General features: G+C 72.8%; 51 protein-coding genes, 2 tRNA genes and 3 pseudogenes (3 of these 56 running past the window's edge). 26 read left to right on the plus strand and 30 right to left on the minus strand.

The window, feature by feature from the left end; genetic code table 11:
• The 8 genes from AC2IPW_RS12260 to AC2IPW_RS12295 form a co-directional block, all read left to right on the plus strand.
• On the plus strand, window positions 1-1,749 hold the 3' portion of the coding sequence (locus tag AC2IPW_RS12260; protein WP_486376917.1) for an NlpC/P60 family protein. It extends 84 nt beyond the left edge of the window; 1,749 of the gene's 1,833 nt are visible here — the last part of the coding sequence; the start codon falls outside the window, past its left edge; the stop codon is at window positions 1,747-1,749.
• 205 nt (window positions 1,750-1,954) lie between these two features.
• Window positions 1,955-3,049, plus strand: a complete 1,095-nt coding sequence (locus AC2IPW_RS12265) for an AAA family ATPase (protein WP_486376995.1) — start codon at window positions 1,955-1,957, stop codon at window positions 3,047-3,049.
• The gene (locus AC2IPW_RS12270; protein WP_040784545.1) at window positions 3,046-3,999 is read left to right on the plus strand and encodes a DUF58 domain-containing protein; all 954 of its coding nucleotides are present in this window, start codon (window positions 3,046-3,048) and stop codon (window positions 3,997-3,999) included. The genes AC2IPW_RS12265 and AC2IPW_RS12270 overlap by 4 nt, the downstream gene beginning before the upstream one ends.
• Window positions 3,996-4,976 carry a VWA domain-containing protein gene (locus tag AC2IPW_RS12275; RefSeq protein WP_416063552.1) on the plus strand — a complete coding sequence of 327 codons (981 nt, stop codon included), beginning with the start codon at window positions 3,996-3,998 and terminating at the stop codon, window positions 4,974-4,976. The genes AC2IPW_RS12270 and AC2IPW_RS12275 overlap by 4 nt, the downstream gene beginning before the upstream one ends.
• Window positions 4,977-5,055: 79 nt before the next feature.
• Window positions 5,056-5,805: a 3-oxoacyl-ACP reductase FabG1 gene (gene fabG1, locus AC2IPW_RS12280; protein WP_003939508.1), complete on the plus strand. Its 750-nt coding sequence runs from the start codon at window positions 5,056-5,058 to the stop codon at window positions 5,803-5,805.
• Between the two features lie 52 nt (window positions 5,806-5,857).
• On the plus strand, window positions 5,858-6,670 hold the full coding sequence (gene inhA, locus AC2IPW_RS12285) for an NADH-dependent enoyl-ACP reductase InhA (RefSeq protein ID WP_003939509.1): 813 nt from the start codon (window positions 5,858-5,860) through the stop codon (window positions 6,668-6,670).
• 9 nt (window positions 6,671-6,679) lie between these two features.
• Window positions 6,680-7,744 (plus strand): ferrochelatase, encoded by a 1,065-nt coding sequence (locus AC2IPW_RS12290; protein WP_486376918.1) that lies wholly within the window; start codon window positions 6,680-6,682, stop codon window positions 7,742-7,744.
• A gap of 349 nt (window positions 7,745-8,093) precedes the next feature.
• Entirely contained in the window at window positions 8,094-9,152 is a 1,059-nt protein-coding gene (locus tag AC2IPW_RS12295; RefSeq protein WP_486376919.1) for a hypothetical protein, read from the plus strand.
• Here the strand turns inward: AC2IPW_RS12295 and AC2IPW_RS12300 are convergent.
• Window positions 9,143-9,952 carry a hypothetical protein gene (locus AC2IPW_RS12300; protein WP_486376920.1) on the minus strand — a complete coding sequence of 270 codons (810 nt, stop codon included), beginning with the start codon at window positions 9,950-9,952 and terminating at the stop codon, window positions 9,143-9,145. The genes AC2IPW_RS12295 and AC2IPW_RS12300 overlap by 10 nt on opposite strands.
• A gap of 107 nt (window positions 9,953-10,059) precedes the next feature.
• On the opposite strand from AC2IPW_RS12300, the gene AC2IPW_RS12305 reads away from it, so the two are divergent.
• The 3 genes from AC2IPW_RS12305 to AC2IPW_RS12315 all read left to right on the plus strand — a co-directional run bounded on the left by AC2IPW_RS12305 (window position 10,060) and on the right by AC2IPW_RS12315 (window position 12,604).
• Window positions 10,060-10,881, plus strand: a complete 822-nt coding sequence (locus AC2IPW_RS12305; protein ID WP_054374272.1) for a DUF3097 domain-containing protein — start codon at window positions 10,060-10,062, stop codon at window positions 10,879-10,881.
• A gap of 61 nt (window positions 10,882-10,942) precedes the next feature.
• Window positions 10,943-11,374 (plus strand): NfeD family protein, encoded by a 432-nt coding sequence (locus tag AC2IPW_RS12310; protein WP_003934930.1) that lies wholly within the window; start codon window positions 10,943-10,945, stop codon window positions 11,372-11,374.
• Window positions 11,375-12,604: an SPFH domain-containing protein gene (locus tag AC2IPW_RS12315; RefSeq protein WP_486376921.1), complete on the plus strand. Its 1,230-nt coding sequence runs from the start codon at window positions 11,375-11,377 to the stop codon at window positions 12,602-12,604. It abuts the gene before it with no gap.
• Between the two features lie 54 nt (window positions 12,605-12,658).
• Here the strand turns inward: AC2IPW_RS12315 and AC2IPW_RS12320 are convergent, their stop codons facing one another.
• The 3 genes from AC2IPW_RS12320 to AC2IPW_RS12330 are packed head-to-tail and all read right to left on the minus strand — an operon-like array spanning window position 12,659 to window position 14,482.
• Window positions 12,659-13,192 carry a hypothetical protein gene (locus tag AC2IPW_RS12320; protein WP_342661111.1) on the minus strand — a complete coding sequence of 178 codons (534 nt, stop codon included), beginning with the start codon at window positions 13,190-13,192 and terminating at the stop codon, window positions 12,659-12,661.
• Window positions 13,189-13,770 (minus strand): hypothetical protein, encoded by a 582-nt coding sequence (locus AC2IPW_RS12325; RefSeq protein ID WP_003934927.1) that lies wholly within the window; start codon window positions 13,768-13,770, stop codon window positions 13,189-13,191. The genes AC2IPW_RS12320 and AC2IPW_RS12325 overlap by 4 nt, the downstream gene beginning before the upstream one ends.
• A gap of 31 nt (window positions 13,771-13,801) precedes the next feature.
• Entirely contained in the window at window positions 13,802-14,482 is a 681-nt protein-coding gene (locus AC2IPW_RS12330; protein WP_486376922.1) for a TVP38/TMEM64 family protein, read from the minus strand.
• Window positions 14,483-14,738: 256 nt separating this feature from the next.
• On the opposite strand from AC2IPW_RS12330, the gene mutA reads away from it, so the two are divergent.
• From mutA to meaB, 3 genes are read left to right on the plus strand one after another with little or no spacing between them, the layout of a single operon-like run.
• Window positions 14,739-16,604: a methylmalonyl-CoA mutase small subunit gene (mutA, locus tag AC2IPW_RS12335; protein ID WP_486376923.1), complete on the plus strand. Its 1,866-nt coding sequence runs from the start codon at window positions 14,739-14,741 to the stop codon at window positions 16,602-16,604.
• Window positions 16,605-18,851 carry a methylmalonyl-CoA mutase gene (gene scpA, locus AC2IPW_RS12340; protein WP_486376924.1) on the plus strand — a complete coding sequence of 749 codons (2,247 nt, stop codon included), beginning with the start codon at window positions 16,605-16,607 and terminating at the stop codon, window positions 18,849-18,851. It begins immediately after the preceding gene.
• Between the two features lie 6 nt (window positions 18,852-18,857).
• On the plus strand, window positions 18,858-19,877 hold the full coding sequence (gene meaB / locus AC2IPW_RS12345; RefSeq protein WP_371383246.1) for a methylmalonyl Co-A mutase-associated GTPase MeaB: 1,020 nt from the start codon (window positions 18,858-18,860) through the stop codon (window positions 19,875-19,877).
• On the opposite strand, the gene AC2IPW_RS12350 is transcribed toward meaB, so the two are convergent.
• The 6 genes from AC2IPW_RS12350 to AC2IPW_RS12375 all read right to left on the minus strand — a co-directional run bounded on the left by AC2IPW_RS12350 (window position 19,822) and on the right by AC2IPW_RS12375 (window position 26,184).
• A complete protein-coding gene (locus AC2IPW_RS12350) occupies window positions 19,822-21,270 on the minus strand; it encodes a CoA transferase (RefSeq protein ID WP_486376925.1) in 1,449 nt (482 codons plus the stop codon). The genes meaB and AC2IPW_RS12350 overlap by 56 nt on opposite strands.
• A 12-nt stretch (window positions 21,271-21,282) precedes the next feature.
• Window positions 21,283-22,233 carry a sulfite exporter TauE/SafE family protein gene (locus AC2IPW_RS12355; protein WP_003934921.1) on the minus strand — a complete coding sequence of 317 codons (951 nt, stop codon included), beginning with the start codon at window positions 22,231-22,233 and terminating at the stop codon, window positions 21,283-21,285.
• A gap of 287 nt (window positions 22,234-22,520) precedes the next feature.
• Window positions 22,521-23,765, minus strand: coding sequence for a saccharopine dehydrogenase family protein (locus AC2IPW_RS12360; protein ID WP_486376926.1), 1,245 nt, complete (start codon window positions 23,763-23,765; stop codon window positions 22,521-22,523).
• 25 nt (window positions 23,766-23,790) lie between these two features.
• On the minus strand, window positions 23,791-24,159 hold the full coding sequence (locus AC2IPW_RS12365; RefSeq protein ID WP_486376927.1) for a DUF2784 domain-containing protein: 369 nt from the start codon (window positions 24,157-24,159) through the stop codon (window positions 23,791-23,793).
• A 47-nt stretch (window positions 24,160-24,206) separates the two neighbouring features.
• Entirely contained in the window at window positions 24,207-24,602 is a 396-nt protein-coding gene (locus AC2IPW_RS12370) for a universal stress protein (RefSeq protein ID WP_486376928.1), read from the minus strand.
• Window positions 24,603-24,741: 139 nt separating this feature from the next.
• On the minus strand, window positions 24,742-26,184 hold the full coding sequence (locus AC2IPW_RS12375) for an SDR family NAD(P)-dependent oxidoreductase (RefSeq protein WP_454296889.1): 1,443 nt from the start codon (window positions 26,182-26,184) through the stop codon (window positions 24,742-24,744).
• Between the two features lie 146 nt (window positions 26,185-26,330).
• Between AC2IPW_RS12375 and AC2IPW_RS12380 the strand changes: the two genes are divergently transcribed.
• Window positions 26,331-26,555: a PLDc N-terminal domain-containing protein gene (locus tag AC2IPW_RS12380; protein ID WP_003934916.1), complete on the plus strand. Its 225-nt coding sequence runs from the start codon at window positions 26,331-26,333 to the stop codon at window positions 26,553-26,555.
• Between the two features lie 94 nt (window positions 26,556-26,649).
• Here AC2IPW_RS12380 and AC2IPW_RS12385 read toward each other — a convergent pair.
• Together AC2IPW_RS12385 and AC2IPW_RS12390 are read right to left on the minus strand one after the other, a co-directional pair.
• Window positions 26,650-26,735, minus strand: a tRNA-Leu gene (locus AC2IPW_RS12385).
• A gap of 188 nt (window positions 26,736-26,923) precedes the next feature.
• Window positions 26,924-27,009: transfer RNA gene (locus tag AC2IPW_RS12390), tRNA-Leu, on the minus strand.
• A gap of 113 nt (window positions 27,010-27,122) precedes the next feature.
• Between AC2IPW_RS12390 and AC2IPW_RS12395 the strand changes: the two genes are divergently transcribed.
• A complete protein-coding gene (locus tag AC2IPW_RS12395; RefSeq protein WP_486376929.1) occupies window positions 27,123-28,484 on the plus strand; it encodes a M20/M25/M40 family metallo-hydrolase in 1,362 nt (453 codons plus the stop codon).
• Window positions 28,485-28,513: 29 nt separating this feature from the next.
• Window positions 28,514-29,047, plus strand: a complete 534-nt coding sequence (locus tag AC2IPW_RS12400; protein ID WP_003934914.1) for a YbhB/YbcL family Raf kinase inhibitor-like protein — start codon at window positions 28,514-28,516, stop codon at window positions 29,045-29,047.
• A 107-nt stretch (window positions 29,048-29,154) separates the two neighbouring features.
• Here AC2IPW_RS12400 and AC2IPW_RS12405 read toward each other — a convergent pair whose 3' ends face one another.
• Genes AC2IPW_RS12405 through AC2IPW_RS12415 form a run of 3 tightly spaced genes read right to left on the minus strand, consistent with a single transcriptional unit; the run spans window position 29,155 to window position 31,537 of the window.
• On the minus strand, window positions 29,155-30,225 hold the full coding sequence (locus AC2IPW_RS12405) for a quinone-dependent dihydroorotate dehydrogenase (protein WP_486376930.1): 1,071 nt from the start codon (window positions 30,223-30,225) through the stop codon (window positions 29,155-29,157).
• 41 nt (window positions 30,226-30,266) lie between these two features.
• Window positions 30,267-30,527: a DUF5703 family protein gene (locus tag AC2IPW_RS12410; RefSeq protein WP_017682199.1), complete on the minus strand. Its 261-nt coding sequence runs from the start codon at window positions 30,525-30,527 to the stop codon at window positions 30,267-30,269.
• Window positions 30,527-31,537 carry an NHL repeat-containing protein gene (locus tag AC2IPW_RS12415; RefSeq protein WP_486376931.1) on the minus strand — a complete coding sequence of 337 codons (1,011 nt, stop codon included), beginning with the start codon at window positions 31,535-31,537 and terminating at the stop codon, window positions 30,527-30,529. The genes AC2IPW_RS12410 and AC2IPW_RS12415 overlap by 1 nt, the downstream gene beginning before the upstream one ends.
• A 138-nt stretch (window positions 31,538-31,675) precedes the next feature.
• Between AC2IPW_RS12415 and AC2IPW_RS12420 the strand changes: the two genes are divergently transcribed.
• Window positions 31,676-32,023, plus strand: coding sequence for a hypothetical protein (locus tag AC2IPW_RS12420; RefSeq protein WP_416063566.1), 348 nt, complete (start codon window positions 31,676-31,678; stop codon window positions 32,021-32,023).
• Here AC2IPW_RS12420 and AC2IPW_RS12425 read toward each other — a convergent pair.
• The 5 genes from AC2IPW_RS12425 to AC2IPW_RS12445 all read right to left on the minus strand — a co-directional run bounded on the left by AC2IPW_RS12425 (window position 31,976) and on the right by AC2IPW_RS12445 (window position 36,652).
• Window positions 31,976-32,860, minus strand: a complete 885-nt coding sequence (locus tag AC2IPW_RS12425) for a heme ABC transporter ATP-binding protein (RefSeq protein WP_486376932.1) — start codon at window positions 32,858-32,860, stop codon at window positions 31,976-31,978. The genes AC2IPW_RS12420 and AC2IPW_RS12425 overlap by 48 nt on opposite strands.
• Entirely contained in the window at window positions 32,857-33,936 is a 1,080-nt protein-coding gene (locus AC2IPW_RS12430; protein WP_486376933.1) for a FecCD family ABC transporter permease, read from the minus strand. The genes AC2IPW_RS12425 and AC2IPW_RS12430 overlap by 4 nt, the downstream gene beginning before the upstream one ends.
• Window positions 33,933-34,940 (minus strand): heme/hemin ABC transporter substrate-binding protein, encoded by a 1,008-nt coding sequence (locus tag AC2IPW_RS12435; protein WP_486376934.1) that lies wholly within the window; start codon window positions 34,938-34,940, stop codon window positions 33,933-33,935. Before AC2IPW_RS12435 ends, AC2IPW_RS12430 begins: the two co-directional genes overlap by 4 nt.
• Entirely contained in the window at window positions 34,937-35,611 is a 675-nt protein-coding gene (locus AC2IPW_RS12440) for a biliverdin-producing heme oxygenase (protein ID WP_003934906.1), read from the minus strand. Before AC2IPW_RS12440 ends, AC2IPW_RS12435 begins: the two co-directional genes overlap by 4 nt.
• 102 nt (window positions 35,612-35,713) lie before the next feature.
• A complete protein-coding gene (locus tag AC2IPW_RS12445; protein WP_003934904.1) occupies window positions 35,714-36,652 on the minus strand; it encodes an aldo/keto reductase in 939 nt (312 codons plus the stop codon).
• A 191-nt stretch (window positions 36,653-36,843) separates the two neighbouring features.
• Here AC2IPW_RS12445 and AC2IPW_RS12450 point away from each other — a divergent pair, with 191 nt between their 5' ends.
• Genes AC2IPW_RS12450 through mshC form a run of 5 tightly spaced genes read left to right on the plus strand, consistent with a single transcriptional unit; the run spans window position 36,844 to window position 41,162 of the window.
• Window positions 36,844-37,689 carry an undecaprenyl-diphosphate phosphatase gene (locus tag AC2IPW_RS12450; RefSeq protein WP_289382244.1) on the plus strand — a complete coding sequence of 282 codons (846 nt, stop codon included), beginning with the start codon at window positions 36,844-36,846 and terminating at the stop codon, window positions 37,687-37,689.
• 55 nt (window positions 37,690-37,744) lie between these two features.
• A complete protein-coding gene (locus AC2IPW_RS12455) occupies window positions 37,745-38,425 on the plus strand; it encodes a histidine phosphatase family protein (protein WP_486376935.1) in 681 nt (226 codons plus the stop codon).
• A 42-nt stretch (window positions 38,426-38,467) separates the two neighbouring features.
• Window positions 38,468-39,052: a DUF3090 domain-containing protein gene (locus tag AC2IPW_RS12460; RefSeq protein ID WP_003934901.1), complete on the plus strand. Its 585-nt coding sequence runs from the start codon at window positions 38,468-38,470 to the stop codon at window positions 39,050-39,052.
• Window positions 39,053-39,056: 4 nt separating this feature from the next.
• A complete protein-coding gene (locus AC2IPW_RS12465) occupies window positions 39,057-39,869 on the plus strand; it encodes an SCO1664 family protein (protein ID WP_486376936.1) in 813 nt (270 codons plus the stop codon).
• Between the two features lie 51 nt (window positions 39,870-39,920).
• On the plus strand, window positions 39,921-41,162 hold the full coding sequence (mshC, locus tag AC2IPW_RS12470; RefSeq protein WP_486376937.1) for a cysteine--1-D-myo-inosityl 2-amino-2-deoxy-alpha-D-glucopyranoside ligase: 1,242 nt from the start codon (window positions 39,921-39,923) through the stop codon (window positions 41,160-41,162).
• Between the two features lie 53 nt (window positions 41,163-41,215).
• Here mshC and AC2IPW_RS12475 read toward each other — a convergent pair.
• The 8 genes and pseudogenes from AC2IPW_RS12475 to AC2IPW_RS12510 all read right to left on the minus strand — a co-directional run.
• A pseudogene (locus AC2IPW_RS12475) lies at window positions 41,216-42,123 on the minus strand (DEAD/DEAH box helicase); the annotation flags it as partial.
• A 233-nt stretch (window positions 42,124-42,356) separates the two neighbouring features.
• Window positions 42,357-42,890, minus strand: a complete 534-nt coding sequence (locus AC2IPW_RS12480) for a GIY-YIG nuclease family protein (protein WP_486376938.1) — start codon at window positions 42,888-42,890, stop codon at window positions 42,357-42,359.
• Window positions 42,891-42,904: 14 nt separating this feature from the next.
• Window positions 42,905-43,135 (minus strand): annotated as a pseudogene (locus AC2IPW_RS12485) (uracil-DNA glycosylase); the annotation flags it as partial.
• A gap of 867 nt (window positions 43,136-44,002) precedes the next feature.
• Window positions 44,003-48,154, minus strand: coding sequence for a TIGR02680 family protein (locus tag AC2IPW_RS12490; RefSeq protein WP_486376939.1), 4,152 nt, complete (start codon window positions 48,152-48,154; stop codon window positions 44,003-44,005).
• Window positions 48,151-49,515: a TIGR02678 family protein gene (locus AC2IPW_RS12495; RefSeq protein WP_486376940.1), complete on the minus strand. Its 1,365-nt coding sequence runs from the start codon at window positions 49,513-49,515 to the stop codon at window positions 48,151-48,153. The genes AC2IPW_RS12490 and AC2IPW_RS12495 overlap by 4 nt, the downstream gene beginning before the upstream one ends.
• Window positions 49,512-50,978, minus strand: a complete 1,467-nt coding sequence (locus AC2IPW_RS12500) for a TIGR02677 family protein (protein WP_486376996.1) — start codon at window positions 50,976-50,978, stop codon at window positions 49,512-49,514. The genes AC2IPW_RS12495 and AC2IPW_RS12500 overlap by 4 nt, the downstream gene beginning before the upstream one ends.
• A 276-nt stretch (window positions 50,979-51,254) precedes the next feature.
• Window positions 51,255-52,298 carry a hypothetical protein gene (locus tag AC2IPW_RS12505; RefSeq protein ID WP_486376941.1) on the minus strand — a complete coding sequence of 348 codons (1,044 nt, stop codon included), beginning with the start codon at window positions 52,296-52,298 and terminating at the stop codon, window positions 51,255-51,257.
• Between the two features lie 496 nt (window positions 52,299-52,794).
• A pseudogene (locus tag AC2IPW_RS12510) lies at window positions 52,795-53,048 on the minus strand (cupin domain-containing protein); the annotation flags it as partial.
• A 2-nt stretch (window positions 53,049-53,050) separates the two neighbouring features.
• Here AC2IPW_RS12510 and AC2IPW_RS12515 point away from each other — a divergent pair.
• Window positions 53,051-53,425 carry a hypothetical protein gene (locus AC2IPW_RS12515; protein ID WP_486376942.1) on the plus strand — a complete coding sequence of 125 codons (375 nt, stop codon included), beginning with the start codon at window positions 53,051-53,053 and terminating at the stop codon, window positions 53,423-53,425.
• Window positions 53,426-53,648: 223 nt separating this feature from the next.
• Complete coding sequence (locus tag AC2IPW_RS12520; RefSeq protein ID WP_486376997.1) at window positions 53,649-54,707, plus strand: tyrosine-type recombinase/integrase; 1,059 nt, start codon at window positions 53,649-53,651, stop codon at window positions 54,705-54,707.
• 6 nt (window positions 54,708-54,713) lie between these two features.
• Here the strand turns inward: AC2IPW_RS12520 and AC2IPW_RS12525 are convergent, their stop codons facing one another.
• A complete protein-coding gene (locus tag AC2IPW_RS12525) occupies window positions 54,714-55,799 on the minus strand; it encodes a hypothetical protein (protein WP_289382298.1) in 1,086 nt (361 codons plus the stop codon).
• A 400-nt stretch (window positions 55,800-56,199) separates the two neighbouring features.
• Between AC2IPW_RS12525 and AC2IPW_RS12530 the strand changes: the two genes are divergently transcribed.
• Window positions 56,200-57,044, plus strand: the 5' portion of a protein-coding gene (locus AC2IPW_RS12530; RefSeq protein WP_289382304.1) for a DUF4436 family protein. The gene runs 7 nt beyond the window's last position; 845 of the gene's 852 nt are visible here — the first part of the coding sequence; the start codon lies at window positions 56,200-56,202; the stop codon falls past the right edge of the window.
• Window positions 57,038-57,044: the end of a Rieske (2Fe-2S) protein gene (locus AC2IPW_RS12535; RefSeq protein WP_486376943.1), read on the minus strand. The gene runs 329 nt beyond the window's last position; 7 of the gene's 336 nt are visible here — the last part of the coding sequence; its start codon lies off the right edge, out of view; the stop codon is at window positions 57,038-57,040. The genes AC2IPW_RS12530 and AC2IPW_RS12535 overlap by 14 nt on opposite strands.

A 57,044-nucleotide genomic window follows, 5' to 3' on the forward strand; every position in this document is an offset into this window, starting at 1 on the left:
TCCCTGATCGCGGGCACGGCCGCGTCCGCCGGGGCGGTCCCACCCCCGCCGCCCAATCCGAGCGATGCCGATCTCGCGGCAGCCGGGGGTGCCGTCGCCGCCGGGCTGGACCAGGTGGGTGGGCTCATCCTCCGCATCGCCTCAGCCGACCAGCACCTCGCCGAACTCGAGAGCCAGGTTGCGACCAAGCGGGAGAACGTCAACCGCGCCCTGGTCGACCTGCAGTCCGCCCGCGACGCCGCCGACGCCGCCGCCCACGCGGTCACCCTGTCCCAGCAGGCGCTGAAGGACGCCGGCACCCGGATCCGGCAGGCCCAGCAGGATTTCGACGCCTTCGCGCGCGACAGCTACGTCCAGGGCACCAATGTCGCCTCGCTCGCCTCGTTCATCGGCTCCACCGGGCCCGACGACCTGCTCGACCGCGCCCAGATCATGCGCCTGCTCTCCGCGGGCCGTACCGCCGTCCTCGACGCGCTCGAACGGGCCCGCACCGAGCAGGCCAACCGGGACTCGCGAGCGCGCGCCAGCAAGCAGGAAGCGGACGCCGCGGCCGCGGCGGCGGAGGAACGCCGTGCCGCTGCCGAGGCCGCCATCAGCGAGGCGCGTACCGCGCTGGCCGCACAGACCGCAGAGAAGCAACGCATCGAACAGGACCGCGCACAGGCGCAGGCGGAACTCGACCGGGCCCGCGGCACCGTCACCGGACTCGAAGGTCAGCGCGCGCAGTACGCGGAGTGGGATCGGCAGCGGCAGGCCGAGGAGGCCGCGACGGCGGCGGCCGAGGCTGCCGCGCGGCAGGCGGCGGCCGATGCCGCCCGGCGCGTCGCCGCCGACGCCGACGCCAACGCCCGTGCTGCCGAATTGGCCAACGGGCAGCGGCCCCACACTCAGATCGACGGCTACGTGCGGCCCCAGCCCGCGGCCGCCGAATCCGGCGAGTCCGAGGTCGGATTCGAGTCGCCGCTGCCGCCGACCTCCGGCACGACCCGGCCGGGGCGCGCCACATCGGGGCAGGACGGAACGGACACCGACGGAACGGACACCGACGGATCGGGCACCGACGGATCGGGCACCGACGGATCCGGTACGGACGGATCCGGTACGGACGGATCCGGTACCGACGGATCGGGCACGGACGGATCGGGCACGGACGGCTCGGGCACCGACGGCTCGGGCGGCTCGACCGACGGCAGCGAGGACGCCGGCTCCGAGGACTCGACGATTCCCGACCGCGCCGACCCGGTGGAGGAGGAAGACACCACCACCACTCCGCCCACCCGCAGCCGGCCCCGGACCAGTCCCGAGCGGGGCTCGACCCTCACCGGCGCGGCCGCCGTCGAGACGGTGATCGATCGGGCGATGTCTCAGATCGGGGTGCCCTACGCGTGGGGCGGGGGCGACGAGAACGGCCCCACCCTCGGTATCCGCGACGGCGGCGTCGCGGACAGCTACGGCGACTACAACAAGGTCGGCTTCGACTGCTCCGGGCTGATGATCTACGCATTCGCCGGGATCGGGATCTCGCTTCCGCACTACACCGGCTACCAGTACACCGCCGGCGAGCAGGTGCCGTCGGCACAGATGCGCCGCGGCGACATGATCTTCTACGGCCCCAACGCCAGCCAGCACGTGGGCCTGTACCTGGGCGACGGGCAGATGATCGAAGCCCCGCAGTCGGGTTCGCACGTGAAGATCTCACCGGTACGCTGGGACGGCATGACCCCGTACGTGGTACGGATGGTCTCCTGACACGCTGTTCCGCCCGGCCGGAGGAGGACTCGTCCGACGCCGGTGCCCACGCGCACCGGCTCGGCGACGGCGCCGCCGTCCGCCACCTGGAATAGTGGTGTGGGTAGGTGACTTCCAGCAGCAACGAGGCGAAAGCGGTGGATTCTTGGTGACCTCACGCGAGGGTGGCACGTCGGGCACGGCAACGTCGGACGCGAAGACCGCCGTGACCGCCCCGGCCGGGGAGACGGGCCGCACGTCGGACCAGGCACACGATGTGCGTCTGCTCGAACAGGCCATCTACGAGGTCAAGCGGGTGATCGTCGGTCAGGACCGGCTCGTCGAGCGGATGCTCGTCGGCGTCCTCGCCCGCGGCCACGTGCTGCTCGAGGGTGTCCCCGGCGTGGCGAAGACCCTCGCGGTCGAGACGTTCGCGAAGGTCGTCGGCGGATCGTTCTCCCGGGTGCAGTTCACCCCCGACCTCGTGCCGACCGACCTCGTCGGCACCCGCATCTACCGGCAGGGCCGCGAAGCATTCGACACCGAACTCGGACCCGTCGTGGCGAACTTCGTGCTCGCCGACGAGATCAACCGTGCCCCGGCCAAGGTGCAGTCCGCCCTGCTCGAAGTGATGGCCGAACGGCACGTCACGATCGGCGGCCGGACCTTCCCCATGCCGGACCCGTTCCTGGTGATGGCCACCCAGAACCCGATCGAGAACGAGGGCGTGTACCCGCTGCCGGAGGCGCAGCGCGACCGTTTCCTGTTCAAGGTCCTCGTCGACTACCCCACGGTCGAGGAGGAGCGCGAGATCGTCTACCGCATGGGGGTGGCGGCACCCGAACCCAAGCAGATCCTCGACAGCGACGAGCTGATCCGCCTGCAGCAGGTCGCCAACCGCGTGTTCGTCCACCACGCCCTCGTCGACTACGTGGTGCGGGTCATCTTCGCCACCCGTTCTCCCGGCGAGATCGGCCTGACCGAGGTCGACGGCTGGATCGCCTACGGAGCGTCCCCGCGGGCGACTCTCGGCATCATCTCCGCCGCGCGTGCCCTGGCCCTGCTGCGCGGCCGCGACTACGTCGTGCCGCAGGACGTCGTCGACATCATCCCGGACGTGCTGCGGCACCGGCTGGTGCTGTCCTACGACGCCCTCGCCGACGACGTCTCGCCGGACCAGATCATCGCCCGCATCCTGCAGACCGTCGGCATGCCGCAGGTGGCCCCGCAGGCCGAACCACCCGCCCCGGCGCCGGTCGGGGTCGCGGCCGCGCCGGCGGCAGGGATGCCCGGGCCGGAGGCCGGTGCGGGGCAGCGGTGAGCCGACGCCCCCCGGTGACTCCGCCGACCTTCCGTTCCGGCGAGTTGCGTGACCCCGCCCTGACGGCGGCGCTGCGAACCCTCGAGCTGACGGTGCGGCGCCGCCTCGACGGGGTGCTGCACGGCGACCACCTCGGACTCATCCCGGGCCCCGGCTCCGAGCCCGGCGACGCCCGCGAGTACCAGCCCGGCGACGACGTGCGCCAGATGGACTGGTCCGTCACCGCTCGCACCACCCACCCGCACGTGCGGCAGACCGTCGCCGACCGCGAGCTCGAGACGTGGCTGGCGATCGATCTCTCGCCCAGTCTCGACTTCGGCACCGGGGTCTGCGAGAAGCGGGACCTCGCCGTGGCCGCCGCCGCCGCGGTCGGCTACCTCGCCGGCGGCGGCGGCAACCGGATCGGCGCGGTGGTCGGAACGGGGGCGCACACCCGCCGCGTGCCCGCCCGCGGCGGCCAGCTGCACACGCAGGCGATGCTCCGCTCGATCGCGACGACCCCGCACGCCCCCGACGGCACCCGCGGGGACCTGCGCGGCCTGATCGAGTCGCTGCGGCGCCCGCAGCGGCGCCGCGGCCTGGTCGTCGTCGTCAGCGACTTCCTCGGCCCCATCGACTGGGAACGGTCGCTGCGTGCCCTCTCCGGCCGGCACGACCTGCTCGCGGTGGAAGTCCTCGACCGTCGCGATCTCGAACTTCCCGACCTCGGCGACGTCGTGCTGCACGACCCCGAAACCGGGCGCACCCGCGAGTTCACCACCACCGAGCAGTTGCGCGCCGACTACGCGCGCGCCGCGACCGAACACCGCGACGCCGTCCGCCGGGCCGTCCGCAGCTGCGGCGCCCCTCTGTTGAGCCTGCGCACCGACCGCAACTGGATCGACGACGTCGTCCGGTTCGTCGCCGCGCGCCGCCACAGCTTCGGCGCGCCGGTGAAGGGGGCCCGGTGAGCATCTCCGACTTCACCGCGCCGTGGTGGCTGCTGTTCCTTCTCGTCGTCCTCGCCCTCGCCGCCGGCTACGTGGCGGTGCAACGCCGCCGCATGCGGCACACACTGCGGTTCACCAACTTCGAACTGCTCGAGAAGGTGGCGCCGCAGCGGCCCGGCCGCAGCCGGCACGTCCCGGTCGCGTTGCTCCTGGCCGGTCTCGCGTTGCTCACCGTCGCCGCGGCCGGGCCCACCGCCGAACAGCGGGTCCCGCGCAACCGCGCCACCGTCGTCCTGGTGATCGACGTGTCCCTGTCGATGCAGGCCACCGACGTCGAGCCGACCCGTCTGGCCGCCGCGCAGGCGGCCGCCAAGTCCTTCGCCGACGACCTCACGCCCGGCATCAATCTCGGCCTGGTGGCGTTCTCCGGCACCGCCTCGGTGCTCGTCTCGCCCACCACCAACCGGGCGGCCACCAAGACCGCGATCGACAACCTGCAGCTGAGCGAGCGCACCGCCACCGGGGAGGCGATCTTCACGGCCCTGCAGTCCGTCGACACCCTCGCCGCGGTGCTCGGCGGCGGCGACCAGGCACCCCCGGCCCGGATCGTGCTGCTCTCGGACGGCAAGCAGACCGTCCCGGAGAGCCCCGACGACCCGCGCGGCGGATTCACCGCCGCCCGGCAGGCCGCGGACAAGGACGTGCCCGTCTCGACGATCTCCTTCGGCACCGAGTACGGCACCGTCTCGATCGAGAACGAACGCATCCCGGTTCCGGTGGACGACCCGTCCCTCAAGGAGATCGCCAACCTCTCCGGGGGCACCTTCTTCACCGCATCGAACCTGCAGGAACTCGAGGACGCCTACAACACCCTCGAGGAACAGATCGGGTACGAGACCACCCGCGGTGACGCCAGCCGGCCCTGGCTGATCCTCGGCGTCCTCGCCGTCTCCGGTGGGGTCGGGGCCGCCCTGCTGCTGCGTCAACGCCTGCCCTGACCTGCGCGGCAGCCGGGCCGCCCGCCGCTCGGGGCGCCTTGTTACCGACCCGTACCGCCACCAGATAGGGTTTGACCCCATGACTGACGCAAGCAGCCCCGCCGGATCGCCGCGCCCCGCGGCCACGCCCCGCTCGGTTCTCGTCACCGGCGGCAACCGTGGCATCGGCCTCGCCGTCGCCCGCCGCCTGCAGGCGGACGGCCACAAGGTTGCCGTCACCCACCGCGGCTCCGGCGCCCCGGAGGGACTGTTCGGCGTCCGCTGCGACGTCACCGACAGCGACTCCGTCGACGCCGCGTTCAAGGCAGTCGAAGAGCATCAGGGACCGGTCGAGGTTCTGGTCGCGAACGCCGGCATCACCGACGACACGCTGCTGATGCGGATGACGGAGGACCAGTTCACGAAGGTCGTCGACGCCAACCTCACCGGTGCGTTCCGGTGCGCGAAGCGCGCCAACCGCGCGATGCTGCGGGGGCGCTGGGGCCGGATGATCTTCCTCGGCTCGGTCGTCGGTATGGCCGGCCAGGCGGGACAGATCAACTACGCGTCCTCGAAGGCCGGTGTCATCGGCCTGGCCCGCTCGGTGACCCGCGAACTCGGCTCGCGATCGATCACGGCGAATGTCGTCGCGCCGGGGTTCATCGAGACGGACATGACCGCCGAACTCTCCGACGACGTCCGGGACACCGCGAAGAAGTTCATCCCGCTGCAGCGTCTCGGCAAGCCCGAGGACGTCGCCGCCGTCGTCAGCTTCCTCGCCTCCGACGACTCCGCGTACGTCTCCGGCGCGGTCATCCCCGTCGACGGCGGCCTCGGCATGGGCCACTGACCCCGGCACACACGCCACCACATCCGAAACTCACTGGAGGACCGACACACTCATGGGCGGACTGCTCGAGGGCAAGACCATTCTCGTCACCGGCATCATCACCGACGCCTCCATCGCCTTCCACACCGCGAAGGTCGCGCAGGAACAGGGCGCGAAGGTGATCATCACCGGCTTCGACCGGCTGCGCCTGATCGACCGCATCGCGCAGCGCCTGCCGCAGCCGGTGCCGCCGGCCCTCGAACTCGACGTGCAGAACACCGAGCATCTCGACACCCTCGCCGACCGCGTCCGCGAACTCGCCCCCGACGGCCTCGACGGCGTGGTGCATTCCATCGGGTTCGCCCCCCGCTCCTGCCTGGGCAGCCCGTTCCTCGACGCGCCGTGGACCGACGTCGCCGTCGCCCTCGAGGTGTCCGCCTACTCCTATGCCGCCCTCGCCAAGGCACTGCTGCCCGCCCTCAACGACGGTGCGTCCCTGGTCGGCATGGACTTCGATCCGGCCCGGGCCGTGCCCTTCTACAACTGGATGGGCGTGTCCAAGGCCACCCTCGAGTCCGTCAACCGCTACGTCGCCAAGGAGGTCGGCGGCCGCGGCATCCGTTCCAACCTCGTCGCCGCCGGCCCGATCAAGACCCTCGCGGCCAAGGCCATCGCCGGCGACGCCACCGGTCCCGGGGCGGAGATGAACCGGCTCAACGAGGGCTGGTCCGCGGCGGCCCCGATCGGCTGGGACGTCGAGGATCCGACGCCCGTCGCCAAGACCGTGTGCACGGTGCTCTCGGACTGGCTGCCCGGCACCACCGGGTCGATCGTCTACGTCGACGGGGGCTTCCATTCCCAGGTCGGCTTCGGTGCCGGAGCCTAGGGTCGAGCCATGACCCCTACTCCCGAGCCGTACGACGCGCTGCTGGTGCTGTCGTTCGGCGGTCCGGAAGGCCCGGACGACGTGCGGCCGTTCCTCGAGAACGTCACCCGCGGCCGCGGGGTGCCCCCCGAACGCCTCGACGAGGTCGCCGAGCACTACCTGCACTTCGGCGGGGTGTCGCCGATCAACGCCCTCAACCGCGACCTCATTGCTCGACTAGAGAAGGATTTCGCCGCCGCCGGGCTGGACCTGCCGATCTACTTCGGCAACCGCAACTGGCACCCGATGATCGAGGACACCGTCGCGGCCATGCGCGGCGACGGGGTGCGCAACGCCCTGGTGTTCCCGACCTCGGCGTGGGGTGGCTATTCGGGGTGCCGGCAGTATCACGAGGACATCGCCCGGGCCCGCGCCGCCGTCGGCGACGACGCGCCCGCGCTGACCAAACTGCGGCACTTCTACGATCATCCGCTGTTCATCGCCGCCGTCGCCGACGCCGTCGCCGCGGCCCGGGCCCAGCTGCCCGCCGACCGTCGCGACGCGGCCCGCCTGGTGTTCACCGCCCACTCGGTGCCCACCGCCGCCGACGCCACCGGTGGTCCCCCCGATCGGGGTGGACACCTCTACAGCCGGCAGGTCGCCGAGGCCGCCCGCCTGATCGCCGCCGCCACCGGCACCCCCGGCCACGACCTGGTGTGGCAGTCCCGTTCCGGGCCCCCGCAGGTGCCGTGGCTCGAGCCGGACATCGTCGACCACCTCGACGCTCTGCACGCCCGCGGCGTCGACGCGGTCGTCGTCGTGCCGGTCGGATTCGTCTCCGACCACCTCGAGGTCGTCTGGGACCTCGACACCGAGGCACGCGACCGGGCCGCGGAACTCGGCATGGCATTCGTCCGCGCCGCCACCGCCGGCACCGACCCGCGGTTCGTGCAGATGGTGCGCGAGCTGGTGCGTGAACGCCTCGACGGTGCCGCCCCCGTGCGGCGCGGCACCGAGCCGCTGCTGGGCGTCGGGTGCAACGGGGAGCTCTGCGCCCCCGAATGCTGCCGGCCCCCGGCACGGCCGCGCCGCTGACCGGGCGGGCCCGGCCCGCGACCGCGGGCCCGGCGTCCGGGATCCGGCCGACGCCGTCCACCGGCCGCGCCGGGTCGCCTCGCTGACCGTCGGGCGGCGCAGCCCCGGCCAGTGTCGTCACGGCCCCGCCAGGGTCGTCGCTGCCGGGTACCCGAGCCGGACCGGAGGGCAGTCGTGCCGATTTCGGGCTCGGCGGCCACGACCCGGGAGAAGATGTCGGCATGACGACGGGGCCGGTCCTGCCCGGCACGGACGCAGGGGACCGTCAGGACAGGGGCGCTCAGCCGCCGGGAGCCGCTCACTGCCGCGGTACAGCGGCCGACCCCGCACCGCGACGAAAGGCCGCCCCGTGACCGCACCGCCCACCGCCGTCGACGACGCCGCCGTCACCCGCGTCGAGCTCTTCCTCGTCGCCACCGTCGCGACCGTGCTCGTCACCCGCGGCTACCTCGCCGCGACCGGCTATCCGCAGATCGGCGGCGGCACCTTGCACATCGCGCACGTGCTGTGGGGCGGGCTGCTCATGGCCGTCGCCCTCGTCGGCGTCCTGATCCGGCACGGCAGCCGGGTGCGGATGCGCGCCGCGCTGCTCGGCGGGATCGGCTTCGGGTTGTTCCTCGACGAGGTCGGCAAGTTCCTCACCACCGACGTCGACTACTTCTTCCGGCCCGCAGTGGCCGTGATGTACGTGGTGCTCGTCGCGTTCTACCTCGGTGCCCGCGTAGCGCTGGCGCGGCGCGGCCCGACCGACCGGCAGCGCCTCGCCGTCGGTCTCGAGGCGCTGACCGATCTCGTGCTCGGCCGGCTCGACGAGTTCGCGCGCCGCCGCGCGCTGGACGTCCTGGCGGGGGTCCGGGACCCGGCGCAGTGCGAACTGGCCGGCTCGATACGGGCCGGGCTGGCCGCCCCGGTCGCGGCGAGGACCGGATTCGACGGGCGCATTGCCGTGGCCCGGGACCGGATCGAGCACCGGGTCACGGCCTGGGCGGCGACCGCCGCGGCCCGCCGGCTCGTGCTGGTGGTGTTCGCCGTGCACGCCGTCCACACCCTCGTCGGACTGGTGATCGTGCTGGCCGGGTCGGGGTGGGCGGCCGAGGACGCCGGCATCTCGGAGATCGGCGCCGAACTCTCCGGTGCCGTGAGCGCCGTGCTGATCGTGGCCGGGCTGTGGCAGTTCGCGCGGCGCCGCGATCTGCCCGCGCTGCGGCTGCTGTACGCCTCCGTCGTGGTGAACCTGCTCGTCACCCAGGTGTTCCTGTTCGACCTGCGCCAGTTCGGCGCGCTGGCCGGGTTCGCGGTGTCGCTGCTGTTGCTGATCGTGGTGCGGGTGGCGATCCGGACGGAGAAGGCCGTCGTCGTGCCGGGGGACGTTCCGGACGGGGTGTCCGCGGCCGTGCGTCAGGCGTGATGGCCCGCCCGGACCGCGGCCGCCACCGCCCCGAGCCGGGCGGCGCGTACGGCCGCCCACAGCGGGCGCAGCGCCTGCTCTCGCGTGGCCTGCCCGGTGGCCGAGGCCGCGTCCGGTTCCGCGCCGCGGCCGGCGACGGTGAGGATCGCCGCGACCTGGTCGGCCGAGTCGAGGATGCGGGCGGCGCGCTCGGGCATCGAGTCCGGGTAGCGGTGCCGCGCATGTTCGGCGATCTCGGCCGCGATCTGCTCCCGGGGGTCGGCGGTGCGGCCGCCGGCGCCCACGGTCAGCACCCGGCCCACCCTCGTCGCGGCGTCCCGCACCGCTTCGCGCATGGCGAACTCGGCCTCCCCGAGGCCGGGCTCGGCGGGCGGTTCGGGCACCGCCGGGACCGCGAACAGGGTCCAGCGCAGCACGTCCGGGCCCTCCACCGAGGGGACGAAGCCGAGACCGGGTGTGCCGGGGGCTCCCGCGAGCACCGCCTCGCCGGCCGCGACCCCGGCGCGGGCCAGCGCGGTGCCCGGGGGCAGGCCGCGGACGTCGCCGGGGGCGGGCAGCACCAGCCGGATCCCGTCCGCGCCGGCCGGGTCGGCCCGGCGCAGCGCGGTGAGCAGCACGGCGGCGCCGTCGACGGGGGAGTATTCGGGCACGCCGGAGAGGTCGCCGGCGGGCTCGTCGTGGGAGACCACCAGATGCATCGGCGCCCAGGCGTGCAGGGCGTCGAGGACGTCGTCCGGCGCGGCGTGCCCGGCCAACCAGGAACCGGCCCACACCGTCAGGGTCTGACCGGGGGAACTCACGGTTTCCGAGCATAGGCGCCGTCGCGACGGCGGGGCCACGACCGGTCGGCGTGCCCTCCCGCCGCCGCGGCCGCGGCGGCCCTAACGTTGCGCAGGTGAGTCCCGACATGTACGGCGGCGACATCTTCGCCGGCCATCCGCGCGCCCGTAGACCCGCAGTTCCCGAGGTGGCTGCCGAGAAGGACCTGGTGGTCGAGGACGCCGCGTCCGGGTGGTGCGGCGCGGTCGTCGGCTTCGAACGCACCTACGACGGCGACTTCGTCCGGCTCGAGGACGGCGCGCGGCGCACCCGGCTGTTCGCGCTGCGTCCGGCGGCGTTCCTCCTCGACGGGCGGCCGGTGACCCTGGTGCGGCCCACGGCGCGCCCCGCGACGGCCGGCCCGGCCCGGTCGGCGTCCGGGTCGACGAAGGTCGCCGGGCTGCGGGCGCGGGTCGCGCGCGGCAGCCGGATCTGGGTGGAGGGGGTGCACGACGCCGCCCTGGTCGAACGGGTGTGGGGGCATGATCTGCGCGTCGAGGGTGTCGTGGTCGAACAGCTCGAGGGCCTCGACAACCTCGGGGAGCGGCTCGCCGGGTTCGCCCCCGGTCCCGGGCGCCGCGTGGGGGTGCTTGCCGACCACCTCGTCACCGGTTCCAAGGAGGAGCGGCTGACGGCGAATCTCGGTCCGCACGTGCTCGTCACCGGGCATCCGTTCGTCGACGTGTGGCAGGCGGTGCGGCCGAAGGCGCTGGGCATCGAGGCATGGCCGACGATTCCGCGTGGGCAGGACTGGAAGACCGGGGTGTGCCGGGCGTTGGGGTGGGGCAGCCCACAGGACGGGTGGCGGCGCGTCTATTCGGCGGTGTCGAGTTTCCGCGATCTCGAGGCTCCGCTGATCGGGGCGGTCGAGCAGCTCGTCGATTTCGTCACCGAGCCCGCCGAGGACTGACCGCACGAGGCCCTGGCCTGGGGTTCCACCCGGGATGTCCGATTTGTGGTTGGATGGCGTCGTGTCGGCATTGATATGGCTGATCGCCGGGCTGGTGCTCGCCGCCGCGGAGGCGTTGACGGGCGATTTCGTCCTGCTGATGCTCGGCGCCGCCGCCCTGGCCACCGCGGGGGTGTCCGCCGCGACGGACCTGCCGGTGTGGGCCGACGCGTTGGTGTTCGCGGTCTCGTCGCTCGTGCTGCTGGGCGGGGTGCGGCCGGTGCTGCGCCGCCGCTACGCGCTGCCACCGGCGAAGGCGACGAACGTGGACGCCTTGCCGGGCAAGCAGGCGCTGGTGCTCGAGGAGGTGGCTGCGCACTCCGGGCAGGTGAAGCTGGACGGGGAGGTGTGGACTGCGCGTCCGCTCGACGTCACCGAGGTGTACCCGCCCGGCACGACCGTGACCGTGATGCAGATCGACGGCGCGACGGCCGTCGTGTGGAAGGGGCCGTAGATGGAAGCGCTGATCGTGCTCGCCGTTGTCGTGGCGTTCGTCGCGCTGGTGGTCGTCAAATCGGTGGCGCTGGTGCCGCAGGCCGAGGCCGCGGTGATCGAGCGGCTGGGCCGGTACTACCGGACGGTGTCGGGTCAGCTGACGTTCCTGGTCCCGTTCGTGGACCGGATCCGCGCCAAGGTGGATCTGCGCGAGCGGGTGGTCTCGTTCCCGCCGCAACCGGTGATCACCCAGGACAACCTCACCCTGAGCATCGACACGGTCGTGTACTTCCAGGTGACGAACCCGCAGGCGGCGGTGTACGAGATCAGCAACTACATCGCGGCGGTGGAGCAGTTGACGGTGACCACGCTGCGCAACGTCGTCGGCGGCATGACCCTGGAGGAGACGCTCACCTCCCGGGACTCGATCAACGGCCAGCTGCGCGGGGTACTCGACGAGGCGACCGGCCGCTGGGGTCTGCGGGTGGCCCGGGTCGAGCTCAAGAGCATCGATCCGCCTCCGTCGATCCAGGAGTCGATGGAGAAGCAGATGAAGGCGGACCGGGAGAAGCGGGCGATGATCCTCACCGCCGAGGGACACCGGGAGTCGGCGATCAAGACCGCCGAGGGTGACAAGCAGTCCCGGATCTTGTCGGCCGAAGGCGCCAAGCAGGCGGCCATCCTCGAGGCGGAGGCTGACCGCCAGTCGCGGATCCTGCGCGCTCAGGGTGACCGCGCCGCGAAGTACCTCGAGGCGCAGGGCCAGGCGAAGGCCATCGAGAAGGTGTTCGCCGCGATCAAGTCCGGCCGGCCCACCCCGGAGCTGCTCGCCTACCAGTACCTGCAGACATTGCCGCAGATGGCGCAGGGCAACGCGAACAAGGTGTGGATGGTGCCGAGCGATTTCGGAGACGCCCTCAAGGGCTTCGCCCGGCATCTCGGTGCGCCGGGCGAGGACGGGGTGTTCCGCTTCGAGCCGAGCCCGGTCGACGAGCGGCTCCCGCGACCGGAGGAGGACACCGACGAGGTGGCCGACTGGTTCTCCACCGCGCGGGATCCGGAGGTCGCGCAGGCCGTCGCCGCCGCCGAGGCCGTCGCCCGCAAACCGGTCGATCCGGCGGTGCACAACCCGACCGGCGCCGAGCGCCGGGGCGGTGAGCCCTCGTCGGCGGCGTTGCCGCCGTCGGAGCCGATCACGGGCGGATGGGTGCAGCCGCAGCCCGGGCAACGGCACGGCGAACCCCAGTGACCGGAACCCGGGGATCCGGGCCTCGGGACCCGGACCCGGGGACCGCAGGGACGCTCAGGTGAGCAGGCCCCGTCCCACCCCGCACACCGCGACCGCCCACAACACGCTGGTGAAGGTGCCGATGATGAACTGCTCCGAGGCCTGGGGTTCGCGCAGTTCGGGATAGCGCGCGAGGCCCTTGACGGCGAGCACGACGGCGATGCCCTCCGGCCATCCGGACAGGATCGCGGCGGCGACCGCCGCTCGCTCCAGCAGGCCGATCACCCGTCCGCCGCGCAGCGGTCCGGGCGGCGATTCGGGTCCGGCCGGTGACGACGGGACCGGCCCCGCATCGGGTTGCCGACGGGCGATGCGGAACGAGGCCAGCACGGCGGGGGCGCCGCCGGTGACCGCCGCCGCGCTCGTGAGCACCAGGGTCGCGCCCAAGGCGACGCCACGCACCGCGGGGGTGGCGGTGGCGGCGAGCGCGGCACCGGCAAGTGCCGTCACGGCGAGTCCGGCGACGAGCCACACGGGTGTGCCGCGGCGCAGGCCCAGGGCCGGGGCCAGCGCGGCGACGGCGAGCAGAACCAGGGTGACGACGGTCAACGATCGGCCCTTTCCAGGAGACGGCGGGCGAGGGCGCGGCCGGCCGGTTCGGCCTGCCATCCGGCGGCGGCCAGACGCTGCGACACCGCCTGGGTGCTGATGCCGAGCCGCGCGGCGGCCTCGGCCTGGGTGAGCCCGCGGCGGACGAGTTCGACGGCCTCGTGTCCGGCATCGGACCGGCGGGTCACCAGCAGCGCCGTCAGGGTGAGGGCGGCGTCGGCGTCGGCGGCCGCGGCGGCGTCCGGTCCCTCCACCGCGACCCGGGCGGGCGCGTTCTTGGCGCGGTCGACGGCGCGGCGGGCATGTTCGAAGGCCGGTCCGCGGCCGGCGCGGGTCTGTGCCGGCAGGGGCTGTTCGACCGAGCCGACACCGATGCCGACGCTCCAGTGGCCGCGGCGGACGAGGTCGAGGGTGAGATCGACGACGACGGCCGGGTCGGCGGTGACGGCCTGCACCTCGTCACCGGCGGTGCGTTCGAAGGGTCGGAGCAGCTCGGCGCCGCGCAGCTCGGTGAGCAGGTCCGCGACCCGGTCGACGTCCCGCCGGCTGCCGCGCTGGTCGACGGTCAACACGAACATTCATCAAGGATGGAGCCTTGAATGATAAAAATCAAGCTTCAGGACTTGATGGCACGGTGGCGGTGGTGGGGCGGGGCGCCGGGAGGCGGGACTCGAGCCACAGGCCCGAGGCGCCGACGGCGATGCACACCGCCGAGATCCCCAGGAGTGCGGGGTGGGTGCGTCCCGTCAGGGCGTCGCCGAGCAGGACCACCCCTATCGTGCCCGGCAGGATGCCGGCCGCGGTGGCCAGTGTGTACGGGGCTACCCGCACCGACGAGATCCCACAGCAGTAGTTGACCACCGCGAACGGCAGAGGCGCGATCAGCCGCAGTGACCCCACCGCCAGCCAGCCTCGCCGCGCCAGTCGCTCGTCGACCGCCTGGACCGTGGGGTGACTCAGATGCGTCTCGACCACCCCGCGGCCGATCGCACGCACCAGCAGCAGCGCCAGCACGGCGCTGACGGTCGTAGCGGCGACGGTCACCGCGATACCCGTGACCGACCCGAACAGCACCCCAGCGCTGAGGGTGAAGACGGTGCGTGGGAACGGAGCCACCGTCACCACGGCGTGGATCAGGAAGAACAGCAGCGGAAGCAGCGGCCCGGCCGCCTCGGCCCAGGCGCGTACCTCGGCGACGGACGGGTGGGGCAGAAGCAGGGCGACGAGCGCGAGGACGGCCAGCACGGCCGCTGCGGCGAGAATCCGCCGGTCCCGCAGCATTCTCGTCACGAACGGTCACGATACCGGGCCCCCGGACTTCTCGCGCCGGGGTGCGCGGCCGCCGACGGCCGGGGCGGGGTCCTTCGAGCCGGCGCCTCGGCGCCCGGTAGATTCCTTAGGCGACGACATTATCGATCGCTAGGGAAATTGTGGTGATCCCCACAATAGGGGCGGCGTGTATGCGGCTAGCATCACAACGGAATCAGTTTAAGGTTTCCACGGCCGTGTTCGGCGAGCCCGCCCGCTGCGTACGAGAGGACCTCACGTGTCATTAGCTTCAGAAGCCGAGGATGCCGCGCGCGCCTACGCGCAGTGGCAGGAGGCGGTGGCGGGGGTGCTGGCCAAGTCCCGCCGCGTCGACCCCGCGGAGCTCGGACCGGAGCCGCAGCGACTGCTCGAGACCACCACCTACGACGACGTCGCCGTCGCCCCCCTCTACGGGGTGCGCGACGAACGTCCCGAGGCGCCGCTGCCCGGCTCCTTCCCCTTCGTCCGCGGCGGTTCCGCAGCCCGGGACGTCAACACCGGATGGCTCGTCAGCGCCCGCTTCGGCGACACCCCGGGGGAGGTGAACGAACGCATCCTCGACGCCCTCGAGAACGGCGTCAGCGCCCTGTGGCTGCACGTCGGCGCGGACGGCATCGCGATCGCCGACCTGCCCGCCGCGCTCGACAAGGTCCTGCTCGACCTCGCGCCGCTCACCCTCGACGCCGGCGCCGACACCGCCGCGGCCGCCGGCGCCCTCTACGCGCTGCTCGATGCGCGCAGCGACGTCGCCGAGCGCGCCGCCGTGCGGCTGCACCTCGGTGCCGCCCCGCTGACCAGCGCCTTCTCGGGCCGCGCCGACGTCACCGTCGCCCAGGCCGTCGAGCTCGCCCACGCCGCCGCGGGGCGCGCCGAGACCGTGCGGGCCCTCACCGTCGACGGCACCGCATTCCACAATGCCGGGGCCGCCGACGCCGAGGAACTCGGTGCCGCCGTCGCCGCCGGACTCGAGTACCTGCGTGAGCTGACCGGCAGCCGCCAGTCCGCCGCCCGGGCGCTCGGCCAGATCGAGTTCCGGTTCGCCGCCACGGACGACCAGTTCCAGACCATCGCCAAGTTCCGTGCCGGCCGGCAACTGTGGGCCCGCATCGCACAGGTGGTGGGTGCGGCCGACGCCGGTCACGCCCCCCAGCACGCCGTCACCTCGGCCGCGATGATGACCCAGCGCGACCCCTGGGTGAACATGCTGCGCACCACCCTCGCCGCGTTCGGCGCCGGCATCGGCGGTGCGGACGCGGTCACCGTGCTCCCGTTCGACGTGGCCCTGCCCGCCGGTGCGCTCGGGGTGTCGGAGGCCTTCTCCGCGCGCATCGCCCGCAACACCCAGCTGCTGCTGCTCGAGGAGTCCAACCTCGGCCGCGTCCTCGACCCGGCCGCCGGGTCCTGGTACGTCGAGGACCTGACGGCGCAGATCGCGGCCAAGGCGTGGGAGTTCTTCCAGCAGATCGAGGCGGCCGGCGGCTACCGTGCCGCCCTCGACGCCGGCCTGATCGCCGAGCGGATCGCCGCCACCCGCGCCCGCCGCGAATCCGACATCGCCCACCGCCGGACCGCGGTGACCGGCGTCAACGAGTTCCCGAATCTGGCCGAGGCGCCGCTGCCCGCGGAGACCGCCGACGCCGGCGCCACCGTCGCCCGGTACGCCGCCGCCTTCGAGGCGCTGCGCGACCGCTCCGACGTCCACCTCGCCGCGCACGGCACCCGGCCCCGGGTGCTGCTCGCCCCGCTGGGACCGATCGCCGAGCACAACATCCGCACGACGTTCGCCGCGAACCTGCTCGCCTCCGGCGGCATCGAGACGGTCAACCCCGGCCCGCTGTCCGTCGACGACGACAGCATCGCCGCCGCCGTCCGCGACGCCGACGTCACCGTCGCCGTGGTGTGCGGCACCGACAAGCGCTACGGCGAACAGGCCGGCGCGGCGGTCACCGCCCTCCGCGACGCCGGCGTCGGCACCGTCCTGCTCGCCGGGCCGGAGAAGGCCGTGAGCGAGACCGGCGGCGCCGCGCGCCCGGACGGGTTCCTCACCGCCAAGATCGACGCGATCGCCGCGCTGACCGACCTGCTGAACACCCTGGGAGCGTAAGTGAGCATCGAACACAAGATCGGCAGTTTCGCCGACGTCCCGCTGACGGATCCGGCGGCGCCGGCCCCCGCCGCCCCCACCGAGGAGCAGACCGCCGCGCTCGTCGACTCGGTCGCCACCGCCAACAACTACACGACCGAGCAGGTGGTGTGGTCCACGCCCGAGGGCATCGACGTCAAGCCGGTCTACACCAAGGCCGACCGCGACCGGATCGTCGCCGAGGGCTACCCGCTGGGCAGCTACCCGGGCGTCGAGCCGTTCGTCCGCGGCCCGTACCCGACGATGTACGTCAACCAGCCGTGGACCATCCGCCAGTACGCCGGGTTCTCCACCGCCGCCGAGTCCAACGCCTTCTACCGCCGCAACCTCGCGGCCGGGCAGAAGGGCCTGTCGGTGGCGTTCGACCTCGCCACCCACCGCGGCTACGACTCGGACCATCCCCGCGTGCAGGGCGACGTCGGCATGGCCGGCGTCGCGATCGACTCGATCCTCGACATGCGGCAGCTGTTCGACGGCATCGACCTGTCGCAGGTGTCGGTGTCGATGACCATGAACGGCGCGGTGCTGCCGATCCTGGCGCTGTACGTCGTCGCCGCCGAGGAGCAGGGCGTCAAGCCCGAGCAGCTGGCCGGGACCATTCAGAACGACATTCTGAAAGAGTTCATGGTCCGCAACACCTACATCTATCCGCCCAAGCCGTCGATGCGGATCATCTCCGACATCTTCGCCTACACCAGCGCGAACATGCCGCGCTTCAACTCCATCTCGATCTCCGGCTACCACATCCAGGAGGCCGGTGCGACCGCCGACCTCGAGCTGGCCTACACCCTCGCCGACGGCGTCGAGTACATCCGCGCCGGCCTCGACGCGGGCATGGAGATCGACAAGTTCGCCCCGCGCCTGTCCTTCTTCTGGGCCATCGGGATGAACTTCTACATGGAGATCGCCAAGATGCGCGCCGGCCGCCTGCTGTGGGCCGAGCTCGTCGAGAAGTTCCACCCCAAGTCGGCCAAGTCCAAGTCGCTGCGCACCCACTCGCAGACCTCCGGCTGGTCGCTCACCGCGCAGGACGTGTTCAACAACGTCGCCCGCACCTGCATCGAGGCCATGGCCGCGACCCAGGGCCACACCCAGTCGCTGCACACCAACGCCCTCGACGAGGCGCTCGCGCTGCCGACCGACTTCTCCGCCCGCATCGCCCGCAACACCCAGCTGCTGCTGCAGCAGGAGTCGGGCACCACCCGGCCGATCGACCCGTGGGGCGGCTCGTACTACCTCGAATGGCTCACCCACGAGCTCGCCAACCGCGCGCGCAAGCACATCGCGGAGGTCGAGGAGGCCGGCGGCATGGCGCAGGCCATCTCCGAGGGCATCCCGAAGCTGCGCATCGAGGAGGCCGCGGCCCGCACCCAGGCCCGCATCGACTCCGGCCGCCAGCCGGTGATCGGCGTCAACAAGTACCAGGTCGCCGAGGACCACGAGATCGAGGTCCTCAAGGTCGAGAACTCCCGCGTGCGGGCCGAGCAGCTCGCCAAGCTCGAGCAGCTGCGTGCCGATCGCGACCCCGAGGCCGTGCAGGCCGCGCTGGACGCCCTGACCCGCGCCGCCGGCGCGACCGACGCCGGGCCGGACACGAACCTGCTGGCCCTGGCCATCGACGCGGCCCGCGCCAAGGCCACCGTCGGCGAGATCTCCGACGCCCTCGAGAAGGTCTACGGCCGCCACCAGGCCGAGATCCGCACCATCAGCGGGGTCTACCGGGACGAGGCCGGAAAGGCGGTCAACATCAGCACGGCAACCGAACTCGTCGAGAAGTTCGCCGAGGAGGAGGGCCGCCGGCCGCGCATCCTCGTCGCGAAGATGGGCCAGGACGGGCACGACCGTGGGCAGAAGGTGATCGCCACTGCCTTCGCCGACCTCGGCTTCGACGTCGACGTGGGACCGCTGTTCCAGACCCCCGAGGAGGTCGCCAACCAGGCGGCCGACAACGACGTGCACGTCATCGGCGTGTCGTCGTTGGCCGCGGGACACCTGACCCTGGTGCCCGCGCTGCGGGAGGCCCTCGCGGAGGTGGGCCGCCCGGACATCATGATCGTCGTCGGCGGGGTCATCCCGCCCGGCGACTTCGACGAGCTGTACCAGGCCGGTGCCGCCGCGATCTTCCCGCCGGGCACCGTCATCGCGGACGCCGCGGTGGGGCTGCTGCACAAGCTCGCCGACCAGCTCGGCCACGACCTGGGGGCCTGACCCGCAGTGGGCAGCACCCCGGTCGACAGTCACACCCGCCGGCCCGCGGTCGACGTCGACGCCCTCGCCGAGGCCGTCCTCGCCAACCGGCGGGCCGGGCTGGCGAAGGCGATCACCCTCGTCGAGTCCACCCGGGACGACCATCGGGAGCAGGCGCAGCAGCTGCTGCTGCGCCTGCTCCCGAAGGCGGGCGGCGCGATGCGCGTCGGCATCACCGGCGTTCCCGGTGTCGGCAAGTCCACCTTCATCGATGCGCTGGGCATGTACCTGCTCGGCAAGGGGCACCGGGTGGCGGTGCTCGCGGTGGATCCGTCGTCGACCCGCACCGGCGGCTCCATCCTCGGTGACAAGACCCGCATGGCGCGGCTGTCGGTGCAGCGCGACGCCTACATCCGGCCGTCCCCGACGGCCGGCACCCTCGGGGGCGTGGCCAAGGCCACCCGCGAGACGATGGTGCTGCTCGAGGCCGCCGGGTTCGATGTGATCCTCGTCGAGACCGTCGGGGTCGGGCAGTCCGAGGTGACCGTCGCGAACATGGTGGACTGCTTCACCTTCCTGACTCTCGCCCGCACCGGTGACCAGCTGCAGGGCATCAAGAAGGGCGTGCTCGAACTCGCCGACCTGGTCGCGGTGAACAAGGCCGACGGCCCGTTCGAACGCGACGCGCGGGTCGCGGCGCGGGAGCTGGCCGGGGCCCTGCGGCTCGTGCATCCGCACGACGCGGTGTGGAAGCCGCCGGTGATCACCATGAGCGGCCTCGAGGGCGCCGGCCTGGACACGTTCTGGGACAAAGTCCTCGAGCACCGCCGGGTCCTCACCGAGGCGGGCCTGTTCGAGGAGAACCGGCGCCGCCAGCTGGTGGACTGGACCTGGACGATGGTGCACGACCAGCTGCTGCGCCGGCTCGAGACCAACCCCCGGGTGCGTGCGCTCCGTGGCGACGTCGAACGCTCCGTGCGCGACGGTTCGCTCACCGCAGCGTTGGCCGCCCAGCAGATCCTCGACGCGTTCGACGCCGCACCCTAGCCACCGAGGCCCTGGACCACCCAGGCCCCTGGACCACCCAGGCCGCCGGATCGCCACCCCAGGCGCGGGCCGGGAACGGATAGTCCGGGTACTCGGCGAGCGCGGGCCGGGCCGTGGTCACCGCCGCGTGCGTGGCCACGGTCCGCGGCCCGGGACGTGCCGGTACCGGCGGCGGGTGCGGGTCCCGGCCGGGTGCCTGCAGCAGCCACGCCGCGGTGCGGGCCAGCGCGACCGCCACGTCGCGGCCCCGCCCGTCCCGGTGCCGCGCGGCCAGCGCATCGAGCACCGCGGCCGCCAGCAGGTAACCGCTCGCGTGGTCGAGCGCCTGCACCGGCAGCGCGCCGGGCGCGTCGGAGTCGCCCTCGGCCACCGCGATCCCGGACGCGGCCTGCACGATCGAGTCGAAGCCGCGGCGGTCCGCCCACGGCCCGGACCATCCCCACGCGCACACCCGGCCGTGCACGAGACCGGGCCGGATCGTGCCGGGCGCCCCGATCAGCTCGTCCAGCGCCCCGGGCCGGTAGCCGGTGAGCAGCACGTCGGCGTCGGCGAGCAGGCGGCGCCACGTCTCCCGGCCGGGACGAGCGTGCAGGTCCAGCAGCGCCGTGCGCTTGCCCTGCCCGTTCTCGGCGTGCTGCCAGGGGATCTCGGGGAGGGCGGGCGGATCGATGCGCAGCACCTCCGCTCCCAGCAGGCCCAGCGCGCGGGCGGCGACGGGTCCGGCGATCACCCGGGTCAGGTCCAGCACCCGGAGCCCGGCCAGGGGCCGCGCCGGGTCGTCGCCCGCGACGGTCCGGTCGGCGGTGTCGTCCCGCGCGAGAATACGTACCAGCGGGCCCGCCGCCGCGGCCCGGCCCTGCGGGCTCGTGGCCCACTCGTGTTCGGTGCGCACCCGCACCGCGATCGCGTCGTGCCCGGCGGCTGCGTCCTCGACCGCCGCCGCCGGCAGCTGCCGCAGCCGGGCGGCGCAGCCGGCCCGGTCGGTGTCGTCGGGCAGTTCGAGGGCGCGGAGCAGGCGCGCCCGGTGATGCGGATAGTTCGCGTGGGTGCGCACCCACCCGTCGGCGGCGGGGAAGAACCCGGACAGCGCCGCGAACCCCGGCACGGGCCGGCCGGCCATGCGCAGCATCCGGTCCCCGGCGAACGACGCGGCGATCCGCTCCGGGTCGAGCCGCGCCCCCTGCGGAGCGAGTCCGTGGGTGCGGCGGTAGCGGTCGGCGGCCGCCGCGAATGCCGCCACCGCGCCCGTGGCGAGGTCGGCCACCGGCAGCCGGGCGGGGAGGAACCGCCCGGCCGGGGCGCAGTGGATGCCGGGCGCCGGCTCCACCGGGACATCGAGGCCGGCGGCGGCGAGAGCGGCGCCGTAGGTGTCGAGCAGGGCGAGGGGGCGCATTGTGCGCCGAGCCTAGAACGGTGCTCGGCCGTCCGCGGCCGGTTCCCGCAGTTCGGGGCGGGCCGGCTCGAGGCGCTCGAGGGCACCGGCGGATTCGGCCCGGGTGAGCCGGGAGCGGCGCCACGAGACCGTGAGCAGCGCGATCCAGCCGGCCACGATCAGCAGGTACAGCAGCGTGGTGGCCGTGGCGGAGATCTCGAACGAGGTGAACAGCTTCTGCGCGTTGGTCAGCACGATGACGCCGCCGACCGCGGTGCCGAGCAGGGTTGCCGGTACCCGGCTGACCAGCCACGCCGCAATCGGGGCGGCGATGGCCCCGCCGAGGGCGAGACCGGCCACGACGAGCAGGTTGCCGAGCGATTCCCGGCCGAGACCAATGAGGAAGCCGATGCTCGCGGCGAGTGCGACGAGGAACTCGGAGGCGCTGACCGAGCCGATCACGGTCCGGGGGGCCGTCTTGCCGCGGGAGAGCAGGGTGCTGGTCGTGATCGGCCCCCATCCGCCGCCGCCGCTGGCGTCGATGAACCCGCCGAACAAGCCGAGGGGGGACAGGAACTTCGCCGAGTGCGGCGAGGTGCGGGCGTGCGCGACGGCGGGTGGCCGGACCGAGAACCGCAGCGCCACATAGACACCGATGGCGAGCAGGATCGTCGACGTCACCGGGATCGCGGCCTCGGTGGACAGGCTCGAGAGCACCGTGGCGCCGAGGAAGGCGCCGAGCGCGCCGGGCACGCCCAGCTTCGCGACCACCCCCCAGTCCACGTTCCGGAACCGCCAGTGCGAGGCACCGGAGACGAGGGTGGTGCCGACCTCGGCGAGGTGCACGGCGGCGCTGGCATGCGCGGGACCGATGCCGCTGAAGATCAACAAGGTGGTGGCGGTGACCCCGAAGGCCATGCCGAGGGCCCCGTCGACGAGCTGCGCACCGATACCGACGAGCGTGAACACCAGAAGAGCGAACATGCAGAAGACTCCGACCACGAAGGAGCGAACCGGGGAGGGGAGAGGCGGCGCACGCCGCTCAGCAACACTCCTGGTCGAAGCACGCGCCCCGTCGGGTGGGCCAGAACGCCATCAACGCGAGCAGGGTGGCCGGAGCCGCCGCGATGCTCGTCGTCTGCACGTTCGTGTCCCTTCACCGGTCTGCCGTTCGCCGCTCATGCGACGATCCGTCCGAGCATAGCCGGTCGCGCGCGGCGGCGCCGTCGTCGGGCGGCGTGTCGCCGATTCCCGTGACGGCGCCGCCGCGGTCACGGCAGGCGCCGGGCCGTGATCTCGAATCCGGCGCCGCGCAACCGGTCGGTCAGCACGTCCCCGAAGGCGGCCGCGGGGGTGAGCACCCCGCCCCCGGCGTGGAGGCGGTCGCCGCCGAGGACCAGCGACAGTGCCGACTCGCCGAGCATCACCGCGGTCGCCTTGTAGCCGGGGTCGCCCTGGGCGGCGACGCGGGCGCTGTAGCGGGCACCGGTGCTCGTCGTGGTGTAGAGGTCGATGGTGAAGAAGCCGCGCTCGCGGGCCGACTCGGACGGGCCCTGTCCCGGCGCGGGCAGCAGCTTGTCGAGCACGAACCGGGTCGGGGGGAACGCCAGTCCCGCCACCAACGCGCCGAAGCCCGCGGCGACACCGGTCGCCACGAGCGGCGACAGCCGCGACGAACCGACACTCATCGTCTCCCGGTAGCGGAAGCGCGGCCCGTACGCCCAGCCGGTGAGCGCGTTGCTGCGGCGGACCACCCGCGTGTTGTAGGGGCCCATGAAGAACGGCGCGAGCCGGCCGGACAGTTCGGGCGCGACGGACCTGCCGTCGACGGTCGCCAGGTCGTACTGGTGCCCGAGGTCGGGTTCGCGGGAGCGGTCCGGCGACAGCGAGTAGGGGGCGAGGGCGACCTTGCGGGCCGCGCCGTCGCGGCGCACCGCGTCCACCTGGGTGCGCATCGAGTCGATCGTGCCGCCGCTGACGCCGCCGCGCATGGCCCGCACCACCAGCGTCGTGTCGGTCAGATCCCCGGCGTCGTCCGCCTGCACGGCCCGGTGCAGTGCGTGCACGCCGAGATCGGAGGGAATGGAGTCGAATCCGCAGGAGTGCACGATGCGGGCGCCGGTGCGCCGGGCCACGTCGTCGAACCGGTCGATGCTCTCGCGGTGGAACAGCACCTCGCCGGTGAGGTCGACGTAGTCGGTGCCCGCCTCGGCGCAGGCCTGGACCAGCGGCAGCCCGTACTTGGCGTAGGGGCCGACCGTGGTGACCACCACGCGGGTGCGGGCGGCGAGCGCGGCGAGCGACTGCGGGTCGCCGGCGTCCGCCTCGAGTACCGGCCAGGCCTGCGCGGCGGGCCCGAGCTCGGTGCGGATGCGTTCGAGACGGGCGCGGGAGCGGCCGGCCAGTGCGATGCGCACCCCGTCGGGGGCGTGTTCGGCGAGGTAGGCGGCGGTGATCCGGCCGACGAAGCCGGTGGCGCCGTAGACGACGATGTCGAGATCGCGGGAGGCAGTCATGCGCCACACCCTACTGCCGGGTAAGTCAGGATGCGACGCGGGTCACACGGCGCCGCAGCCACCACCCGAACCAGGACACGACGATGGTCACCGCGACGGCGGCCCGCACGAGTCCCACCGCCGAGTCCGGGTAGATCACCCCGGTCAGGTAGTGGTCGATGAACCCGCTCGGCGGCAGACCCTCCATCCCGGCGCGGCGGCGCGCCCAGTTCTCCAGATCGGTGAGCGGGCAGTCGAACCCCACGAGGACGGTGGCGAACCCCCACACCACCGCCACCACGTGCAGCGCCAGCGTGCGGGGCCACCGCCACGCCAGGAAACCACCGAACGTCACATACAGCAGGAAGGCCAGGTGCACGGCCACGGTGACGTCGGCCAACAGCCGGTACGCCATACCGCCAGCCTATCCGGATCGGGCGGGACAGCGGCCGTTCCGGACGACTACTCGTCCGCGTCGGTGCCCTTGACGACCAGGACGGGCACGGGCGCCTCGAGCAGCAGCCGCTGCAGGCGCCGTTCCAGCAGGAACTTGCCGAGTGCGTTGCGGTCGCGGCTGCCCACCACGAGACGTTCCGCGCCGGAGCGCTCGACCAGGTCGACCAGCGCGGCGACCGGGTCCCCGTCGTGCACCGCCGTCCGCAGTTCCCACCCGTCGGTACCCAGGGTGGCGGTGACGTCCGCGCGGACCGAGTCGAGTTCGTGCTGCCCGGACGCGCCGTCGTCGTCGACCGCGACGAGCACGAGGGTCGTGCCGTCGCCGTGGGCCGCCTCGCGGGCGGCCGCGGTGAGTGCGGCGTGTCCTTCCGGGGTGTCGGCGTGGACTACGGCAACGGGCATGGGGTCCTCCGGAGGCGGTGACGGCGTGTGCCCTCCAGTATCCCCGCCCCGGGACGCCCCGGCCGGTCCCGGCGGTGTGGAACTGGTCTCCACCTGCGCGGACGTGTCGGATGGATCTCACCCGGCCGGCCGGGCCCGCTCACCACGGAGCCGGGCGGTAGTCCTTGAGGAAGCAGCCGTACAGATCCACCCCCGCCTCGCCCTGCACGATGGGGTCGTACACGCGGGCCGCGCCGTCGACGAGGTCGAGCGGGGCGTGGAACCCCTCCTCGGCCAGGCGCAGCTTGGTGTGGTGGGGCCGTTCGTCGGTGATCCAGCCGGTGTCGACGGCGGTCATGAGGATCCCGTCGGCGCGCAGGTCCTCGGCGCTGGTGCGGGTGAGCATGTTCAGCGCGGCCTTGGCCATGTTGGTGTGCGGATGCCCGGCCCCCTTGTACCGGCGCCCGGCGAACTGCCCCTCCATCGCCGAGACGTTCACCACGTACGTGCGGCGGGCGGGGGAGGACGCCAGCGCCGGCCGCAGCCGGTTGACCAGGATGAACGGCGCCACGGAGTTGCACAGCTGCACCTCGAGCAGTTCCAGCGGCTCGACCTCGCCGACGGTCTGCACCCAGCTGTTGGTGTGCACCAGATCGGGCAGCAGCCCCCCGGCGTCGACCGCGACACCGGCGGCGATCCGGTCGGGCGTGGCCGACCCGGCCACCAGCGCGAGCGAGGTGAGCGACTCGGCGGTCAGTTGCGACGGCAGCGACCCGGCCAGCGCGGCCGGGTGCGCGTCCGAGGGTTTGCCGAAGGTGAGCACCTCCGGCCGCGGGCCGGCCGGCAGGGGCCCGGACTCGGCCTCGGCGAGGGCGGAGTACGCGCCGGGGGAGCGGCGCACGGTCTGGGCGGCGTTGTTGACGAGGATGTCGAGCGGACCCTGCGCGGCCACGTCGTCGGCCAGGGCCACGACCTGGGCGGGGTCCCGCAGGTCGATGCCGACGATCCGCAGGCGGTGCAGCCAGTCGGCGCTGTCCTCCATGGCGGCGAAGCGGCGGATCGCGTCGTTCGGGAAACGGGTCGTGATCGTCAGGTGGGCACCGTCGCGCAGCAGCCGCAACGCGATGTACATGCCGATCTTGGCGCGGCCGCCGGTGAGCAGCGCACGCCGCCCCGTCAGATCGGTACGGGCGTCCCGCTTCGCGTGGTTCTCCGCGGCGCAGCGCGGGCACAGCTGGTGGTAGAACGCATCGACCCGGGTGTACTTGTCCTTGCACACGTAGCAGGCTCGCGGCCGGATCAGGGTGCCCGCGCTCGCACCCGGCGCGTTCGAGCTCAACGTGATCCCGGCGGTCTCGTCGTCGATGCGGGTGGGCGAGCCGGTCGCCGTCGTCGCGAGTACCTGCCGGTCCGCGGCGACCTTGGCCCGGCGGGCCTCGTTGCGGCGCGCCCGCTTGAGCTTCTTGAACATGTGCCCCACGGCGCGCTGCACCGTCACCGAGTCCGGGTGGTCGGCGTCGAGCTCACCCACGAGGGACAGGACGCGGAGGCAGGTGGCGAGGTCGGCCGGGTCGATACCCGACGCGTCGGTGTGCGAAGTCATGGGCCTGTTCGTCGTGTGGGGCGGTACGGACCGATGGTATCGGGCGGGCGACGCCGGCCGACCTCGTGGGACCTGTGGCTCTGCCCGCGACGCCGCGAACCTGGCAGGCTCGGGGTGCAAGCAATCCTCGACCCAAGGAGACGACGATGACCGCACGGCGCCGCCGGAAGTTCCGCGACCTGACCCCGGCGCAGCAGACGCTCGTGCTCACCCTCGCCGCTGTGCAGCTCTCGCTCGCCGCGACGGCATGGGTCGATCTGGCGCGGCGCCCCGCGGATCGGGTCGCGGGCAGCAAGGCGAAATGGGCCGCGATCATCGCGGTGAACTGGATCGGCCCGATCACGTACTTCCGCCGCGGCCGGATCGGCTGAGCCACCCGCCGCGGGCGGCGAAGCGCCGCCCGTGGACGGCGAAGGCCCCGAACCTGCTCGGTTCGGGGCCTTCGGCGGCTGTCTCGACTCGGAGTGTCCGAGGGGGGACTTGAACCCCCACGTCCGTTAATAGGACACTAGCACCTCAAGCTAGCGCGTCTGCCATTCCGCCACTCGGACATGCTGATGCTCCCCGCTCCGCGGGTGCCGTTTCAGCGTAACCTACCCGGGCGCACCGTCCCAATCCGCTGGTCGACGGCTCGGCCGGCTCCGGGACGCGGCGACGATCCGGCGGCGCCCGGCGCGGCAACGGCGAAGGCCCCGAACCTGCTCGGTTCGGGGCCTTCGCCGTCTGTCTCAACTCAGAGTGTCCGAGGGGGGACTTGAACCCCCACGTCCGTTAATAGGACACTAGCACCTCAAGCTAGCGCGTCTGCCATTCCGCCACTCGGACCTGCTCCGCTCCCACGTCCGTGGGCGCTGTGAAAGAGTAACCCACCACGTCGCGGCGCCCAAATCGCCCCGCCCACCTGCGGGTTTGCTGGGATCGATGGTAGACAGGGGACCGTGTCCACAACATCGAATCCCGCCCAGCCGGCCGGCGGATCCCGCGCCGAGGCCGAAGTCGTCGACCTGGTGTCGCAGCTGATCCGCTTCGACACCTCCAACACCGGAGACCTGGCCACCACCCGCGGTGAACGGGACTGCGCGATGTGGGTGGCGGCACGGCTCGAGGAGGCCGGCTACACCACCGAGTACGTCGAATCCGGCGCTCCCGGCCGCGGCAACGTGTTCGCCCGCCTGCCGGGTGCCGACCCGTCCCGGGGTGCGCTGCTGCTGCACGGGCACCTCGACGTGGTGCCCGCCGAACCGGCGGACTGGAGCGTGCACCCGTTCTCCGGGGCCGTGGAGAACGGCTACGTGTGGGGGCGCGGCGCGGTCGACATGAAGGACATGGTCGGGATGATGCTGGCCGTCGCCCGCCGCTTCAAGGCCGAGAACATCGTGCCGCCCCGCGACCTGGTCTTCGCGTTCCTCGCCGACGAGGAGGCCGGCGGCACCTACGGCAGCCACTGGCTCGTGCGGCACCGCCCCGACCTGGTCGACGGCATCACCGAAGCCGTCGGCGAGGTCGGCGGGTTCTCCCTGACCGTGCCGCGCCGCGACGGCGGCGAACGCCGCCTCTACCTCGTCGAGACCGCCGAGAAGGGTCTCGGCTGGATGCGGCTGACCGCCAAGGGCCGCGCGGGCCACGGCTCGTTCCTGCACGAGGACAACGCCGTCACCGTCCTCGCCCAGGCCGTCGCCCGCCTCGGCACGCACACCTTCCCGCTCGTGCTGACCGAATCGGTCGCCGAGTTCCTCGCCGCCGTCGCCGAGGAGACCGGACTCGACTTCGATCCGGCCTCGCCGGACCTCGACGGCACCCTCGCCAAACTCGGGTCCATCGCCCGCATCGTCGGCGCCACCCTGCGCGACACCGCCAACCCGACGATGCTCGACGCCGGGTACAAGGCCAACGTCATTCCCCAGACGGCGCAGGCCGTCGTCGACTGCCGCATCCTGCCGGGCCGGCGCGCCGAGTTCGAACGCGCCGTCGACGACCTGATCGGCCCGGACGTCACCCGCGAATGGATCACCGACCTCGACTCGTACGAGACCACATTCGACGGTGACCTCGTCGAGGCGATGAACGCGGCCATCCTGGCCCACGACCCCCTCGGGCGGACCGTGCCCTACATGCTCTCCGGCGGCACGGATGCGAAGGCCTTCGCCAAGCTCGGCATCCGCTGCTTCGGGTTCGCCCCGCTCCAACTGCCCCCGGAACTGGACTTCGCCGCGCTGTTCCACGGGGTGGACGAGCGTGTCCCGGTCGACGCGCTGCGCTTCGGCACCCGTGTCATGGAACACTTCCTGCTGCACGCCTGAGCACACCAGCACCCAGAGAAAGGACCGGTATGGCCCACGACCCGTATGCGCCGCTGCCCGACCTGCCCACCTTCGATCTCACCAGCGAGGACATCACCGACGGTCGCCCGCTGAAGCCGGAACAGGCCAGCGGGATCTTCGGGGTGCCCGGCGGGCAGGACGTCTCCCCGCAGCTGTCGTGGTCGGGCTTTCCCCCCGAAACCAAGAGCTTCGTCGTCACGATGTTCGACCCCGACGCGCCGACCGCGTCCGGGTTCTGGCACTGGGCGGTGGCGAACATCCCGGCCTCGGTGACATCGCTGCCCGCGGGAGCCGGCGACGACACCGGCTCCGGGCTGCCCGAGGGCGCGGTCACCCTGAAGAACGACGGCGGCCTGCATCGCTTCCTCGGCGCGGCCCCGCCGCAGGGGCACGGCCCGCACCGCTACATCGTGGCCGTGCACGCTCTCGACGTGGACACCCTCGACGGGGTCGGCGCCGACTCGACCCCGGCGTTCCTCGGATTCAACGTGTTCTCGCACGCGATCGCGCGCGCGACGCTGCACGGCACGTTCGAGCAGTAGACCCGTTCGGCGGATCGCCTCCGCGCCGGAAACGGACAGGCACACACCGCCGGACGGGTGTGCCTGTCCGGCGGTGTGTGCCGGCCCGCCGCTCCGGGCGCGGCGGATCAGACGCGGACGCCCGCGCCCACCGCGTCGCCGATCGACGCGAACCCGGCTGCCCGCACCTTCCGGGCGAGGCCCTTGTTGATGCGGCGCGCCCAGAACGGTCCGCCGTAGATGAAACCGGTGTAGCCCTGCACCAGCGACGCGCCCGCGAGGATCCGCTCCCAGGCCTGCTCGGCGGTCTCGATGCCGCCGACCGAGATCAGCACCAGCCGGTCCCCGACCTGCGCGTGCAGCCGGCGCAGGACCTCGAGGGAGCGCTGCGCGACCGGGGGACCGGACAGCCCGCCGGCGCCGATCTCCGCGACCAGGGCGGGATCGGTGCGCAACCCGTCCCGCCGGACGGTGGTGTTGGTGGCGACGATGCCCGCCAGCCCGAGTTCGACGGCGAGGTCGGCGACCGCGTCGATGTCCTCGTCGGACAGGTCGGGGGCGATCTTCACCAGCACCGGCACGTGCACGGTGTCCAGCACCGCCGCGAGCAGCGGCCGCAGCGACTCGACCGCCTGCAGGTCGCGCAGCCCGGGGGTGTTGGGGGACGAGACGTTGACGACGACGAAGTCGGCGAGCGGGCCGAGCAGCCGGGCGCTCGCGGTGTAGTCCTCGGCCGCGTCCGCCGGCGCGACCACCTTGGTCTTCCCGATGTTCGCGCCGATCGGGACGGTGTGCACCCGGGTGCGCAGCCGGTTCGCGGCCTCCCCGGCGCCGTGGTTGTTGAAGCCCATCCGGTTGATCAGCGCCCGGTCCGCGGGCAGGCGGAACAGCCGGGGCGCCGGGTTGCCGGGCTGCGCCTGGGCGGTGACGGTGCCGATCTCGGCGAACCCGAAGCCCAGGGGGCCCCAGGCGTTCACCCCGGCCGCGTCCTTGTCGAAGCCCGCCGCGAGACCGAGCGGGGCCGGGAACGTCACCCCGAACACCGTGTTGCGCAGCACCGGATCGTCGACGACGAGGACCTTGGCGATCAGCGCCCGCAGCGGCGGGACCCGGGTCGCGAGCCGCATCGCCGTGAACGCGAGGTGGTGGATCCGCTCCGGCGGCAGCAGGAACAGCAGTCGAAGGAACAAGCGATACACGGAACACTCCCTGCTGGCCCGGGCGGCGCCCGGGGTCGGCGTCAACGAACGGTGGGTTCGGGCACGTGGTGGCCGGTCTTGCGGCGGCGCAGCAGCACCCGGCGGCTGCCGTCGGGATACAGCCGCACCCGCGTCAGCTCCCACCCGTGGAATTCGGCCTGGATGGCCAGGCGCAGCGACGCGCTGACTCGCGAGACGTCGCGCGGCAGCCGCAGCGGCACGTAGTCGTACTCGTCGTTGCTGGTGTCCCAGCCCACCGGCATCCGCGTCCACCGGCCGCCCACATCGCGTGGACCTGCCATCACACACCCCCGATCGGGATCCTCTGCAGCCCGTCCCCGGTCCCGGATCCGATCACCAGGACGGCGCCGGCGGTGTCGACCACCACCGAGTTCGGTTGCCGCACCGTCGCGTACCGGCCTCGCTCCTGCGGAATCCCGGTCGACAGATCGTAGCCGACGACCTCGTTGCTCCCGGTCGAAGTGACCCACACGAGGTCGTTCGCGCTGTCGTAGGCGACGCCGTACGGGCCGTTCGGCACCGGATACCGCTGGCGCAGCACCAGCGGATCGAGCGTGTACACGTGCAGCTCCCCACCCCGGGTGTCGGTGACCAGCACCCGGCCGAACGGGTCGGTGGCCAGCTGCGTGGCACCCTCCCCGGCCCGCAACGCCAGGCCGAGATCACCGTCGGCGACATCGACCTCGGTCAGCGACGTCTGGCGACGGTCCAGCGCCGCCAGCTCCGAGCCCACGGCGGCGAGCGCGTCGACCGAGGCCAGGCCGGGAACGGCCTGCGTCGCACCCGACGCCGGGTCGACGAGAAGGGTGACGCCGTCCGCGGTGCCCACGGCCAGACGCCCGTCCGCCAGCACGGCCGCCGAGCGGGCCTCCCCGTCGACCGGCACCTCCGTGACGGTGCCCGACCGCACATCCACCCGGGCGACGACGCCGGGACCGGGGGCGAGGACCTCCCCGTCGGCACCGGGAAGCACGGTCGCCGCCGCGGCGGGCAGGGCGACCTCGCGGGGCGCTGCCGCCGGGTCGGCGGCAGCGAGCAGCAGCAGCCGCGACCCGTCGCCGGCGAGCGCGGCGACCGTACTCGTGCCAGGATCGACGGCGAGGGCATCGACAGCGCGGCCGAGCGCCTGCACCGTTCCCGCCGGCGGGACGGCCGGCTCCGGCGCCACGGCCGGTGTCGCCGGGTCGATGGTGGGCAGACTGTCGCCGCTGCTCGAGGAGGAACACCCGGTGACCAGCGCCAACGCGAACCCCACCGCCGCGGCGGTCGCACGTGCTGCCGGTCTGCCCATCGTCTCGCTCCTCGTTGTCGCCCGGGGTCGGTGGCGTGCGGCACCGTCGCCGGCGGCGCACCCGACCCCCAGTGTTCCTGATCGCCGCGGCGGCGCCGCAGCCGCCTCGTCCACCCTCACCCCCGCCAGGAGGCCGATGTGACCTGGCCCACCGGTTCCGCGGACCGGCCCGCCGACGGCTTCGTCGTCGAATACCTCAGCCCGGGTGTGCACGCGCACGGGTTCGGTCGCACCGAGGAGGGCCGGCCGTTCTCGTTCCGGGTGCGCCGCGCCACCTTGCGGGTGGAGGTGTACCGGCCCGCGGGCGCGTCCACCGTGCCCACCGCCGCGGACGTGATCGCCCGGGCCCGGGCGTCGGTCGCCGAGATCGACCTCGGCGACGAACGCAGCGTGGCGGCGGCGGTGCGGGACACCGTTGCCCGCGCCCGGCCGTGCCGGTCACCGACGTGGCTCGACCGCCTGCTTGGATGGCTGCCCGGCCGGTGACGCCGCCGCGTCGCCGGCCCGCAGCGGCAGCACCAGCGGCGCGCCGGTCTCGGGATGTCGGTGGACCTGTACCGGGTAGTCGTACACGCGGGTGAGCAGCTCCCCGGTCAGCACCTGCGCGGGCGGGCCGTCGGCGGCGACGCGGCCCGCGGCGAGCACGCAGACCCGGTCCGCGTACGCCGCGGCCAGATTCAGATCGTGCAGCACCACCACCACGGCCGTGCCGGCGTCGGCGCGGCGGCGCACCACCTGCATCACCGTCTCCTGATGACCCAGATCCAGGGCCGCGGTGGGCTCGTCGAGCAGCAGCGTCTGGGTGTCCTGCGCCAGCACCCGCGCCAGCGCCACCCGGGCCCGCTCGCCGCCGGACAGGGCCGGGAACGGCCGGTGCGCCAGGTGCGTGACGTCCGCCTCGGTCAGCGCCGCGGCCACCGTCGCCTCGTCGTCCCGGCTGCGTTCGGTGCGCGCCCAGGCCGCCCGGCCCATCCGCACCACCTGCAGTGCGGTGAAGGCGAACCCCACCGCGTGCTGCTGCGGAAGCACCGCCCGTCGTCGCGCCAGGGCGGCGGCCGAGAACTCGGCCAGCGGGCGGTCGCCGACCGTCACCGCGCCTGCGGCGACGGGTTGATCGCCGGCGAGCGCGGCCAGCAGGGTGGACTTGCCGGCGCCGTTGGGTCCGACGAGCGCGAGCACCTCCCCGACCCGCACCTCGAGGTCGACGCCGTCGAGGACGACGCGGTCACCGCGGCGGACGGCCACCTGCTCGGCGCGCAGCGTCACCGCGCCCTGCCCGGCTCGGGCGGGCACCTGCCGGTCCGGCCACGGCCGCGGCGTCACGCCCAGCCGCCCTGGCGTGCCCGGGTGCGGCGCAGCATCCAGAAGAACACCGGGCCACCGACCAGCGAGGTCAGCATTCCCAGCGGCAGGTCCGCGTTCGGCACCAGGGTGCGGGCGCCGAGGTCCGCGGCGAGCAGCACCACCGCGCCGCACAACGCGGCGGCCGGGATCAGCACGCGGTGCGCGGGCCCGAGCGCGATCCGCACCAGGTGCGGCACCACGAGCCCGACGAACAAGATGATGCCGGTGAACGCCACCCCGGAGCACACCAGGACGGCGACGACGACGATCGCGGCCTGCCGCACCCGCTCGACGTCGACCCCGAGGTGGCGCGCGACGTGCTCGCCGAGGGAGAGCAGGTCCAGCTTCGGGGCGAGCACGACGGCGGCGACGACGCCGCCGAGCGCGAGCGGCGCGACCACCGACACGACCTCCCACGTGGCCCCACCCAGGCTGCCGAGCTGCCAGAACACGATCTGGTCGCGCGCGGCGGGGGTGGCGACGAACGTGAACAGGGCGATCAGCCCGCCGGCGAACGCGTTGACCGCCACCCCGGTGAGGATGACCGTGACCACCTCGGTGCGGCCCTCGGACCGCGACAGCACGTACACCAGGGTCGTGGTCAGCAGCCCGGTGACGAACGCGGCGCCCGCCAGCGCCCACCCGGCGGTGAACGCCCCGCCGAGCACGATCGCCGCGCACGCGCCGACGGCGGCCCCGGCGGACACCCCGATCACCCCGGGCTCGGCGAGCGGATTGGCGAACACGCCCTGCAGCAGGGCGCCCGCGCAGCCCAGCGACGCCCCCACCAGGACGGCGAGCACCACCCGCGGGAACCGCACCTCCCACAGGGTGACCTCGCCGGCCGGATGGGCCGGCAGCGGCCCGAGGTCGAGCCCGAGGCGGTGCAGCACGCTGCCGACCACCTCGGCCGGTGAGGTGGGCACCTGCCCGAGGCACGCCGAGAGCACCGCCAGCACCACCAGCGCGACCGTCAGGCCGGTGACCACCGCCGCGGTGCGGCCGCGGTGGGCGGCGGGCAGCCGGACGGGGGCGGGGGAGTCGACGGCGCTCATGCCGGCGCGGCCGGGTAGAGCGCCGCGGCGAGCGCGGCGAGCACCCGGCCGGTGTCCGGGCCGAAGCTCAGCAGCACCGAGTCGGCCATGTCGACGATGTTGCCGTCGCGCCCGGCCGGGGTCTGGGCGACGCCGGGCAGCCGGGCGAGACCCTCCGGCCCGCCCACGGAGGCCAGGCTCTCCGTCATGATCAAGATCACGTCCGGGGCGGCGGCGATCATCGCCTCGCTGGTGATCGGGGTGAACTCGGACGTCAGGCCGGCGACGGTGCCCGCATCGCGGCCCCCCAGCGCCTCGACGAGCGCGTCCGCGCCCGACCCGGGACCGCCGAGCATCTTGATCGCCGACCCACGCAGATACAGGAACGCCACCGTCGGGGGCGCACCGTCGTCCGGCACCGCCGCGCGGGCCGCGGCGATCTCGTCGTCGGTGCGCTGCGCGAGGGCCTCACCCGCCGCGGACACACCGAGCGCCCGGGCGACGAAGCGGATCTGCTCGCCCACGGTCGCCAGGGTGCGGTGCGGGTCGACGAACACCACGGGCACCCCGGTGGCCCGCAACTGTTCCTGCACCGCGAGCGGCCCGACCGACGTGTCGGTGAGCACCACCGTCGGGGCCAGCGCCAAGATCGCTTCCGTCGAGAGCCCGTGCCCGCCGGGGGTGACGTTCGGCACCTGCTCGACGGCGGGGAAGCTCGCCGTCGACCGGCCCACCAGCCGGTCCCCGAGTCCGAGCGCGAACACGGTCTGGGCGAGGGTGCCCGACCGGTCGGCCGTCACGATTCGGGAGGCGTCGGTGACGGTGACGTCGACCCCGTCGACGCCGCGGACCGTCACCGGCAGCGCCGGCACGGGAGCCTCCGCGATCGGCCGCGGATTCGGATCGCCCACCACGGCGGTGCGCGCCCCGGTCCCGCCCCCGGTCGGGGCGGTCGAACACCCGGCGAGCGCCGCGGCGAGCGCGAGAACCGCGGCGAGGAACGCGTAGCTGCCGCGTCGCGTCATGGCAGGGCGGCGGTCGTGCGGTACCGGTCCAGTTCGGCGGCCAGGTCGGCGAACAGGTCACCGTTGAGCCCGAACACCAGGTTCGCCTCGTCGATCACCGTGCGCCGCTGTTCCTCGTCGAGCGGCGCCGCGTCCAGCTTCGCCCGGTAGGCGTCCTTGAACGGCTTGGGTTTGGGAATGTCGTCGAAGATGTAGAACCGCAACCCGTCCCGGTCCAGCCCGTACGCCCGCTCGAGCATGCGCCGGATGATCTGACCACCCGACAGATCCCCCAGATACCGCAGGTAGTGGTGCGCCAGGAACACCTCCGGGCGCACCGCGGCCACCTGCTCGAGCCGCGCGACGTACCGCTGCGCCGCGGGTAGCGGCGCGATCGTCTCCCGCCAGCGCGGCCCGAGCAGGAACGTCAGGTCCGCCTCGAGCGCCGGCGTGCGCAGCAACGCGTCGTCCAGGAACGGCCCGGCGATCGGGTCATCCGCGTGACCGCGGCCGACCCGCTCGAGCGCTTCGTAGACGAACCACGACTGCGCGAGCAGCGCCGCATACCCCTGCCGGGTGAGCCGGCCGGCCAGCAGTTCGGTGACGAACTGCGCGTTCTCGGTGTCGCTGTGCGCCTGCGCGGTCTCCCGGCGGAGCCGTTCCGCGAACCCCGCGGCCTCGATCGCGGTCATCGACCGGTCCCTCCTCGTGCCCGCCGTCCGGTGCCGGTGCACCGACCTCGACCACAGGCTAACCTGACTCCGCCGCCGGGTTGCAGGCCCAGGTGCCCGACGTCACGCACTGACGTCGTCGAGCGCGGCCGCGATCGCCGCCGGCAACTCCAGCTCCTCCGCCACCAGCACCCCGGTCAGCTGCGCGAGATCCCGCGCCCCCACTACCGTCGACGCCACCCCCGTCCGGTCCCGCACCCACGCCAGCGCCACCGCCAGCGGGGAAGTCCCGAGCCCGTCCGCGGCCGTCGCCACCGCCTCGACCACCCGCGCCGCCGGCTCGGTCAGATAGCTGCGCACCTCCTCGGTGTGCAGGTCGTCGGCGCCCCGCGAGTCCGCCGGGATACCGTCGCGGTACTTGCCCGTCAACACCCCGCCGGCCAGCGGCACCGCCGCGAACACCCCCACCCCGTGGTGCAGGGCCGCCGGGATCAGCTCCTCCTCGACCCCGCGCGCGAGCAGCGAATACTCCACCTGCGTCCCCACCAGCGGCGCGTGCCGCGTCGCCACCGACGCGGCCGTCGCCAGCTGCCACCCCAGGTATCCACGCACCCCCACGTACCGGGCGCGGCCGCTGGTCACCGCGAACTCCAGCGCCGCCGCCACCTCGTCGACCGGCGTCCGCGGATCCCACGTCGCCACCTGCCACAGATCGAGATGGTCGGTGCCCAGGTCCCGCAGCGTGCGGTCGAGCTGCGTGAGCAGACCCGCGCGGGAGCAGTCCACCCGCCCCGCCCCGACCTTCGACGTGTCGATGCCCGAGCTGCCGGACACCACCAGCTGATCGCGCGGCACCACGTCGTCGAGCAGCTCCGCCAGGATCCGCTGCGCCACCCCGTCACCGTAGGCGGGGGAGGTGTCGACCAGGGTGCCGCCGGCATCGACGAACGCCGACAGCTGCGCCGCCGCCTCGTCCCCGTCCGTGCCGCGTCCCCAGCTCAAGGTGCCCAGGCCGAGCCGCGAGACCCGCAGCCCGCTCGCACCCACCGTTCTGTGTTCCATATCCGCCCGCGCCTCGTCACGATCCGACCGACGGGGTCGAGCCGCCGTCACCGCGACCGCCGCCCCTGACTCAGCACCCTAGTGCCGCGAGGCCGCGGAAACCGTTCCGCCGCGCCGCGTACCCTCGCCCAGGTGAAAATCGACCCCACCCCCGGCGACCGTCCCCACGAGCACCCGGAGGTCGCCGCGTGATCGGCGAATCCATGACCTGGCTGCAGGCCCTCGTCCTCGGTCTCGTGCAGGGCCTGACCGAGTTCCTGCCGATCTCGTCCTCCGGCCACCTGCGGATCGTCTCCGAGATCTTCTTCGGCACCGACGCCGGTGCCTCCTTCACCGCCGTCACCCAGCTCGGCACCGAGGCCGCCGTCCTGGTCTTCTTCGGCAAGGACATCGTCCGGATCGTCGCCGCCTGGTTCCGTGGTCTCGCCCACCGCGAACACCGCAGCGACCTCGACTACCGCATGGGCTGGTACGTGATCGTCGGCACCATCCCGGTCGGCGTCCTCGGCTTCCTGTTCAAGGACCAGATCCGCACCGGCGCCCGCAACCTGTGGCTCATCGCCACCATGCTCATCGTGTTCGCCCTCGTCATCGCCGCCGCCGAACGCTACGGCCGCAAGACCCGCAAGCTCGACGAACTCACCCTCCGCGACGGCATCGTCATGGGCTCCGCGCAGGCCCTAGCCCTGATCCCCGGAGTGTCCCGCTCCGGCGGCACCATCAGCGCCGGCCTGTTCCTCGGCCTGAACCGTGAGGCCGCCGCCCGGTACTCGTTCCTGCTCGCCATCCCCGCCGTCGTCGCCTCCGGCCTGTTCAGCCTCCCGGACGCGTTCGAACCCGCCGGGGAGGGCCTCAATGCCTCCGGCGCCCAGCTGTTCGTCGCCACCGCCGTCGCGTTCGCCGTCGGCTACGCCTCCATCGCCTGGCTGCTCAAGTTCGTCGTCGACCACTCGATGTACTGGTTCGTCGGCTACCGCATCGCCCTCGGCGCCCTCGTCCTGGCCCTGCTCGCCACCGGCACCATCTCGGCCACCTGAGACCGCGACCCCGCCGGGCCCGCTCGTCGGGCGCCCGGCCCATTAGGCTGGCTTCATGACGGTCATCCTGCTGCGGCACGGGCGCTCGACGGCGAACACCTCCCGGGTCCTCGCCGGACGCACCCCCGGCGTCGAACTCGACGAGGTCGGCCATATCCAGGCCAAAGGCCTCGTCGCGCGGCTCGCCGGCCTCACCATCGCCGAGATCGTGCACTCGCCGCTGCTGCGCTGCCACCAGACGGTGACGCCCCTCGCCGCCGACCGCGGCCTGACCCCCCTCGTCGAAGACCGCCTCGTCGAGGTGGACTACGGCCGGTGGACCGGCCGCGAACTCGGCGAACTCCTGCAGGAACCGCTGTGGAAGGTGGTCCAGCAACACGCCTCGGCCGCCGTGTTCCCCGACGGCGAAGGCCTCGCGCAGGTCCAGGCCCGCGCCGTCACCGCCGTCCGCGAACACGACAGCCGTCTCGCCGCCGCCCACGGCGGTGACGTCGTCTGGATCGCCTGCACCCACGGCGACGTCATCAAGTCCGTCCTCGCCGACGCGCTCGGCACGCACCTCGACGGCTTCCAGCGCATCGTCGCCGAGCCCGCATCCCTGAGCGTCGTCCGCTACACCGAGACCCGTCCGTTCGTGCTGCGCGTCAACGACACCGGCGCGGACCTGTCCGGGCTCGCACCGCCCGCCCAACCGGCGCCCGTGCCCGGCGGGGAGGTGGCCCCACGCGGCGGATAATGGGGGAGCGACACCGGATGGATACGACAACGAGGAGGTGCGATGGCCCGCGCGATACATGTCTTCCGGACCCCGGACCGGTTCGTCGCCGGCACCGTCGGTGAACCCGGCGACCGGGTGTTCTATCTGCAGGCCGTGCACGCCTCCCGGGTGGTGAGCGTGATGCTCGAGAAGCAACAGGTGCAGATCCTCGCCGACCGCATGGGCCTGCTGCTCGAGGAGGTGCATCGCCGCTTCGGCACCGACCTGCCCGAGGACCCGGATGTCGACATCAGTCCGCTCGTCACCCCCATCGACGCGGAGTTCCGCGTCGGGACCATGGGGCTGGGCTGGGACGCCGACAGCGGCAACGTCGTCGTCGAACTGCTCGCCGTCACCGACACCGAAGTCGACGAGTCCGTCGTCCTCGACGACGCCGAGGAAGGCCCGGACGCCGTCCGTGTCTTCCTCACCCCCCAGCAGGCCCGCGACTTCGCCGCCCGCTCCGAACTCGTCGTCGCCGCCGGCCGCACCCCGTGCCCGCTGTGCGGCGAACCGGTCGGCGGCGGCCACATCTGCGTCCGCACCAACGGGTACCTGCGCACCGAGGGCTTCGACCCGGCCGCCTGGCTCGGCGAGGAGACCTGACCCGGTGGGCAGCCCCGACGTCCGCACCGTGCTCACGGACGGCGAGCTCACCGTGGTCGGCCGCGTCGTCCACGCCAGCAACGCCACCCTCGTGTGCGACGCCACCCTCGGCGCGACCATCGTGCGCTGCGTGTACAAACCCGTCCGCGGCGAACGGCCTCTGTGGGACTTCCCCGACGGCACCCTCGCCGGCCGGGAAGTCGCCTCCTTCCTCGTCTCCGAAGCCCTCGGCTGGGGCGTGATCCCTACCACCGTGCTGCGCGACGGACCCTTCGGGACCGGCATGGTGCAGCAGTGGATCGACACCCCCGAGCCCACCGATCCGCCCGACCCCACGGGCCGTCTCGACCTGGTCGACCTGTGCCCGATCGACGCGGTCCCCCCCGGCTGGCTGCCCGTCCTGCGTGCCCGCGACCTCGACGGCACCGACGTCGTCCTCGTCCACGCCGACGACCCGCGCCTGCAGCGCATGGCCGTGCTCGACGTCGTCCTCAACAACGCCGACCGCAAGGGCGGGCACGCCCTCGAAGGCGTCGACGGCGGCGTGTACGGCGTCGACCACGGCATCTGCCTGCACCAGGAGAACAAGCTGCGCACCGTGCTGTGGGGCTGGGCCGGCAGCCCGATCGACCCGTCGCTCCTGGTCGACCTCGACAAACTCGCCCGCGAACTCGACGGCGAACTCGGGCGGCAGCTGGGCACGTACATCACCGACCGCGAGGTCGCCGCCCTGCGCGCCCGCATCGCCGCCCTGCTCCACCGCCCCGTCATGCCCCGCCCCGTCGGCGAGCGGCGCATCCCCTGGCCGGCGTTCTGAGGACCCGGCCTCCGTCCGGAGCGCCCCGCGCCCTCCACTAGGCTCGTGCGCATGCTGTCATGGTCCGACATCGCGCTCCCGTCCGTCCCCGGCCAGGGCCCCCCGCTGCGGCTCTACGACACCGCGGACCGCGCGGTCCGCCCCGTCACCCCGGGTCGCACGGCCACGATGTACGTCTGCGGCATCACCCCCTACGACGCCACCCACCTCGGCCACGCCGCCACCTACCTCGCCTTCGACCTGGTCCATCGGGTGTGGCGCGACGCGGGCCACGACGTGCACTACGTCCAGAACGTCACCGACGTCGACGACCCGCTGTTCGAACGCGCCGCCCGCGACGGCGAGGACTGGATCGTGCTCGGCATGCGCGAGACCGCGCTGTTCCGCGAGGACATGGAGGCGCTGCGCGTCCTGCCGCCCCGCGACTACATCGGCGCCGTCGAATCCGTCGGTGAAGTCGTCGAACTGGTCGAGAAACTCGTCGCCTCCGGCGCCGCCTACATCGTCGACGACGCCGAGTACCCCGACGTGTACTTCCGCGCCGACGCCACCGAGCAGTTCGGCTACGAGTCCGGCTACGACCGCGCCACCATGGAACATTTCTTCGCCGAACGCGGCGGCGACCCCGACCGCCCCGGCAAACGTGACCCGCTCGACGCGCTGCTCTGGCGCGCGCAGCGGCCCGGCGAACCGGCCTGGCCGTCCCCGTTCGGCGACGGCCGCCCCGGCTGGCACATCGAATGCGCCGCGATCGCCCTCAACCGGATCGGCAGCGGCTTCGACGTCCAGGGCGGTGGCAGCGACCTGATCTTCCCGCACCACGAGTTCTCCGCCGCCCACGCCGAGGCCGTCACCGGCGAGCGCCGCTTCGCCCGGCACTACGTGCACACCGGGATGATCGGCCTCGACGGCGAGAAGATGTCCAAGTCCCGCGGCAACCTCGTCTTCGTCTCCAAACTCCGCGGCCAGGGCGTCGACCCCGCCGCCATCCGACTGGGTCTGCTCGCCGGGCACTACCGCACCGACCGGGCCTGGACCGACCAGGTCCTCGCCGACGCCCAGGCCCGCCTCGCCCTGTGGCGCGACGCCGCGGCCCTGCCGTCCGCGGCTTCGGTCGACGACACCGTCGCCCGGCTGCGCCAGCACCTCGCCGACGACCTCGACACGCCCAAAGCCCTCGACGCACTGGATGCGTGGGCGAAGTTCGCGGTCGAGCGCGGCGGCGACGACCCCTCGGCGCCCGCCGTATTCGCGGACGCCGTCGACGCCCTGCTCGGCATCCCACTGCGCTGACCGCTGGTGCGTGGTTTCGGTAGTGCCGGCTACCGGAACCACACACGAGGCGGTCACGCCAGCAGCGCGCGAATGTCGTCGGCGGTCAGTGCCGACGAGGATGTCTCGCCGTCGTCGACGACGGAGGAGAACAACTCCGACTTGCGTAGCTGCAGCGCCCGGACCTTCGCTTCGATGGTGTCGCCGGCGATCAGCCGGTACACCATGACGTAGCGGGTCGGTCCGATCCGGTGGGTGCGGTCGATCGTCTGGGCCTCGGCCGCGGGATTCCACTACGGGTCGAGCAGGAAACAGTAGCCCGATTCCACCAGATTCAGACCGAACCCACCGGCCTCGAGGCTGATGTGGAATACCGGCTCCGCCCCGTCCTTGAATGCGTCGAGGACCTTGCCGCGCTGTCGGGTCTTACCGTCGAGGTAGAGCATTCGATGCCGACTGCGACGAGCCGGTCCCGGACCCGGGTGAGGAAGCCGGTGAACTGGCTGAACACCAGTGCGCGGTGCCCGCCGGCGACCACGCCGTCGAGCTGCTCGAACAGTGCATCGACCTCGGCCGATCCGACCTTCGCGTGCGTGTCGTCGACCGGCGCCGCATCGAGGCTCGTCTGCCGCAGCACCGTCGGCGACCGCAGGATGGTGATGCGGTTGCGGTCCAGGTCGTCGACGAGACCGAGGATCATCTGCCGTTCGCGCTGCAACCGCCGGTCGTGGAGGGCGCGATGTTTCGGGGCGAGGTCCACCTCGAGGATCTGCTCCTGCTTGTCTGGCAGATCCACCGCGACCTGTTCCTTGGCGCGGCGCAACATCGACGGCCTGATCCGTTGCCGCAGTTGCGCGAGCAGCTCGAGGCTACTGCCGCTCTCGATGGGTTTGCGGTAGAAGTCCGGGAACTTGGTGGGGCTGGGGAACAGGCCCGCCGCGGTGATCGACAGCAGCGACCACAACTCCATCAGGTTGTTCTCCGCACGCTGGTTCGCCGACCGAGCCATGAAACGTGGCTTCGCGGTCGCGGAGGTGCGGTTGCGGGGGACTGGGTGGACGCGTCGGCATCGCGCCGCGGGCTCAGGAACAGCCCAGCGACATCGCCGTCGGCAGAACATCGCGAGAATATCCGGCGATTCGGCTGGTGTAGGCCGCTTGACCGGCACCCGACATGAGAGGGCGTATCGCCGAGGGCGTATCGCCGAGGGCGTGCTCAGGCACTGGTGTTGTAGGCGGTGCGCGCGGCCCGGACCAGATCCCGCACCGCGCTCGAGGAGGTGTGGTCGAGGTTCAACGGTGGTGCCCACTGCCCGATGACAGCGGGTTCGACCGCGGCCGGCTGCGGGTGTTCGCACCACGACAGTCGCAGGTGGGCGTGCATCCAGGCGGTCAGCCGGGCCTCGTCCTCGCGAACGAGTACGACCCGGTCGGTGCGCTCGGTGCGGTAGCGCTGTTCGTCGAGCAGCAGGCCGGCGAGGGTGCGGCGCAGCGTGGAGCTGCCGCTGCGCCGCAGATGATTGGCGGTGATCCGGCGTCGCAGGTTCGAGGCGATCCCGACGTACAGCAGCCGCAGATTCGTCTCGCCGGGGTGGGTAGGGCCGGGCAGCTGCGGCAGCACCGCCGGGTCTGTCCACCACGCATACAGCCCTGCCGATTTCGGCAGCGCGGTCAGCTCGTCGAGCCGGTGAGGGGCGGTGCCCAGTGCGGTGATCACAGCTGCCGGATCGAGGAAGTCGAAATCGGTCATCGAGGGTGCTCTTTCGTCCGCGCCTCGGCCTTGGTCGACGGATTGTCGAGCAGCACCAGCACCCGCGCGTCGATGCCGCCCTGGTCGGGATCGACATAGGGGACATGTCCATGCGGCAGGTTCATCGACTCGGCGATCCGGTCGGCCAGATCGTTGAGCGGCTTGACATGAGGTTCGCGAATCCGCGCCATCTTCGCGGCGACTGCAGGGTCGGCGTTCCGTCCGTTCGGCATGCGACAGACCATGACACATCGGGCCGACAAGCCTTCGTCCGAACCAACGAATGCGCCCCGCATATCGGCGGCGGCAGGCGACCATCCGGCGAGTTCGACCGCGGCAAACTCGCCGGATGCGTACTCATATCGACGGGTTCCGTTCCGTCGCATTACGTACCGCCGCGCCTGCAATCTCGACATATGATCGATTCCGGCCAGGGGCTCTGCGTCTGGGCCGAACCTTACGGACGCTACCGACGATGTCCCGACCGTGGCGGGGGTCGGCGAGGTTGCCCCAGCCGTCGCTTCGCGGGATTCGGGGGTGGTGAGACTGGTGCATCTTTCCGGGGAGGGGGTGCCACTGGTTCCACCGGCCACCCCGCACCACGGAGCCTGTTACTCGCGGCCCTTGGGCGCCGGTGGATCGGTCCTGCACGACCGGCAGGACGAGTGCACGAGCGTCCCGTGCGGCCCGTACTCGGTTTCGGAAGCCAGTGTGTCCGAGGCGATCACACGCTTGTCGCCGTACCTGCCGGTGAGTGCGGACAGGAGTGCCATTGCGCGCCGACCGGCCAGCTCCTCGGCGTGCCCGTCGACCCTGATCCGACAGCGCGCAGTGCCGCCGATCGGGTGGCGACGAGATCCTCCGAATCCGGCCCGGTGCTCCTCCGAATATCCGCCACAGTCAGGAGTTTCGACTCGGGTATCGGCGGGCCTGCGGTCCGCGCCGCGACGTCAGCGGCAGAATCCGAGGGTAGCGGAACATCGAGAAAAACAGAAAGCTACCTGATCTCACGGACTCGACCACCCCCACAACCCCACAGCCAGGACCCACGCGCGCATCAGGGCAGAGGTGGATCCGCCGACCCCCGCACCGATCAGGGAGCGCCCGCACCCCTACGCGAACTCGAGCGCCCCCTCCACCGCCACCGGTACCCGCCGCGTGCCCGGCGACCCCAGGGCGGCGGCCAGATCGGAGCCGTCGTGCTCGGCGAGCAACCCGCCCTCCGACCACACCAGCAGCGTCGCCCCGACCGTGTGCTCGGCCACCGAATGCGCCAGATCGTAGTGCGCGCACGCCGGCACCCCGGCATAGGTGATCCACAGGTCGTAGCCGGTCATGAACAGATCCAGATCGAACTGCACACTCAACCCCAGCAACTCCGCACGCCCGTTGTCGTCCACCCCGGCGAACGCCTCGTCCAACGCCAGCAACCGCGGCGCCTGCGGATCCGCCGAATCCAGCATCACGTGCGCCGCCGCGAACAACGGCAGATGCAGCGACACCGACTGCTCACCCCCCGACAACGCCGAATGCCGCGCCACCGTCAACCGATCCTCCGTGCCGTCCGCGCCGATCAACCCGAACGAGAACACCCGCCACCGCCGGTAGTCCAACGTCGTCGCCAGGATCTCCGGATACGACCGCTCCGGATGCGCCGCCCGCTCCGCCCGGATCCGCGCCGCGAAATGCGCCCGCACCCGCGCCAGCTCCTCCGGCCCCAGCGCCGACACCTCCCGATCCAGCAGCCGGCACACCGCCCGCGCCTCATCATCGAGATGATCGGCCAGCACCCACCGCACTCCCACCGTCGTCCCCGACGACATGCGCCGCTGCCGCATCTCCGCCCCCATCCGGGCGATCAGCTCCCGCGCGTCCTCGGTGCGCTCGTGGATCTGCTGCGCCAACCCCGCCAACAACGCATCCTCGAGGATGCGCCGCTCCGCGTCGGTCAACAGCAACTCCTGCTCCCGCCGCGCCGCCCCGATCCGCACCGCGAACTCCGCCACCGACGAGAACCCCTGCTCGTCCTGCACCCGCACCACCGTCAACCCCTCCGGCGCATCCCACTGCAGCCGATAGTCCTGACCGGCCGCCGCGAGCTGACCGTCGAACTCCTGCAACGCCGCCGTCAACGCCGACCGAGCCGCCTTGCGGGCCCCGTCCCCGCCCTTGACCGTCGCCGTCGCCGCCGACAACGCCGCGTACAGCGCCCCCACCGCCGCGGGCACCGCAGGCACATCCCCGTCCGCCCGCGCGAGCCGAGCCACCACCTGCTCCGGCGCCGGCCACTCCACTGCCGCCGACAGCCACCGCAGCTCCTCCGAGATCCCCAGCAGCGCCAGCACATCCGGCCGCGCATACGGCGCCAGCTGCGCCGCGTCGGCCCGCGTCTCGGTCAACGCCGACCGCAGCGCCTGCTCCGCCGCGGCATGCGCCGCCTCCGCCTTCCCGAGCTGCTCGACCGCGTCGTCGTGCGCGCGGCGCGCGGCGCGTTGCTCCGCCCGCGCCGCCTCGATCCGTTCGCGGGCCTGCGCGAGCTGCACGTCGATCTGCTGCGCGTCGGCGCCCAACGCCTCACGCAGTGTCGCCAGCCGCTGCTGCTGCTGCCGCAGCGACTCCTCGGCCGTGACCGCCCGTTCGGCGGACGCACCGGCCGCCGCCCGGGTGTCGTCGCGCCGCACCTGCGCCTCCCGCGCCCCCTCGGCCGCCGCGACCCGCTCCCGCCGGGCGCGCAACACCGCCTGGCCCTGCGACTCGAAGAACCGAATCGCCGCCGCCAGCTGCTCGAGCTTGCGGGTCGTGTGCGGCGCCCGGTGCCGGGCCGCCACCGACCGCACCTGCCGCTCCTTCACGGAACATTCGGCGATCACCTGATCGAGGTCCCGGTCTGCCGCGGCCGCAGCCTCCCCGGCGGTGCGCAGCGCCCCCGCGCACTCACTGACCTTCCGCAACGCCGCGAGTACCGCGCCGGTGCGCGGCACCGCCGACGCGGCCCGATCCAGCCGCGCCAGCCGTTCGCCGACCGCCACCCGCGCCGACTCCGCGTCCGCCATCCGCGCCCGCCCCGCGGCGATCTCCGCCTCGAGCTCGGACGATCGCAGGTGCCGGCGACGGGCCCGCGCGGTCGCCCCGATGTACTCGGCCTGCGCCTTCGTGTGCCGACCCAGCTGCACCCCCTGCCGGTAGCCACCGCGCTCGTCGACGCCCGGGCCGGTCTCGTCCGTCACCGCATCCGGCACCGCGACGGACGCCAGCACCTCCCGCACCCGCTCGGCCGGCACCCCGGTGTCCGGTTCCACGACCAGCACGTCGGCCAGCGTCCGGCCCGCGGGCCGCTGCGCCGGCGGCGCCGGCACCAGCACCGCGGCCCCCGCGGGCGCGTCCTCCGCTCCGCCGCACACCCAGCCCGTCAACAGGTTCGCCGCCTCCAGCGCAGCCTCGAGCCCCGCGGCCGCCTCGGCGCTGACCGCGTCCGCGAACCGCACCAGACGCCACAGCGGCGCTCCCGGCGTGCCGGTAGGTGTGGTCGACGCGGGGAACGCCGGGGGAGCGTCGTCGCGCTCGGACTCGATCATGTCCCGTTCGGCCTGCAGCAGCGCGATCCGCTCCTGCTCGTCTGTGATTTCCGCGTCCAGGCCGCGGCGGCGGAACCGCAACTCCTCGACCATCGGCGCCGTGCGCTCGGCCAGCACCGCCGCCGGTGTCGCCGCCTCGTCGTCACCGGCCGCCGCGATCGCCGCCCCCAGCGCCTCGAACAGCTCCTCCGGCCCGTCGACTGCCGACCACGCGTCCCGATGGCCGGTCCACCACTCACGCAACAGGTTCGACGCCTCCGCGCGGGCCGACTCCACCGCCGCGTCCGCCGCGTCCACCGCCACCCGGGCCGACTCGAGCTGCGCGCGGGCGCGCTCGGCCGCCGCCTCCGCCCGCACCCGCGCCGCCGACGCCCCTTCGGCGGCCGCCACCGCGGTCCGCACCGCTCGCACATCCGCGGCCCGTTCCTCCGCGCACGCGGCGACCCTCGTTGCGATCTGTTCACCGCGGGTGTCCTCGGCCGGCACCGTCCACTCGATGCCCGCATCGCGCGCCGCCGCGGCGAGCGCGTCCTCGGCGCGGTGCGCGGCGGCCGCCGCGTCCACGGCCGCCTCCGCTGCCCGTCGCGCTTCCTCCTCGCGTTGTGCCAGCTCCACCTGCGCGCGCTGCGCCTGCTCTGCCTGCCCGGCCGTGGTGCGCTCGAGATCCGCCACCACCTGCGCCAGATCGTCGAGCTGCTGCTTGCCCTCGTACGCGCTCGACCGCTGCAGCGCCTCGAGCGTCGCGCGGGTCTGCTCGAGGTCCCGCTCGGCGACCTCGAGCCGCTCGAGGGTCAGCGCCCGCTCCGCACCGGCCCGATCGAACGCCGCCACCGACGCCGTCCACTCCGAGGTGCCGGCGTCGACCGCCGCCAGCCGGGCCCCGAGCCGGTCGACGTCGGCGCGAGCCTGCTGACCCAGGTAGGTCGTATACACCCCGACGAACCGCTGCGCCGCGTCGTCTGCCGCCGCCAACGATTCCAGCGTGCGGGACACCTCCTCCATGTCGGCGAACGACCGCGCCGCCTCGAGCACCAGCTGCTCGTCGAGCGGCCGCAGCCCGTCGGTCAGCGCCTGCGACAGCCCCTTCGGATCCAGATTCTTGGCCAGCTGCGGCCGGCGCAGCGTCAGGATCAGGTTGATCAGCTGCTCGTAACGCTCGATCCCGAGCCCGAACAACCGCGCGTCGATCGCCGCCCGGTAGTCCACCGGCCGGTCCGTGACCGCATCGGCACCGACCTCCTCGATCAGCTGCCGCCGCGTCAGCGGACGATCGACCTCGTCCAGCAGCGAGAAGTCCACACCGACCCGGCCGTCGACGACGAAGTACCACCGCGTGACCTTGTCGTTGCCGCGCGCTGCGCGCATCCCGACCCCCACGGTCACCGCTTCCGGATCGTCCCGGCGCCCGCGGCAGAACTCCATCCACACATACGAATACGCACTGTCCTGCCCCTGATACAGCAGGTTGGACCGCATCGTGCGCTCCTCGCCGGCGAACGGGTTCAGCCGTCGCGGCTCGATGCGTCCGTCGAAGACGAACGGGAACAGGACCTCGAGCGCCTTGGTCTTGCCCGACCCGTTGGGCCCCCGCAGCACGAGCCGACCATCCGCGAACGAGAACTCCTGATCCCGGTAGTCCCACAGGTTGATGATCCCGGCACGTGTGGGCCGGAAACGGGCACTGCTCACGACATCTCCGCTTCGTTCGAATCCTCGCCGGCCAGTGCGAGACGCGGGTCGCGTTCACGCACCGTCACCACCACGCCCCGGAACCGGGCCAGCGCCGGCAACGCCAGCACCCCGCCGGGCACCCGGGCCACCAGCCGTTGCCGCTCCAACACCGTCAGCGCCGCCTCGAGCAGGCCGGCCGGATCGGCCTGCCATTGCGCGGCGAAGGTACGGCCGAACTCGTCGGCCAGCTTCGCCGCCGTCTCCGCCAGCCAACTGTCCTCGACCAGCGGATGCGTCGGCGCCGGCTGCGGCACCGGCGGCGCCTCCGCCGGAGCCGCGTCACCTGCCAGGGACGCGAACACCCCGGCCGCCGGGATCGCGGCGTCCAATCCCGCCTCGAGCTCCGCCTCCGGGTCCGCCGGCCTCGGCCACCGCACCGGTTCCGACCCCGGCTCCGACACCCGCGCGCAGATCTCCCCGGCCAGCAACAACGCCACCTGCGGAACCGTCCCCACCCCCGGAAAACGCAGATCCGACATCCGCCCCGACGAGTCCACCAGCGCGACGCCCTCCGCGCGGCGCTCGGCCACCAGCCCCGTCAACAGCTCGATCCCCGCGGTCGTGCGCGGCAGCGCCAGCTGCAGCCGCTCCTCGTCGTCGAGTTCCTCGGCATACACCACCGGCCGCTGCACCAGCGCCCGGCGCACCCGCCGCGCCACCTCCGCGGTGCCCACGCTCCGGCCGCCGTCGGGGCGGTCACCGGCGGTCAGCAGGCCCCGCACCGAGTGCAGGTGCTGCAGCGCGCGCGGCGGCCGGAACAGCGCCGCCACCACGGGCCGGTCGATGTCGTAGAGGGCCTCACCCCGGTCCGGGTCCGACACCCACCCGCCGGCGTCGCCGTCCGCCAGCGCGATCGCCCCTCGCGCCGCCAGCCACGCCACCGCGTCGACGAACGCGTCCCGGTCCGTCGCCCGCTCGGGAGCCAGTTCGACCCCGGGCACCTGCCCGGCCTCGGACGCGACCTGCTCGGCCAGCTCCGACAGGGTGATCTGCCCCCCTGCGCGTCCCAGCGCCGCCAGCGCCAGCGCCAGATATGCGTACCGGCGACGGTCGAAGGGCCGGTCGGTCACCGAGCGCGCGCCGCCCCCTGGATCGAGCCGGTCGGCGACGGTGAACAACCGTGCGGTCGTCTCGGTCACCTCGAGCCGGTACCCGAACAACTCGAGCAGGTCCTCGCGCAGCTCCGTCGCCCACCGGCGCAGCAGCGGCAGCGCGGCCCGGTCGGGGTACCGGGTGGTCACCAGGTGGTGCGACAGGATCAGCCGCGCCGCCCGCTGATAGGAATCCCGGTCGAGCGGCGAGATCCGCCGGGCTCTCACTGCACGCTCACCCGCAACCCGTCCAGATGCAGCCGGCCCCGCGCCGTCCGGACCACGGTGCCCTCCGGGGCCGGGCTCAGCGTCAGCCGCACTCCGTTCTGGGTGCCCGTCGCACCCGGCACGGTGCCGCTGACCGGAACCCGCGCCGACAGCGCCGCGTCGAGCAGACCCAACAGCACCTCGGTCTCCGGCTCGGACAATTCCCGCTCGTCCACGCCGCCCGCCGCGAGGGAGCGTGCCGCCTCGGCGCGCGCCCGCTGCGTCGCCAACTGCCGCTCTCGCAACCGCCGGATCCCGGATTCGTTGCGCTGCACCCGCGCCGGTGCTCCCGCCGACGGGGTACGTCCGGTCTCGGCCAGCGTCCGGGCGATCGGCACGGGCGGCGCGTCCCACCACGACGTCGTCACCGGGACCGTCTCCGGGTCGGGATGCACGACGGAGAAGTGCCGCGGGCGGCCCAGGTCGAACACCGCGTCGAACAGCGCGTGCGCCGACTGCTCGTCCGGCGCGGCCGCGAACCAGCCGGCCAGGTGCCGCAGTTGCGACTCCCGGCTCACCCCGCCACGGCGGGTCTCCGTCAATCGCCGCAGCAGTGCCAGCACCGCGGCGATCGCGCTCATCGTGCCCTCCCGTAGCCGCTCCGACTCGCTCGGCACGTCGGCGGCGCCGACGAACCACCGTTCGAGGCCGCGCCACCGGGCCCGCCAGTCCGCGTGCCGCTCGGGCACGGGCATCAGCACCCGCTCGTCGTGCGCGGCGGCGAACCCCAGCATGCGGTCGATCCCGGTCTCCCGCACCCGCGTCAGCGCCGCCGCGAGTTTGGGTCCGTAGCGGGCCAGGTCGGTGCTGAACTCCCGCATGTGGGCCAGCACCGCATCCTTGTGCGCCAGGAACGATTGGGGTGTGACCTCGGTGGTGCGCACCAGGTCGCCGAGCATCAGGTAGAACCCGGCGGCCCGCTCGGCCATGTCCGACAACGTCGTGTCCAGTCGCGACAGTTTGCGGTGGACGAGCTCGCCGTCCCCGGCGTCGTTCGCCGCCGCCAGCTCGGTCAGGTCGGCCAGCAGATCCGCCAGCGCGAGACGTGACAGCGACGCGTCCTCGCCGCGCGCGCTCAGCACCTCCTCCACGGCGCGGAAGGCGTGGTAGCCGGCGCGGCCGAACTGATACACGTAGTGCCGGTTGCGGTACTCGGCCAGCGACGCCGCCCGGGTGCCGTCGTAGCTGCGTTCGAGCACCCCCCAGGCGTGCAGCTGCTCGAGTAGGGGCGCCACGTCCTGGGCGGACAGTGCCGCCGCCGGATCCGTCGAGCCGGTCCGCTCGAGTATCGTCCCGACCTCGGCGGCGTGCAGCAGCACGACGTAGTTGGCCCGAGCGATATCGAAAGCCCGCAGTACCCAGAAGTATTCGGCCCGCTTCTCGGCCGTGGCGAACGAGAACAACCGGAGCCGGTCGTCGGCCACTCCGGACCCCGGTTCGGTGTGCCCGACGGGCGGCTGCGTTTCGTTCACCGTGACAGGGTAGGCGGGGACGGCTGCCGGGCTGCGCAACCCCCGGTGCCGTGCCTGCCACACCGGCGGCGGGGGAGGGGAGACCGGCCGACGACAGTCGCCGGTGACCGTGGTCGGCCGGAGGGAGCAGGCGGCCGGATGCAGACGGATGCTGCCTGTCGGCGCCGGGTCCCGCAGGATTTTTCTGGGACCGTTCAGAATTTCGACGGTTGTTGCCGGACTACCGGGTCAGCGCTTGTCGTCCGGCGTCCGGGGCGGGTCCTCGCCCTGGCGGCCGGTCCCAGCCGCGCGTGCCGCGTCCAGCTCGGTGCGCAGGCGATCGCGCTCGCTGCGGAGCGGGGCGACCTCGGCACGGAGCTCGGCGACCTCGGCGCGGAGCTGGGTGATCTCGGCGCGCAACTCGTCGCCGCGGTCCCGGGCCGCGGATTCGGCGGCCTGGGCTGCCGCCGCGGTGACGCGCGCCTGTTCCAGCGCGCCGCGCAGGTCCTCCACCCGGGTGCGCTCGGTGGTGAGTTCGGCGTCGAGTCGGGCCAGCGCCGCGGCGGCGGCCGCTGCCTCCTTCTCGGCAGCGGCTCGGGTGCGGGTCAGATCCTCGCGTAGGGTCTCGAGTTCCGGTTCGAGCCGGGCGAGCTGTTGTTGCCGTTCGGCGAGGGTGGAGCGGTAGCCGGCGACCTCCTCCGCGTGTGCCTTGTCGGTGGCGTCGATCCGTTCCTGCCAGCTGCGCAGGGTGTCGGCATGCTCCTCGGCGGCATGTGTCAGCTCGGTCCGGTGCGCAGTTTCGAGTTCCGCGACCTGGGTCTCGTGCGCCGCGCGGGCGTCCGCGAGTTCCCGGTCGACGGCCTCGACGGCTGCCTCCGCGTTGTCCCGGTCCTCGGTGGCCTGGGCGAGTTGCTCCCGTAGACGGGCGATGCGAGCGTCCGCGTCGGCCTTCACCTTGGCCAGCTCGGTGCTCGCGCGGTTCATCTGCGCTTCCAGGGCGTCCGCGTCGGTGAGCTTGTCGACCGCGGCCGTGATCTGCGCCGCGACCGCGCCGTACTGCTCGAGTGATGTCGCCGCGAGCGTGCGCAGCGCGGAGACCGCCGAGGTGAGGTTCGCGGCGGCCTCGGCCGGGCCCGGGGGAGTGCTCAGCTCCGCGAGCGTCGCCGCCTCCTTCTTCTGCCGTTCCCGTTCCCGATAGGCACGCACCCGATCGGCGGCCGACGCGTACTTGCGCGGCCTGCCGGGTCGTGGGCGCTCGTCGGGCGCGGATTCGCCGGTATTCGACTCGTTCATCGGTCCTCGTCTCGGTGGGGTCGGTGCGTTGCTGTGAGCAGAGCTTCGGGGGAAGCACCCGAAGCCGGTAGCTCAGAATCGGTGACGAACGGAAACAAAGAGTTATCCGAACTCAACTCGTGCCTACTCCCGCGACGCTCAGGACACACCCCGAACACTTCCGACGGGGGCATCCGGCGATACGCGACACCCTTCGAACGTTACTAGAAATGAAACAAAATACGAAACGTATTGTTATTAAATTAAAGGGCAGTTAGTCGGTCCAGGTGAACTGACCAGATGCCGGGGAGATACGGGAATCGTTACCGAGGCAACGCCTGAGCGGGTTGTTGGAGACGCATATATGCGCATGTATCAATGTCCGAGGGTTGATCGTCATAATTCCCGCTTATAGTGAGTCAGGCGCCCGCGGGTGGGCGAAAAGTGGGAGATGCCGTGCCGGGGTTCGGCGGCGGTCCTCGAGTACCCCGGGGGCGGGGCGCGCGGGGGTGACTCGCTACGAATCACACTGGTGCGAAACAAGTTTCGTGGACATTCGGGCGCGAAAGTGCGCTCGTTCGCCCTGCTTGCCGAACAGGCTGAGGAACTCGACCGGTTCGGCAACGGCGGCGCCGAACCAGTGCGGCACGCGAGTGTCGAACTCGGCCGCCTCCCGGGCGAGAGAACCAGGTCGTGCTCACCCAGGACGAGCCGTAGCCGCCCGTTGAGGACGTAGATCCACTCGTACCCCTCGTGGGTCCGGGGTCGTGGCGGTGGAGACAATCGACGACCACCTCGCGGGGGTACGGCTGCGTGGGGATCGGACGATCGCCCGGGAGGCACTGGTGGTGGCGCCGCGGATGGTGGTGCGCGCCGAGTTCCTCGCGCCGCTCGGAGTGCGGCCGACGGAGCATCCCGCCGGGGTGGGACAGCACATTCCGGCGGACACGACCGGTCGCACCGACGTCCCCGGCGTCTGGGTTGCCGGCAACGTCACCGATCCCGCCGCCCAGGTGGGTGCGGCCGCGGCGGCAGGCGCGGCCGTCGCCGCCCGGATCAACGCGGACCTGGTCGCCGAGGAGACACGGCAGGCGGTCGACGCCTGGCGTGCCCGAGTCCCGGGCCCGTCGCACACGCCCGTGCGCTGACCGGCGGGCACAGCCGATGCCCCGGTCCGAGCGACCCACGCCGCGCCGGACAGGACGCGCCGGCCGGTGGCACCGACGCGAGGTGCGCGGTCGACGCGTATCCTCCGTTCGCGAAGGGTCGGGCATGAGGAGTGGTGTCACCGTGACGAATCAGTTGCCGGGCAACGATTCCCCCGAGGCGCCACTGCCTGCGCCGGTGCTTCCCCCCGGTGTGGAGGAGGCGATGCGCCGCCTCCGCGCCAAGGCCGCCTCGGAGAACACCCGCGCCGCCGTGACCAGCGACTGGAGCAAGTTCGCCCGGTGGTGCGACTCCGTCGGTCACGTTCCGCTCCCGGCGGCGCCCGACCTCGTGGGCTGGTACCTGACCGAGAAGTCGAGCGAACTGCGACCCGACGGACGTTGGGCGTACGCCCCGTCGACCCTCGCGCGATGGGTCGCGACGATCAACAAGATGCACGCCTTGGCGGGGCTGCCGAGGCCGGGACATCACGAGGCGGTGCGGGACGTGGTGCGGGGCATCCGGCGGACCCGTGCGGCGCCGCCAGCCCGCCGCACACCCTTGCTCACCGACGACATCCGGGCGATCGTCGGAGCGATGCGCGCCGCCGCCACCGAGTGGCCGGATCGGGTAGCCGAGCGCCGCGACTCCGCCCTGCTGCTGCTGGGGCTCGCCGGTGCGATGCGTCGGTCGGAGCTGTCCGCACTCACCACGTCCGATGTCGTCGCCCATCGGTCCGACGGGTTGTACGTGACGATTCGTCGTTCGAAGGCGGATCGGGACGCGAACGGACGGACCGTCACGCTCCCGTACGGGCGGGATCCGCAGACCTGCCCAGTGTGCGCCTACCGGCGTTGGCGCGAGGTACTCGACGTGTGGGACGCGGTCGGTGGGGTGGCGGTGCGGGAACTGGTGAGCGAAGAGTGTGCCGTCGGCGACGAGCACTGCTGCCGCGGTGTGGCGCCGGGGACGGGGAGTGGGGAACGGCCTCTGTTCCGCACGATCCACCGCACTGGCACCGTCGGCAGCGGCGCCCTGAGCGGGCAGTCGGTGCACTCGATGATCCAGCGTCGGGCGCGGCAGGCGGGGTTCGCGGCCGAGGTGGTCGCCACCCTGGGCGGACACAGCCTGCGCGCCGGGTTCGTCACTCAGGCCGTCCGCAACGGGGCCACGACCCAGACGATCATGACGCAGACGGGGCATGCCGACGAGCGGATGGTGGCGCTCTACAGCCGTCAGCACGCCGGGCTCGTCGGCAACGCCGTCACCGTGCTCGGCCTCTGACCCCGTTCAGGTGCGCCCGACGGGCCGGCGCCACGCGCTCGGGTCGGCGGTGAGCGCCGCGAGCAGGTGTTCGGCGGCGTTCGGATTGCGGAACGGGCCGGCCAGCAGGTCCGCATACACCTGGGACGGTGCCGCGAAGCGCAGTCCGTCGCGCCGCTGCATCCGCTCGAACACCACCGACGACCACGGCGTGGCCACCACGACGTCGGCGCCGCGGTCGATCGGGCGCAGACCCAGGGCCTGGGCGAACGTGTCCGGGTCGTCGGCGTACACCTCGAGGACCTCGGCGCCCGCGTAGTCGGTGGCCCCGAGGCCGGTGATCGCATAGCTCAGATCGAGCGGTTCGGAAAGGTCGGCCCGTACCGTGCCGATGCCGTCAGGTGCGGCGAATCCCCTTGTGACGCAGGGTTTACGGTCCGCAGCCCACGCGCGCAGCATCTTCTCCCAGTGCACCATCGTGATCGGACCGCGCGGAATGCGGCGGATCAGTTCCCGCTCCCCGAGGACCTCGACGACACGGTAGGTGGCGCCGGTGGAGGCACCGGAGAGCCGGATCAGCTCCGGTACGGACATCTCCCCGGTGAAGTCCGCGAGCGCCCGCACCACGCGTTCGGACGGTTCACCGGTGAGCACGCCCGACGGCCGGCCGGGCCCGCGCCACGGGTCGGCGTCGGCGCCGCGGTTGCGCACCCACATCGCCGGCCGGGACGCGACGAGCGTGAGATTCCCGGTCGCGTCGGAGTACGAGATGCCGTGCTGATCGAGCTGGCGGCGCACCGGATCGGAGAGGTAGTGGGCGCACACGAATCCGCGGTCGGACTCGGACAGTTCCGCGGCGATGCGCGCGACGTCTCCGCTGAGCACGCCGCGGGACGCAATGACCGCGTACGACACCGACTCGCCGTCGGGCGCGGTCACGAGGATGCGATCGGGGGCCGCGGGGGAGCGGGGGCGGTCGGAGGTGACCGTCCAGCCCAGGGGCAGGCATGCCTCGAGCACGGCGATGGCGCGCCGGTAGATGTCGATGGGCCGCTCCGGGCGGGGGCCCGTCGCGCTGTCGGCCGGTTCTGCGAGCGGTGCGGACGCTGTCATATCCCCACGATAGATAATCGGTACGACACGGAAGCTAGACAATTTACGAATACTTCCCCTGCCGACCCCGCAACATCAGGGGAGCGGAGCGCGCTGTGACCAGGCGAGGGGTCGGAGCCACCGTCTCGTCGAGAGCGTGATTCGGTGTCGCCGGCACCATTCGAAGTGCCCTCGAAGACGTCCAGGGAGGAGGTCGAGGCGAAGGCCAGTGAACGCCCACCTGGAAGCCCACGATAAATTCCGTGCAATACGGAACTAGATAAAAAACCGAAAATTACCCCAACCGAAACCGACACCAGAGCAAAACGCAACGAGCAGCGAGCCGTCCGCCGGACCCGGAGGCTACAGTCCGGAGGTGCCTGCGCCACGTCCGAAGCGCCCGTCTCGCCGGGCTCTGCTGATGTCGCTGGTAGCGGCAGCAATCGCTGTGTACGCCGGTGTACTCGTCCTGTTCGGGGTGAGCACGCACGAACGGCGCGAGTGGCGGCCCGTGGAGGTGGCTGCCGACTCGGTGCTCGTGGTGGTGACGATGAAGTCGCTGCAGCCGACGGTCGACCGGGTCCACGCCGAGGTCACCATCTATCCGGGTGAGTCGTTCCTCGACGCGAACGGGGCCACGCTCGCCGCACCGTTGAGTGTGCTGCTCGTGCCGGCCGTCTCGCAGTCGGAGTTGTTCTTCCCGGCTCACACCGTGCCTGTCGGCTACCCGGTGGAACTGCTGGCGCGGGGGCAGGCGATCCGCTGGCCGTTCGACGTCTTCGACGTCACGCCGGTCGTCGTGGAGGTCGACGTGGGGGAGGGAGCCCAGCGGGAGCCGGTGCCGTCGGATGTGCTGATCGACGGCCGCATCGACGGGTGGTCGATCGACCGTAGAGCTGTCGTGGCGGCCCCGGAGCTCGGTTTCCCCGACGGGGTGGACGGCACCGAGGTGGTGTTCGTGCGTACCGGGGGCACTCTGGTGTACGCGGCGATCCTGCTGCTGATGATGGTCGTCCTCGCGGTACTCGCCGCGTTCGTCGCGGTGCAGACGTTCCGGCGGCGCCGCGCAGTCGAAACCGACATGCTCGCCTGGATGGCGGCCATGTTGTTCGCCGTGGTTCCGCTGCGGGGCATCCTGCCGGGTTCGCCGCCGATCGGGTCGTGGGTCGACGTGACGGTGACCATCTGGGTGGTCACCACCCTCGTCGCCGCGCTGACGCTGTACGTGTACTGCTGGTGGCGTGACAGCCACCCGTCGCTCACCCG

Source organism: Rhodococcus sp. NS-SX18 (genome assembly GCF_057367935.1).

Coding starts and splice junctions, on each gene's coding strand:
- AC2IPW_RS12290 (WP_486376918.1), top strand. CDS start 6,680: ATGACCCCTACTCCCGAGCCGTACGACGCGCTGCTGGTGCTGTCGTTC.
- AC2IPW_RS12365 (WP_486376927.1), bottom strand. CDS start 24,159: ATGGCGTACCGGCTGTTGGCCGACGTCACCGTGGCCGTGCACCTGGCC.
- AC2IPW_RS12350 (WP_486376925.1), bottom strand. CDS start 21,270: ATGCGCCCCCTCGCCCTGCTCGACACCTACGGCGCCGCTCTCGCCGCC.
- AC2IPW_RS12380 (WP_003934916.1), top strand. CDS start 26,331: ATGACCGCACGGCGCCGCCGGAAGTTCCGCGACCTGACCCCGGCGCAG.
- AC2IPW_RS12400 (WP_003934914.1), top strand. CDS start 28,514: ATGGCCCACGACCCGTATGCGCCGCTGCCCGACCTGCCCACCTTCGAT.
- AC2IPW_RS12445 (WP_003934904.1), bottom strand. CDS start 36,652: ATGGAACACAGAACGGTGGGTGCGAGCGGGCTGCGGGTCTCGCGGCTC.
- AC2IPW_RS12520 (WP_486376997.1), top strand. CDS start 53,649: ATGCGCCGCCTCCGCGCCAAGGCCGCCTCGGAGAACACCCGCGCCGCC.
- AC2IPW_RS12440 (WP_003934906.1), bottom strand. CDS start 35,611: ATGACCGCGATCGAGGCCGCGGGGTTCGCGGAACGGCTCCGCCGGGAG.
- mshC (WP_486376937.1), top strand. CDS start 39,921: ATGCTGTCATGGTCCGACATCGCGCTCCCGTCCGTCCCCGGCCAGGGC.
- AC2IPW_RS12480 (WP_486376938.1), bottom strand. CDS start 42,890: ATGACCGATTTCGACTTCCTCGATCCGGCAGCTGTGATCACCGCACTG.
- AC2IPW_RS12435 (WP_486376934.1), bottom strand. CDS start 34,940: ATGACGCGACGCGGCAGCTACGCGTTCCTCGCCGCGGTTCTCGCGCTC.
- AC2IPW_RS12455 (WP_486376935.1), top strand. CDS start 37,745: ATGACGGTCATCCTGCTGCGGCACGGGCGCTCGACGGCGAACACCTCC.
- AC2IPW_RS12325 (WP_003934927.1), bottom strand. CDS start 13,770: ATGTTCGTGTTGACCGTCGACCAGCGCGGCAGCCGGCGGGACGTCGAC.
- fabG1 (WP_003939508.1), top strand. CDS start 5,056: ATGACTGACGCAAGCAGCCCCGCCGGATCGCCGCGCCCCGCGGCCACG.
- AC2IPW_RS12525 (WP_289382298.1), bottom strand. CDS start 55,799: ATGACAGCGTCCGCACCGCTCGCAGAACCGGCCGACAGCGCGACGGGC.
- AC2IPW_RS12375 (WP_454296889.1), bottom strand. CDS start 26,184: ATGACTTCGCACACCGACGCGTCGGGTATCGACCCGGCCGACCTCGCC.
- AC2IPW_RS12355 (WP_003934921.1), bottom strand. CDS start 22,233: ATGTTCGCTCTTCTGGTGTTCACGCTCGTCGGTATCGGTGCGCAGCTC.
- AC2IPW_RS12505 (WP_486376941.1), bottom strand. CDS start 52,298: ATGAACGAGTCGAATACCGGCGAATCCGCGCCCGACGAGCGCCCACGA.
- AC2IPW_RS12430 (WP_486376933.1), bottom strand. CDS start 33,936: ATGAGCGCCGTCGACTCCCCCGCCCCCGTCCGGCTGCCCGCCGCCCAC.
- inhA (WP_003939509.1), top strand. CDS start 5,858: ATGGGCGGACTGCTCGAGGGCAAGACCATTCTCGTCACCGGCATCATC.
- AC2IPW_RS12415 (WP_486376931.1), bottom strand. CDS start 31,537: ATGGGCAGACCGGCAGCACGTGCGACCGCCGCGGCGGTGGGGTTCGCG.
- AC2IPW_RS12305 (WP_054374272.1), top strand. CDS start 10,060: ATGTACGGCGGCGACATCTTCGCCGGCCATCCGCGCGCCCGTAGACCC.
- AC2IPW_RS12315 (WP_486376921.1), top strand. CDS start 11,375: ATGGAAGCGCTGATCGTGCTCGCCGTTGTCGTGGCGTTCGTCGCGCTG.
- AC2IPW_RS12460 (WP_003934901.1), top strand. CDS start 38,468: ATGGCCCGCGCGATACATGTCTTCCGGACCCCGGACCGGTTCGTCGCC.
- AC2IPW_RS12360 (WP_486376926.1), bottom strand. CDS start 23,765: ATGACTGCCTCCCGCGATCTCGACATCGTCGTCTACGGCGCCACCGGC.
- AC2IPW_RS12410 (WP_017682199.1), bottom strand. CDS start 30,527: ATGGCAGGTCCACGCGATGTGGGCGGCCGGTGGACGCGGATGCCGGTG.
- AC2IPW_RS12370 (WP_486376928.1), bottom strand. CDS start 24,602: ATGCCCGTTGCCGTAGTCCACGCCGACACCCCGGAAGGACACGCCGCA.